The following is a 51,506-nucleotide window of genomic DNA, read 5'->3' on the forward strand; positions in this document are numbered from 1 at the left end:
GTGAGCAGCTCGTACGCTGCTTCCCCCAGAGACTTGCGGGCGATGCCCCGCAGGTTCCGGCGTTCGTTCTTGCGCACGACGGGTGACTTCGTCTCATCGTGCCCGATGAAGAAGCGGCCGACCGGAATCTCCAGCGCGTGCGCCAGCTGGGCGAGGGTGGTGAACGAGGGGTTCGCCAATCCGCGCTCAATCTGGCTTACGATGGCTGGACTGAGTCCGGCATCATCGGCCAACTGGGTCAGCGTGAGGTTCTTGTCCTTCCGCAGCGCGCGGACCTGGTGGCCGACGGTGAGCAGAAGCCCGTTGACGGATGCCGATTCGGCACCGTTAGCGGTTTCAGTCATCCCGAGCTCCTTCGCCGTTGTGGAATTACCTAAATATAATGAAGATTTTCATTTTGTCAAAGGTTTTTCCGGTTTTGGGTAGAAATCGGGCTCGTCCGCGCTGCGCCACGGTCCTTGGCCGCGGCGCGATAGTTTTGCAGGATGACTCATGCACCGGGCGCGACGCCCACCGCGGCATCCGCCGTCGGCGTCGCACGCCGGCCGGTTCACCGGTCGTGGCTGACGGATGCCGCGGTGGGCGTCGTCCTCGCCATCCTGCTCGTTCTGGTGGTGAGCCCGCGGGTCACGGCCCCCCAGGCCGGGGTGCTGCTGTCGTACCTGGCCGTGTGGGCGCCGTTCGCCGTGTTGGTACTGGTGGCCGTGTTCCGGCACGGAACCGGGTCGCTGGTGCGCGACCTCGGGCTGCGATTCCGGCCGATCGACCTGCTCTGGGGGCTGTCGATCGGGATGCTGGCCCGGGTGGTCGCGTGGCTGGTCGAGATCATCGGGTTCGGCCGGATGGGCGGTGGTGCGGTGACATTCGGCGAGACCGTGCTTGACGGCTGCTGGCTGTTCGGCGCGGTGCTGGCCCCCGTGCTGATCGCGCCCTTCGTGGAGGAAGTGTTCTTCCGCGGGTTGGTGCTGCGGGCGGTGGCGGGCAGCGTCGCCGGGTCACGAGCGGTTTCGCTCGGCATCGCGATCGCGGTGAGCGGGCTGGTGTTCGCACTCGTCCACGTGCTCCAGGCCACGACCGTCACCGAAGCCTGGGTGGCCGGCCTGGGGACGCTGGTGTTCGGGCTGGCGGCCGCATCCGTCGCCGCATTCACCGGGCGACTCGGCGGGGCGGTCATCGCGCACATCACCTTCAACGCGCTGGTCGTGCTGCCCGCCCTGTTCTGACGCGGGCGGTCCGGCGGCCTTTCTGAGCAGCATCCGAATCTCGTTGGCGCCGGGACCGACTGCGGCGAGGCGATCGCCGGCTTCTCGATGCGGAAGGCCCCAACAGCGAAGATGAGGCTTCGGGAGATCGTCATTCGATTCGGGCGCTGTCCCTGGGGAAGCCGCGCTTCTCCAAGAGCGCTGGTCAGGAGACGTTGACTGCGGTGTTCGCTCCTCCACAGGTGGCGTGGTTGGGAAGTTCTGCACTGATCAGTGAGGTTCCCTCAAATGAACGTGCGCAGTTGGCTATCGTCAAAGCATGCCTTTATCCCTCGCCGAATCGTTTCGGACGGCCACCGCGGTGGTCGCCGAGACCACGGTCGAGCGAGGCGGTGCGGCCCTCTATGGACAGATGACGGATGACGAGCTGATGGCGTCACAGGCAGAGATCGCCGCCTACCGCAAGCAGGGCGAACGTCACGCCGCGTGGTGGGCCGGCGAAGTCGCGCACCGCTCACGGCGCGAACTCGGCCACAGCGGATTGGCGCAGGCCAACGGCTTCCCAACGCCCGAGGCGATGGTGCAGTCCGAGATCGGTTCCACCCGCACAGATGCGGCCCGCCTCGTGGCGGTCGGTACGATGATGGCCGAAACAGAAGCAGCGGACCGGCTGATGCGCGACGATCCTGGCTCACCGTTCGCAGCGACTCCCTGGCTGTCGCCGGTGGCCAGGGCTGTTTCCCGCGGCGCGCTGGCTGTTGACGCGGCAGAGGCGATTCGAAAAGGGCTCGGCGTCGTCGATGCCGGCGTTCCGGCCGAGAAGCTCCTCGCCGCGGCGGAGTTCATGGTCGGCGAGGCCGCGGGTATGGACGCGGATTCGCTGTACCGACGGGCCCGCCGCCTGCGCGATGAGATGGACCAAGACGGCATCCTCCGGCGGGCAAAGACACAACACGAGAGCCGTACGTTCAAGATCTGGCGTCAGGCCGACGGCATGTACCGAGTGCTCGCGCTGCTAGACCCGGAAGACGGCTTGTTCGTGAAGAACCTTTATGACCAGGCGACCAGCCCGCGCCGCGGCGGACCCCGGTTCATCGACCCGGCGGAACAGGCCCAGGCCGAGGCCCTGGAGAATGATGAACGGTCCACCGCGCAGATCGCCGCAGACGCGCTCCTGGCGCTGCTGCGACTGGGGGCGAACGCCGACCCGGGCGCGATCATGATCGGACGCCGGTCGCCCGCCGTGCGGGTCATGGTCACCGAGGAGACCATGAATGCTCACGGGGGCGTTGGCTACCTGGAGGGGCACCCCGACCCGGTTCCATTCGAAACTGTCGAACGGTACCTCTGCGAGAGCGGCCACGTCGGCGTCAAGTTCGACGACGACGGCCAATGCATCAACGTCGGACGTGAGCAGCGGCGTTTCACCGCCCGGCAGCGGATCGGTCTCACCGTACGTGACGGCGGCTGCCGCTGGCCGGGTTGCGACAAACCCGCCTCGTGGACCGAGGCGCACCACGTCGAGCACTGGAAGCGGGACGACGGCCCCACCGATATCGCCCTGGGAATCCTCTTGTGCCGTTTCCATCATCTCCTGCTGCACAACAACCACTGGGAGATCGTGCCGGCCGATGGTGCGTACTGGCTCATGCCGCCCGCGACCGTGGACCCGGCTCAAACGCTGAGACCCATGCCAAGCAAGAGCCCGATGATGCTCCGCACATTCGGTGACGCCGGCAGCAGACCGGGCGGCGACCCGCCGGGACACATGGAGGGAGGCGTACTAGCAGGGGCGGCAGCAGGGCCGGCAGCAGGGCCAGCCAACTATCAGTCATCTGGATGAGGATGCATCTGGGGAGCAGCAGCGGGCGAACCCGAACGGTATTGGCGGACGACGAAACCCTGACCGATCAGGCGTACACGACGCCGACGGTGATCAGCACCAGCCCGAATGCGACCAGCGCCCAGTTGGTCACCGTGGCAATGTGCCTGAGCAGCCAGGCTCGAAGCCGGTGGGCGGTCGAGCGAGCCGCGTCGCCGCCCCAGGCGACGGCGAGCACCGGGCCCACGATCGTGAGCGACGCCACGCCGGTGAAGAGGGCCACGGCGCCGAACACGCCCCCGACCCCGAAATCGGCCCGGCCGATGATGAGGCCGGCGGCGATCGCGATGATGAGACTCTTGGGGCGGAAGGCCGAATAGGTGAAGCCGATCACGAGCGCCCGAAGCCGGGTGAAGTTGTCGACGATCGCCAGCCACCGCGGCAGGGCGGCGTCCTCGCCGGAACGGTTCGCGCGCCGCCGACGGAGTTCCTTCACCAGCCCGAACACGGCGAGCAGCACACCCAGCCCGACGGCGACCAGGACAATCACCTCACGCGGCACCGCATCTTCCAAGGAGGGCAGCAGGGACGCCAGGTAACTGAGCACGGTCACGGCGAAGGCGACACCGACCACCCAGCCCGCGGCGAAACCCGCGCTGGCCCGCATGCCCTTCGGCGACAGGATCATCAGGAGGATCGCGATGATCGGCACCGGGCTGAGGGCGATGCCCAGCCCGAGGACTGCCACCTCGCCAAGGTCACGGACCATGATTGCTCACTGCAGGGACGAGGTCAGCCGGGCGAGGTTGTCGCGGACCACCTCACGCCGCGGCCGGTTCAGCCACTCCACCAGCTCGAGCCTGTCGCTCTGCGCCCGGTAACCGGCCTGGATCGCGCGGAGTTGCCGCACGAAGTCCCGCCCGTGCACCAGCACCGACACTTCCATGTTCAGGCTGAACGAACGGATGTCCATGTTGCTCGATCCGACGACCGCCACCTCGTCGTCGATGGTGAAGTGCTTGGCGTGTAACACGGTCGGCGCCCGGTAGAGGTAGATGGAGACTCCGGCTCGGAGGAGTGCCTCATAGTACGACCGTTGCGCGTGGTACACCAGAGGCTGGTCGCCGACTGCCGAGACGAACAGCTCCACCTCGACCCCGCGGGACGCGGCGGTGAGGATCGCCAGGAGCGTGGACTCGTCCGGGACGAAGTACGGGCTGGTGATGCTGACCCGGCGTTCGGCGTTGTGGATCAGGAGGGCATAGAGCTTGAGGTTGTTGTCGTTCTCGAAGCTCGGCCCGCTCGGCAGCACCTGGGCATCGAGCAACGCCGGCTCGCGGGCGAGGACCACCGGGGAGGTGTCCAGCGAAACGAGCTCATCGGTCTCGCTGTACCAGTCGGTCACGAACACGGCATTGAGTTCCCGGACCATTGGACCCTCGACCCGGATCATCAGCTCATGCCAGTGCAGGCCGCGGGTGATGTTCGCCCGCTTGAGGTAGCTGGAGTCGATGAGGTTCTGCGATCCGGTGAACCCGACGGCGCCGTCGACCACGACCAGCTTGCGGTGGTTGCGGAGATCCGGTCGCTGCCACTGGCCCCTCAGCGGGCGAAGCGGCAGCATCGCGCGCCAGGTGGCACCCATCGCCTCGAACGCGCGGAGCGTGTCCCGCCGGTGCGGGAACAGGAATCCGGAGACGTGGTCGGAGAGCACCCGCACCGAAACGCCACGTGTGGCAGCCCGGGCCAGGGCGTCGAAGAAGCCCGCGGTGCTCGCGTCGAGCACGAGGATGTAGAACTCGACGTGCACGTACTCCCTGGCCGCGTCGATCGACTCGATCATCGCGTCGAAGGAGCCCTCGTAGTGGTCAAGCAGGGTGATCCGGTTGCCGCCGACCATCGGAAGGGCACTGAGGTTGCGGTTCAACCGCACGGCCGAGTGCAGCCAGCCCGGCCATTCGTCGCCGTGGCTCACCTGGTCGAGCCCGCGGGTGCGGTCGAGGATCAGCGCGTTCACCTCCCGCTGCTTCTGGCGCCGCCGCCGCGGCAGCCGGCCGAACCCCACCAGCAGGAACACGACCGCCCCGATGAAGGGGATGAAAACGATCGTGAGCACCCAGGCGATCGCCTCCGACGGCCGGCGGTTGGCGGAGACCAGCACGGCCGCGGTGAATCCCAGCACCACATGCGCGGCGAGAAGCGCGATCCCGACGATCTCCCCCGTATTCATGAGGTCGCGTTCATGTGCGGGCGTTCATGAGCGGATGCCGGCCCTCAGGCCGCGTTCTGCCGCGGCACAACGACCTTCTTGATGATCAGCAGGATCGAGGCCATCACCGGGCACGCCACCAGCGCTCCGAGCAGGCCCAGCAGGGTGCCGCCGAACATCGCCCCGATCAGCACCAGCGACCCCGGGATGCTGATCGCCTTCCCCACCACGCGGGGAGTGAGCACGTACGCCTCGACCTGCAGGTAGACCAGCATCACGATCAGCACCACCAGGCCGGTGCCCGGTGAGGTGAACAGGGACACCACGGTGACGATGATGGTCATAATGACGCTGCCGACGAGGGGGATCAAGGTGATGGGCAGGGCGAGCGCGGCAAGGATGCCGGCGTAGCGGACCCCCATGATGGTGAGCAGGATGAACGTGAAGGCGGCGTTGATCACCGCGAGGGTGAACATGCCGCTCAGGTATTTGCCGACCGATTCGGCGATCTGCTCGGCGATCTCCATGAAACCCCGGCGCCGGGACGCCGGAACCAGCGAGTACAGGGCATTCTTCATGCCCTCGAGCGAGGCCAGGAAATACAGGGTCAGGGCCACGACGAAGATCGTGCCGAAGGTTCCGTTGAGGATGTTCACTCCCACGCGCAGCGCACCGCCGCTGATCGCGAGCCAGACGGCGGGGTCGGCGGCCGAGGCCTGCAGCGACTGGAGGAACGGGGCGAGGGACCCGCCGAAGGTCGCGTCCAGGTCGAGGAACCACTCCTGGTGCTCGATCTGGCGGAGGCCGCCGGGGAGGGTCTTGACCAGTTCCCCCGCTTGTTCGGTCACGATCGGTGCGATGGCCCAGATCAGCAGGCCGACCACGATGAGGAAGGCGACCATGACGATGAGCACCGCCGCGCCGCGGGGAAGCCGGCCTGACGAGAGCGTGCGTACCAGCGGGTACAGGCCGAGGCTGAGGAACAGCGCGAAGAAGATGAGGGTGAGCGCGTAACTGAGAGAAATCACCGCCGCGCCCAGGAGCAGCGCGAGGAGCACCCCGAGAGTCGCCACGAACCCGAACACGAAGGGCCCGGAACGGAACAGGTGAAAGGGGCTCCTCATCTGGTTGCGTCTCAGGTCACGGGTGTGAAGTCGAGTGCGAGCTCGGCGAGGAGCCGGGCGCCGAAGCCGGTAGCCCCCTTGGACCGCCAGGAATCGTCTGACTCCGCCTGCATGGTGCCGGCGATGTCGAAATGGGCCCACGGCACGTCGTCCACGAAGTCCGCGAGGAACAGCGCCGCGATGGTGGCGCCGGCGTACTTGCCGCCCATGTTCGACATGTCGGCAACGTCGGAGTCCAGTTGCCCGCGGTACCGGCGCTCCAGCGGCAGCTCCCACACCGATTCATCGGTGAGGCGTGACGCCGCCTTGGCCTGCTCGACCAGGGCCGGGTTGTTGCCGATCAGCACGGCGGTGAGGTGGCCCAGGGCGGCCAGTGCCGCGCCGGTGAGGGTGGCGATGTCGACGATGGCGTCGGGGTGCTCTTCGCGGGCCAGTACCAACGCGTCGGACATCACCAGGCGACCCTCGGCATCCGTGTTCTTGACCTCGACCGTGGTGCCGTTGCGGATGGTGAGCACGTCGCCGAGCTTCATCGCGGACCCGGAGGGCATGTTGTCCGTGCACATCAGGAAGGCCGTGACCTCGGTGCTGCAGCCCAGGTCGCCGAGGGTGGTCACGGCGGCGAGCACCGCGGCGGCGCCGGCCATGTCCATCTTCATGGCCAGGTGCATCGGATCGGAGGGCTTCAGCGAAATGCCGCCGGAGTCGTACATGATGCCCTTGCCGACGAACGCGAGGTGGCCGGTGGGGGTGGCCGTGCTGCCGTCGTCGGTCGAGGGGGCGTAGTGCAGCTTGATGATGCGCGGCTCTTCGACGCTGCCGGCGTTGACCCCGAGCAGGCCGCCGCACCCCAGGTCGATGATCTGCTGCTTGTCGAAGACCGTGACGTCGAACCCGTGTTCGGAACCGAGTTGCACAGCGAAGTCGGCGAAGTCCGTCGCGGTGAGGTGGCCCGGCGGGCAGTTGGCCAGGTCGCGGGCGAGATTCGCCGCCCGGGCCACGATCTCGCCCCGGCGCACCCCTTCGGCCACGGCCTCCCGGTCGTTCGGTTCGGCGAGGATGTCGAGGGAGACCAGGGGAATGTTCGTCGAGTTCGGCTTCACCGCCGTGTAGCGGTAGCGCGCGAGCACGGCGCCCTCGGTGATCACCTGCCCCCGCACGCCGGGGTCGAGCGGGAAATGGGTCCCGGTGTTGATGCCCAGCCGCGCGTAGCGCGCCGCGGCGCGGGCGAAGGCGGCTGCGGCGTCGCGCAGGGTCGCCTCATTCTGCTCGTCCGCCGGCCCGGCGCCCACCACGACGACGGCCGGACCGCCGTTGGCCAGCTGCAGGAAGGTCTTGCCGGCTTTCCCGTCGAACCCGGTGAGACGGAGCGCCTCGGTGTCCACCGCGTCGGGCGCGTCGTCGCCGGGGCCCACGAAATAGCCGACCGCGTCGAGGTCGGCGGAGAGCTCGTCGACGGCGAGCACACCCACGGCGTTGGCGGGGAGGCTCGACGGCGCCGGGGTGAAGGTATCCGGGATGAGCTTGTAGGGGCTGGACGGCATGATCGATCCTGTTCTGTCTGGTTCGGTGTGAACCAGACATCGCCTGGTGCCTCAGGAGAGCGGATTTGTTGTGGTCAGGCTACGTCCGGGCCGCGAAGCCAGCGGGCTTCTGGCGCAGTATTGCCGTCGCGGCGGCGTGAGACCACGGTGCTCCGGCATCCGGCGTCAGAATCTCCAGAACACCGGCACCAGGAAGGTTGCCACCACCACGAACAGCGCCGCGAGGGGAAGGCCCAATTTCCAGTAGTCGCCGAACGCGTAGCCGCCCGGGCCCATCACCATCGTGTTGGCGGGGGTCGCGACCGGGGTGAAGAAGGATGCCGCGGCGGTCACCGCCACCGCCATCAGCAGCGGAAGCGGTGAGATCCCGGTCTCCGCCGCGATGGCGATCGCGATCGGGGCGACGATGAGCGCCGTGGCCATGTTGCTGATCAGCTGGCCGAGTAGCAGGGTCACCAGCGAGACACCCGCCACCAGCAGGTATGGTCCTCCACCGCCGACAACATCGACCAGCCCGTGCGCGATGACGTCGGCGGCGCCGCTGGACTGGATGGCGGTGGAGAGTGGAATCATCCCGCCTACCAGGATCAGGGTGGTCCAGGAGATCGACCGGTGCGCGTGGTAGACGGTGACCACCCGCAGGAGCACCATGGCGACAGCGGCCAGGAGGGCGGCGATCGCCGGGGGAACCAGCCCGGTCGCCAGCAGCACCACCATCCCGGCCAGGATCACCAGCGATGTCTTCGCCCGCGGCCCCATCGGAACGGCCTGCCGCCGGATCAGCTGCGGTGCGTCGACCACGGCGATGCCGGGGTCACCCGCGTTCGTCTCCAGCGCCGCCCAGGTTCCGCGCAGCAGCATGACGTCACCGACGGCGAGCGCGGTGCGGCCGCGATCCTCACCGGCGCGCTGGATGGCCACCACGACCAGGTCGCCGCTGTCGGTGACCATGCCCGGAAACACCGTCTCCCCCACCATCGGGGAACGCGGCAGCACGACCACCTCTTTCATGCCGGACTCCCGGTTGATCTGGGCGTTGGCATCGGTCAGTGAATACTGCTCGGCGAGGGTCGCGGCGTGCGCGCTGAGGTCGCGGGGCGCGGACTTCGCCACCCGGCGCGGGAGGAGCCGGGGCCCGAGCAGCACCGTGATCAGGATCGTGCCGGCGACCAGGGGCAGACCCACCAGCCCGAACTCGAAGAACCCGATCGGCCGCTCCCCTGCGTGCACCGCGAGCTCCAGGATCAGCACGTTCACCGGGGTTCCGGTCAGCACCAGCAGCGACCCGGCGTGCGCGCCGAACGCCAGCGGATCAGCATCTGGGACGGGGGTTGCGTCATCCGCACACAGAGCACGACCACCATCGGAAGCAGTGCGGCGACCGCCCCGTTCACGCTGATCAGCGCGGTCAGCACGGCGACCAGCAGCATCACCAGGACGACCATCCGCCGCGGGTTCGGCCCGGCGTGGTCGATCAGCAACTGCCCGGCCCTCGTGGTCACCCCGGTAGCGTCGAGCCCCTCGCTGACCACGAACAGGGCGGCGATGAACACGATCACGGGGTCGCCGAAACCCGCCAGCGACTGTTCCACGGTGAGCACCCCGGTGGCATACAGCGCGACCGCGACTCCGATCGCCACGATGCCCACCGGCAGTTTGTTCCAGACGAACGCGACGACGGCCAGCAGCAGGATCAGGAGCGTGATCGCGATGTCATTCACGGATGCTCGCGCGTCGGTTCGTCACGGGTGTCAGGGGTGGCGTTCAGGTCGCTGACCACCAGATCACCGGGAATGCGTCCCGGCATCTTGCCGGCCGGGATGATGGCCAGCAGTGAGATGGCGGCCAGGGCCAGCAGCGACACGTTGAGCGCGCGGAGCCGCGCGTCTTCGTTGATCCTGATCGCCTCGTCGACCTGGGCCGGGGTCGCGTCCGTCCCGGCCAGGACGTCGTCCAGGTGGTCGTTGGAGACGAAGTTCACGCTGTCGAGGTTGACCTGCGAGGTCAGCTCCTTCGGGATGGCCTCGTTGCCGTCGAGGCTGCTGGTGATGATCGAACCGAGCAGCCCCACGGCGAAGACGCTCGCCACCGCGATGCCGACGCTGCCGGAGAGGTTGTGCACCAGGCCGCGCCAGGCGCCCACGTCACCGGCGAGCGACTTGGGGGCGGCGGTGAGGAGGGTGTTGAACACCAGCGCAACGATGGCGCCTTGGCCGAGGCCCAGTGTGATCAGGCCCACCACCACGAAGAACTGCCCCCATTCGTTCCGGATGGTGAATGCGAGGAGGATGAGGGCCAGGGCGACGACGACGAAACCGATCCGCGCGATCCAGCGGGGCGTCATCCGCTTGTAAAGCACGGCGACCACGGAACTCGCGACGAAGATCGACAGTGTATAGGGGATGATCGAGATCGACGTCTGCAGGCTGGTGCGGCCCTGCACGATCTGGATGTAGAGCGGGATCAGGAAGTTGGCGGCGGTGCCGACGAACAGCATGACCGCCATGCAGGCCGTCACGGCCTTCTCTTCGCCCGACTTCAGCACGTCAAGGTCGAAGATGCGGTATTTTCGCTCGGCCTGGCGCCTGCGGATCCACATGAAGAAGGCCTGGCCGACGATGAGCCCGAGCAGCACCAGGATCGGGGCCGGCGAGATGCCGAGGATGTCGAAGGGGGCGCCCGGCGTCGCCAGGAGCACGCCCCAGCTGTTCAGGCCGCTGAAGCCGAAGCTGAGAAGGATGATGCACACCGCGGCCAGCCCGGCACCTACCCAGTCGATGCGCACATCCGTCTGCGGCGCGATCAGCTTCAGCCGGAAGCTGAGCAGGATGTTCACCAGCGCCAGCACCACAACGAGCGCGAACGAATAGCGCCACCCGATCGTGGAAGCGAACGTGCCGGCGATGAGCAGGGCCAGGACCCCGGCCGCGGGGATCGCCGCCGCGAGGTAGCCGATGGATTTCGCCTGCTGCTCCCCGTGGAAGTTCGCCGCGATGAAGACCGTCAACGCCGGTGCGATCAACGCGATCACGGCTCCCGATGCCGCCTGCGCGATGAACAGCATCGCCGGGCTGACGCTCAGCATGACGGCCGCCATCGCCGCCCCGTGGATGACCAGTGCGATCTGGAACACCCGCCGGGTACCGAATTTGGCGCCGATCTTGGCGCCGAGCAGGATGAACGCCGCCATCGCGAACGTGCCGGCCGTGATTGCGGTACCGACGCTGGTGGCCGGGGTGTCCAGGTCGGTGGTGATCCCGTGCATGGAGACCGTCAGGGCGTTGACCGCGAAGGACACCTGGATCTGGGTGAGCACGACGACGATCAGCGGGAGCCAGGAGGCTTTGGTCTCGCGGCCCGTTTCCGCCGGTGCGGTGAGTGTGGTCATGACGCGCTCCTGTCCCGGTGCAGCAGGTGGACGCAGCCAGATTAAACCGCCACCCGACGCGGTTTTCAGGATTGGCGCGGTACTGCACAGCTACTGGCGCGCGAACGCGAGGATTGCTCTTTTCGCGGTGGGGTTCAATAATCGAGGGAAGACGGCCACGGTGCCACTTGGGCATGCTGCACCCGGTTCGGGCGCCGCACCGCGTGAACCAGTGGCGGCCGGGGAAAGCTATGTGGACACCGTTATCTCCCATCGCGACACGGCACGTGCTCGCGCAACTGGTCGGCGGCGCCGCGGCCGGCACGTTCCCCGACGCGCAGCTGGCATCCTTCGCCCGGGCGATCCGGATTCCAGAGTCCTCCACGTTTCACTTCTCCGTGCAGAGGCGGGAGTTCGGCGAGCTGGGTGTGATGATGACCACGCAGTCCGCCGCCCGGGTGTCCGGCGCCGAACTGGCCCAGACGGAGTCGCTCTGCGTGGGGTACATGCTCAGCAATTCCATGCGCCTAGGACCCCGCGGGGCCGAGGGAACAGCCTTCGGGCCCGGCAGCGCGTTCGCCGTCACCGACTGGAGCGCGTTCGAGGTCAGCAGCGCCGAGCCGACGCGATGCCTCGTGATCCACCTGCCGCGGTCCCGGCTGCATGAGCGCGGCATCCGGGTGGCGCCGCACCGGTACATCATCAGCGGATCGGCGTCGCTTCGGGCGCCGCTGCTGAGCTTCGCACTCGGCACCGTGCACACCGGCTGGACCCCGAGCGCCATCGGCCTGAACGTCGCCGAGCGCACCATCGAAGACCTCATCGTGGGGATGTTCCTGGAGAGCGAGGGGTACGCCATGGACAGCGAGGAACTTCGGGTCGGGCTCCGTGGACGCGCCATCACCGAGATCGACTCTGGGCACCGGGACCCCGACCTCAACCCCACCGGAGTCGCCGCGCGCCTCGGGGTGTCACTTCGCCACCTGCAGCGCGCCTTCGAAGACAGCGGAACCTCGGTGACCACCGAGCTCAGCCGGCGTCGCGCGGCATCCGCTGCCCTGCTGTTGGGGGCCCCGGGGGCGACAGAGCTGACCATCGCCGAGATTGCCAGCTGCGCGGGCTTTCGCTCATCGTTCGAGCTGAGGTCCGCGTTCAAGACGAACTACCGCTCCCTCCCCTCCGACTACCGGGCGCACGCCGAGGGCAACATGAGTTATGCGCCTGAGGCTGTCTAGTTGCGCGACTGTCATGGGCGCGGGCCGTTCCGGCAGGCGAGAGTTAGTCATCGCTGGAGGGAGGCCCGTGGTGAGTCGGGGAATCGGGATCGCGTCAGGTCGGTTCGTGGGCCGGGCACTCGGTGCAGTCGCGTTTCTGGGTGTCGCCGTGGCGTTGTCCGGGTGCTCGAGCAGCGGGCCGCCGCCGGCCCCGGCATCGGCGACCCCGGCATCGGTGGAAGCAGCGCACGAACTTGTGGGGACCTGGACCATCGACAGCCGGTTCGATTCACCCGAGCAGCCGTTCGTGACGTTCCTGGACGATGGAACCTGGAGCGCGTCCGACGGATGCAATCGGGTGAAGGGGCACTGGGAGGTCGCCGAAAGCGGCGTCCTGGTCACCCGCACCGGACCGCAAACCATGATGAACTGCGCCGGAGCGCAGCTGCCACTTGCTGTCTCGTTCGCGCGCATCTTCATCGTGGAAGGGGACTCGCTGACCTTGCACAGCGCCGATCGCTCGACCACCACCGATTTGATCCGCACGAAGAATCCCCGAGTGGGGCCGGGCGCGCTGCCGATCGGGTATTGGGCCGAGAACCGAACGCCCGAGTCGCCGTTCCTCTCCATCAGCACCGACCGGACGTACACCGGCAATGACGGCTGCAACCTGCTGACCGGCACCTGGGACAGCGGTTCGGATCCCGGTTCGGTGGTCCTGCAGCCTGGTGCGACCACGTTGAAGGCGTGCGAGGGGGTCGACACCTGGCTGAACCTCGCGGTGCGGGGAACGGTTGACGGTGACGTGATGAGCATGTTCGGCACGGGTGGGGCCGAACTCGGCCAGCTCTCGGGGTTCTGATTCCGGGGGACTGGGTAGCGCTGCCCCTCATCGGGCCGGCTCACGCTACGGATTCCGCCACGCCACATTCGCTCACGCTGCGGATTTGACCACGCGCGGCGGGCAGGCCATCCGCGCGTGGAAGAATCCTCAGCGCGAACCATCCGGGGCATCCCGCGCTCGACCGGGTCGCCCCTGATACCCGCACCGGACGAAGTGCCGTGAATTATTCAGGAAGATCAGGGGCGCCTCGGCACAGGACGCACCGCTGGTACGGAGTCTCCTGAATAATGCGAGCGCGGCGCCGGCCGGGTGCGACTACGCGTCGCGGAGGTCGCCGGCGGGCGTGACCGCGAGCATCCGGTGCTCCGCGCCCTCGACCACGATGGTGGCCAGGACTGCGCGATCGGCGGGAAGCACGCGGGCGATCAGCCGGCCGGAGACCGCGGAATCCAATTGGTCGGCGACGATGCGGGCGACCGGGTCCATATCGACGGGTGGCTGGTCGCCACTGTCGTCGAGCAGAGTGACGTCGATGCCGCGAATGCGGGCGGCCCGGGCGGCTGACGTCACCGGTTCCAGGAACAGGGCTCGCGCCCGGATGGCGTCGCGGAGGCTCGCCTCCACCAGCAGACAGTCGGCACGCTCCGCCTCACCCAGGTGGTGCGGGCTGGCGAGCCGCTCCAGGGCGGGCCGGGCGAGCGTGTTCAGCCGGGCCAGTTGGGCCTGCCGCTCCTCAATCGCCGCGATCTCCGTGGCCTCTGCCGCTTCGTTCCGGCTCAGCTGGCTGTTCAGGGCCGCGAGCGCGCTCATCGAACCGCGCAGTCCCACCGCGAACAGGGTTCCGGCCAGGAGCGTCCCGGAGTGACGGATGACAAGGTCGACACCGGCTCCCACCGACAGCCCGCTCAGAACCGCCCAGGCGACGGATGCCGCGAACAGCCCGGCGTAGCCGGCCCAGGCCCAGCCGGGCCGTCCCCGGACCGCGAGGATCAGCAGCAGCAGCGTGATGGCGCCCACGTGCCAGTACGCGAACGGCGCCGCGCCCACGGCGGGCACCTGGAGGCACATCAGGACTTCGGCGATGGCCAGCACCGCGAGGATGCCCATGGTGCGATCGCGGGGCAGCGGATAGGTTGCGGCGCGGGTGACCCAGACCGCGGCGGCGATGATGCCGAGGAACGCGCAGAACTCGAGGAGGAACCCGGGCTCCTCGTCGAAGAAGGCGAGTACCGCATGCACGACCACGAACAGGCCAAGGATCATCCGGGCAATGGGCGTCGACAGGCCCAGCATGCCGGTGAGCGGAACCGCGATGGGCGCCGCGGGCCGCGGATCGGCGGGCACGGTGTCGGTCCGCACGGTCTCGGCCCGCACGGAGTCGGCCCGCACAGTGCCGCCCCGCACGGTGCCGGCCCGCACGGTCTCGGCCCACACGGCACCGTTTGCCGCCGAGCCCGCAGAGCCCGCCGAGCCCGCAGAGCCGGCAGAGTCCGCGAAGCCCGCGAAGCCCGCGGAGCCGGCCGAGTCGGGCACGCCGCCGGTCCCGCCACTCCAGGACAGAATCACTTCGGTGCCGGCGCCCGGGTGCGAGACGACGCTCGCCGAGCATCCCGCCAGGCTGTTGACCCGCCCCAGGATGCTGCGGGTGATCCCGAGGCGTTCCGCGCGCACCTCCGCCGGCTCGAAGCCGGCCCCGTCATCGCGGACCTCGATCCGGAGTCCAGTGCCGGTGCACCGGAGAGTGACCGAGCGCGCGACGGCGCGCCCGTCGCGCCCGGCATAGGTGACGGAGTTGCGGAGCGCTTCCCTCACTGCCCCCACCAGCGCCGCAGCAATCTCGGGCGGCACCTCTCCGTCCGCATCGATGCGGGTCTGGAAGTCGGCATCCGGTGCGATGTCGGCAGTCAACTGGCGAAGGCGGCGCTCGAGTTCGGCGCGCATCACCACGCGTCCGGCGGACGGATGCTGCAGCGCGTCGATCTGCGCCAGCGTGCGAGCCGCGTGTTGCGACAGTTCGCGGCTGTCGGCGCGCCCGGTACCGGCCGACAGCAGGGTCGAGATCACGCTGTCATGCACCAACGCGTCGATGAGCAGCCGCTCCTGCTTCCGCGCCACCCGCGCGGCGCTCTCGCTCACGGCCGCGCGGTCCAGGGCAGCGGCGCGGGCGACCTGGCCGGCGCCGCGACGGGCGGCGAGGGCAAGACCGACGAACACGCTCATCAGGAGCAAGGAGTACAGGGCGTCCTCGACGCCGGTGAGCAGCGGGTGGGGCCCTGCGGAGGTTGCGGCACGAACCAGCCCACTCATGGCACAGGCAAGGAGTGTGTACGCCCACGCCGTACGAGGCCTGACCACGATCGCCACGCTGACGGTGGGCAGCCCGGTGAAGGTCACCACCCAGGGGATGTCGGAGCCCGTTGGCAGCGGATGCGAACGCAGCAGTAACCAGCTCACGAGGATGATCACGAAGACGACTCCCTCGGCGAGGGCGATGCGGCGCAGCACCCGCATCGGCGCCCAGCGGGAGAGCAGGCCGAACACCGTCGGCAGGCCGAACGCCAGCAGCCAGATCGTGATCGAGATCCAGAAGGCGTCCTGCGAGGCCTGGGCCCGGAAGGAGTCGAACGAGAGCACGCCGAAGACGACGGCGGAAACGCCGATCGCGCCGGCCACGATGCGAACCAGTCGCTCGGCTCCCGGTTCGACAGCGCCTTCACCGGCCGGGCGGGCGGGCATCGCCGCGCGCGGCCCGGCCGGAGCCGCCCCCGGGTGGTGCGACCCAGCATCCGCGGGAGCCGCCTGCGGCAGAAGTGACACGGCATCCGCTGGATCCGCCTGCGGGTGGTGCGACGCGGCATCCGCAGGCGCGTTCAGCGAGGACTGCGTGCCGCTCATGACTGGCCGGGGATCGGCAGGATGCCGTCCTCCAGGGCGCGCTTGTACAGGTCGATCTTGGTGCTCGCGGGGCGCCCGACGCGCTCGTACTTCGACCGCACACGGCGGATATAGTCGACGACCGTCAATTCGCTCAGGCCGGTTCGCGCCGCGACCAGCGGAGCCTTGGCCCCGGCGGCGTAGAGCGACAGCACCTCGCGCTCACGGGGGCTGAGTCCGGCGTCGGAGAGCTCAGGGTCGCCATCGAGGGCGGCGGCCCACTCGGTGGAGGCGATCGGTTCCCCAGCGGCGGCGCGGGTGATGGCGTCAAGCAGCACGGTGGTCGGTTCCGACTTGCGCACCACGCCGAGCACCCCGCTGCGTGCGGCGGCGCGCATCGACTGGGCATCGTCGCCCCCGGTGAAGGCGAGGACTTCCATCTCCGCCCCACGGAGCCGGTCGACATTGTCGGCGACGGCGGAACCGTCGGAGAGGCGCAGGTCGAGGATGGCCAGGTCGATGCGTTCGTCGGGCGAAAGGGAGTCGAGCAGCTCACCGACGGTGCTGACGGATGCGACCACGTCGACATCGGGGATGGTCGAGAACAGGTCGGCGAAGCCCCTGGCCACGATCTCATGGTCGTCGATCAAGGCGACGCGGTAGTGCACCATGCCCATGTCCTCCACTCGACCGGCCACAGACGCGACCGCCGAAGTGACGGCTTTTTTGCTGGCCTATGGCCAATTCTAGGGCAGGCCGGAGGGGCTCCACCGGCGTGTCGACCCCTACTGGGGTCGACGGTGCTAGGTGCGCCGGCGATTGTTCAGAACGCCGTGGCTCTCTTCGAGGTAGCAGGCGCCGCACAGGGACTCATAGGTGACGGCAACCCCGTCGATGGCCACCTGGTCGCCATCGAAGACGAACGCGCCGTCGATCTTGCGCCCGTTGAACACGGCCTTGCGCCCGCAGCGGCAGATGGTCTTCAGCTCCTCCAGGCTGTGGGCGACCTCGAGGAGGCGGCGGCTCCCCGGGAAGGCGACGGTCTGGAAATCGGTGCGGATGCCGTAGGCCAGCACCGGCACATTCTCGATGATCGCGATCCGCAAGAGGTCGTCGACCTGGGTCTCGGTGAGGAACTGGGCCTCATCCACCAGGAGCGCACTGACATCGAGCCCGGTGCGGGACAGGGTCTGGGAACGGTGCGCCTCGAACTCGGCGTAGGCATCCGTTGTGGGGGCAAGCAGGTAATCGACGGCCCGGGTCACGCCCAGGCGAGACAGGATGCCCATGTCGCCCTTGGTGTCGATGGCGGGCTTGGCCAGGAGCACCCGGTGGCCCCGCTCCTCATAGTTGTATGCGGCTTGCAGCATCGACGTGCTCTTGCCGCTGTTCATTGCCCCGTACCGGAAATAGAGTTTCGCCACCCGGGAAGTTTACCGGCGCGGATGCCGGTGCCTCCCGGATATGCTCCGCTGCGGCTCCCAAAATCCAGTCAACCCCTTGATGGCGGTGGACCGCAGGTCTACCGTGGAAAAACCGCCCCCCTCTCCGGGGTGCAACCGTCGAAAGGTGCACTCATGATCGATTCGGGAATTTTGACCCTGCAAGAGCTGCTCGCGGAAACCGACTACCCGGCAACCCGAGACGACCTGCTCCGCCTGGCTCGATACGAAGGCGCAGAGGGCCAGCTGGTCCTCCTTCTGGAGTCCCTTCCCAACCGCTCGTTCAACGGCACCTGGGATGTGCGCTCGGCGCTGGAGAGTGACCTCGCAACGGCCGTCTGACGCTTCGGGGCAGTCGAGAACGGGTCGGGCAATGAAGCCCGGCCCGTTTTTTGTGCCCTGTTCGAGGATGCTCCGGCGCGGGATTCTCAAGCTTCCCTCAGGCCTTGATCAAGGTTGACTCTGGAACCCGATTCCGGCCCGATCGGGTGGATACGTTCGAATCACACCACCAACCACACCAATCGGGGAAGCTCATGACGAAGTCCACCACCACCACGAAGCGCACCAAGGGTCGCAAGCGCATCGCCATCCTCATCACGTCCGCCGTGCTGGTCGCGGCCGGCAGCGGGGCGGCGTTCGCCTACTGGACCTCGACGGGTAACGGCGCCGGTACCGCCTCCAGCGGAACCAACGTCCCCTTCACCGTCACCACCACCGCTGCAACCGGAACCGCCCTCGCCCCCGGCGGCACCGGCAGCCAGACCGTCGCCTTCACCGTCACCAACCCCGGCACCGGAAACCAGATCCTCAGCAACGTCGCCGCTTCCGTCGCCACCTCCACCAACGGAACGTGGACGATCGCCACCGGAGCCGGCTGTTCGGCCGCCGACTACACCGTGGGAACGCCCACCATCACCTACGGCCAGATCGCCCCGGGCGCCTCGATCAGCGGCACCGTGACCATCAGCATGAAGAACCTCTCCTCCAACCAGGACGCCTGCAAGGGCGCGTCGGTTCCGATCTACCTCGCAGCGAGCTAGTCGCAGCACGCACACCGCACCACCGCAACGCGCCTCGCGCACGAGAACTGAAGGTCGAGATACTGGACATGAACCCAGTCACCACGACACCAGGGTCCCGTCGCGAGGCGCGTTTGTCGCGTCGGCGCCGCAACGGCGCCGGGCGCCGCCTCGCCGTCACGGTAGCGGTCCTGGCCAGCGGCATCCTCGGCGTCGCGGGCGCGATCCCGGCTTCCGCGTACTGGCAGTCGGCCGGCACCGGCGCCGGCACCATCGCGACCGGCACCCTGGCGGCGCCCACGAACGTCACGGTGCCCGCCGCCAGCTCGACCACCGTGACCGTCGGCTGGACGGCATCCGTCGGCTCACCCGCACCCACCGGCTACTTCATCACCCGCACCAGCGGCAGCACCACGGTGGCGGCCTGCGCCACCAGCAAGACCGCGCTCGTCAGCGGCACCTCCTGCACGGATGCGGCGGTACCGGTCGGCACCTACACCTACGCAGTCACGGCCGTGTACCGGTCGTGGACCGCCGCCAGCGCGGCGAGCGGCAACGTGACCGTCGCCACGGCGAGCAAGCTGGTGTTCACCTCAGCCCCCACGACCACCGCGGCCGGGACGGCGCTCTCGGTCGCGGTGGCGGTGCAGTCGTCTACCGGCGTCACGGTTCCGACGGCGGGCGTGCCGGTCACCGTGGCGCTGGGCGCGAACCCGGGCAACGGAACCCTGTCCGGGGTGAAGACGGCGACAACCGACGCCAGCGGCGTGGCCACGTTCACTGGTCTCAGGCTGGACAAGGTCGGCGTGGGGTATACCCTACTTGCCGCCGGCACCGGCCTTGTTGGCGCCACTAGCCCCGCCTTCGCCGTCACGGCCGGCGCGGCAGCCACGATGGCTTTCACGACCTCCGCGGTTTCCGGCAGCGCCTCCGCCACGGCGAGCCTCGGGCCGCTCACCGTGCAGGTGCTGGATGCATTCGGCAATGCGACCGTGGCGCCGGCCGGCGGCATTTCGCTGTCCTTTGCTTCCACGTCGACCGGCGTGGCGGTCTTCTCCCCCACCCCGCAGGGAGCAGCAGCGCCGGTTGGGATCGCCGCAGGGGCGAGCTCGGCAACCTTCTTCTACGGTGACACGAAGGCGGGCCCCGTGCAGATCACCGTCAGCAGTGCCCTGCCGGCGATCTCGCAGGCTGCGACGATCACCGCTGCGGCAGCGAGCAAGCTCTTGATCACGCAGCAGCCCACCACCACTCGCCAGGGCATGGTGATCCGCTCCGTCACGGCGATCATCGTCGACGCCTTCGGCAACCCGACGGCTAGCACCGCCGCGGTGTCGATCGCCATCCTGAACAACCCGTCCCTCCAGGGCCGGGCCACGCTGAGCGGCACAACGACCCGCACCGCCGTGGACGGTCTGGTCAGCTTCGACGATCTCTTCATCGTCGGGAACGGTAATCAGGTCGTTCGCAGTGGCTACACATTGCAGGCCACGAGCCCGGATCTGACTCCGGCAACCAGCGCGGCATTCGAGATCACCGGCTAGCGTTCCCTCTAGAACAGTGTCGGCGCGAGCTCCGGCGGAAGCTCCTCGGCGATCAGGGAACGCGAGGCGTCGGCATCCGCTGTCCCTGAACCGGCCGCGGTGAAACTGGGCCGGCCGCCGGTTCGGGTGAACAGCTGCCGCTCGCCCTCGTCGTTCCGCAAGCGACCCAGGGCGGACGACCGCACGCCGCCGGTCACCGGATCCTCCCGGCCACGCTCGAGGCGGTGGGCGCGGATCAGCGGCTTGATCCGCGCCGCCAGCCACTGCCGGTACTCCTTGGGAGCGTAGGTGCCCTTGGCGTAGAGCTCGAGGTAGCGGGGCATCAGCTCGGGGTGGTCGCGGGCCAGCCACTGCAGGTACCAGTCTTTCACCCCGGGCTTCAGGTGCAGTGCCGTGTACAGAACGGATGACGCGCCCGCAGCTTTCGCCTGCCTGAGGGCTTCGTCGAGGTGGGCCCTGGTATCGGTGAGGAACGGCAGGATCGGCATCATGAACACGGCACAGTCCATTCCGTGCTCACGCACCGCGGTGACGGTGGCCAGGCGCGCCTTGGTCGACGGGGTGCCCGGCTCGACGGCCTGTTGCAGCTCGTCGTCGTAGATGGCGATGGACATCGCGAGGTCCACCGGCACGTGCTCGCTGGCCTCGCGCAGCAGGTCCAGGTCACGGCGGAGCAGAGTGCCCTTGGTGAGGATGCTGAGCGGGGTGCCGTTGTGCGCCAGCGCGGCGATGATGCCGGGCATCAGGCGGTATCGGCCTTCGGCCCGTTGGTACGGGTCGGTGTTGGTGCCGAGGGCGACCGGATGTTGACCCCAGCTCGGCTTGGCCAGTTCCTTCTGCAGGATCTCCGCGACGTTGACCTTGACGATGATCTCGTTGTCGAAGTCCTTGCCGGCGTCGAGGTCGAGGTAGGTGTGGGTGGGGCGGGCAAAGCAGTAGGCGCAGGCATGACTGCAGCCGCGATAGGGGTTGATGGTCCAGCCGAAGGGCATCGCGCTCTGGCCGGGCACCCGGTTGAGAGCGGACTTGGCGAGGATCTCGTGGAACGTGATGCCGGCGAATTCCGGCGTCTGCACGCTGCGCACCAGATTGTTCAGCCTGGCCAGGCCAGGCAGCGTGCCCGCCTGCTCGGTCTGTAGTTCCTGCCCGCTCCACCGCATGCATCAAGTCGAACACACGTTCGAACTATGCGCAAGCCCGCGGCCTCAGACCGACGTGATGCCCGGGTAACCGCGGAAGCGAAGCTCCGCGCGGCGCGGCCACGGCGGCTACGCGGTGAGGCGGAGCGCCTCCGCGGTGGCGGCCAGCGACGCGGCGGCGGCAGCCGGGTCGTCGGAGAGCTTGGTGCCGAGCGACGGGATCATCCGGCGGAGCGTGGGTTCCCACGACGGGTACTCGGCCGGGAAGCAGCGCTTCAGCAGGTCCACCATGATCGGCGCCGCGGTGGACGCCCCCGGGGACGCCCCGAGGAGACCGGCGATCGACCCGTCGGCGGAGGTGATCACCTCGGTGCCGAACTGCAGCACACCGCCCAGCTTCTCGTCCTTCTTCATGACCTGCACCCGCTGGCCGGCCGTGATGAGTTCCCAGTCGTCGAGCTTCGCGGTCGGCACGAACTCCCGCAGCGCCTGGAGCTTCTTGTCGCGGGTGGCCAGCAGCTCCCCCACGAGGTACTTCATCAGGTCGAAGTTCTGCCGGGCGACGGCGAGCATCGGCCCGATGTTGTGCAGCCGGATCGAGAAAGGCAGGTCGAACCAGGTGCTGGTCTTCAGGAACTTCGGGGTGAACCCGGCGTACGGCCCGAACAGGAGCGACGCTTCGCCGTCGACGATACGGGTGTCGAGGTGCGGCACCGACATCGGCGGGGCGCCGACCGACGCCTTCCCGTAGACCTTGGCCTTGTGCTGCGCCACGATCTTCGGGTTCGAGGTCTTCAGGAACTGCCCGCTGATCGGGAACCCGCCGAACCCTTCGATCTCCGGAATGCCGGTGTGCTGCAGCAGCGCGAGGGCGCCGCCGCCCGCGCCGACGAACACGAAACGCGCGTTGACGGTGCTGCGGGTCTGGCCGACCAGGCGCAACAGGTCGATCTTCCACGTGCCATCCGTTTGCTGCTTCACCTTGGTGACCTGGGTGTTCAGGTTCACCCCCACGTCGTGCTTCTTCAGATCGTCGAAGAGGAAGCGGGTGAGGGCACCGAAGTCGACGTCGGTGCCGGACTCGATGCGTGTGGCCGCGATCTTCTGCCGCGGGTTGCGCTTCCGGGTCAGGAGCGGGGTCCACTTGGCGATGGTGGCGGGGTCGTCGCTGTATTCCATGCCCTGGAACAACGGCTGGTCCTTGAGCACCGCGACGCGCTTCTTGAGGTATTCGATGTTCGCCTTGCCGTGCACGAACGTCATGTGGGGGGTGGAGTTGATGAACTTCTGGGGCTCGGGCAGGGCGCCGGTGGTGACCAGGTATGACCACAGCTGGCGGCTGATCTGGAACTGCTCATTGATGGTGACGGCCTTGTCGGCGGTGACGGACCCGTCGGGCGCTTCGGGCATGTAGTTGAGCTCGCAGAGCGCCGCGTGGCCGGTGCCGGCGTTGTTCCACGGGTTCGAACTTTCCTGGGCCAGGTCGCCGAGCCGCTCGTAGACCTGGATGCTCCAGTCGGGCTGCACCCGCTTGATCAGGGTTCCGAGCGTGGCGCTCATGATCCCGCCACCAATGAGTACGACGTCGACGGGGGCCACAGAATTCACGCTTTTCAGTCTATAGGCGCGAACGGAGGGGTCCTGACGGCACGGAACCTAGGCCTTGGCCCGCACGCGTTCGTAGATGGCGATGAAATCATCCACGGGAACGGATGCGACGGTGCGCGCCACGATATCGAGGTCCAGGTCCGCCAGTGACCGGAACCGCAGGCAGCTCTTGCCCATGTTCAGCTTCAGGCCGGCTGCCGCCCACTCCGCGCGGAAGGCGGCATCCGCTTCCGTGTCGCTGTAGAGCGCCATCAGGTAGAGGGAGTGGTAGTTGCGCTGCGCGGCGATGCTCACATACGCGAGCGGCTGCGTGTTGTAGGTGTTCGGGAACGTCTCGAGGGGCACCACCCAGCCGGGCATCCCCCAGCCCATCCCCAGCACGTAGCCCTCCGGCATGGCGTCGCGGACGGCGTCGAAGACCGGGTAGAGCACGGCGCGTTTGTCGGGGGAGAGGTCCGCGATGTAGTTCTCCACCTCCACGGGCACCTGTTGGTTCGTCACGGTTCCAGCGTACCGACCACCACGCAGAGTGACGCGCAACAGTTAGCTGGGATACTGGCACGATGGGTGCACAAGACGGAAGCCGCATCGCGGTCATCATCGAGGACGACGCCGATATCCGCAATCTGCTGGGCGTGGTGCTGACGCAGGCCGGGTTCGAGGTCGTAGCCACCGCGAACGGGGCCGACGGCGTGGACGCTGTCCGGGAGCACGACCCCATCGTGACCACGCTGGATGTGAGCATGCCAGGCATGGACGGCTTCGAGACGGCCAAGCGCATCCGCGCCTTCAGCTCGACCTACATCGTCATGCTCACCGCGCGCGACGAGGAGATCGACACCCTGCAAGGACTCGAGTCCGGTGCCGACGACTACATCACCAAGCCCTTCCGGCCCCGCGAGCTGCGTGCTCGCATCGAAGCGATGCTGCGCCGGCCACGGCATCCAGCGGATGCCCCCGAGACGGCGCCGCCGGCGCCGTCGACCGAAGCCGCGACGGCACCGGTCACGACGGTCGCCCCCTCTCCCCCCGGGCCGACCGAGGGCTGGATTGAGCACAACGGCCTGCGCCTGCAGCCGGAGATGCGCCTGGCGAACCTCCGGGACTCCGCGCTCGACCTCACCCGCACCGAGTTCGACCTGCTCGCGGCCATCCTGGAGTCCACCGGCCGGGTGCGGAGCAAGTCTGACCTCGCGCTCCTGCTGCGGGGCGACGACTACTCGGACACCTACTACGTCGGCGAAGCGGACAAGCGCGCCGTCGAGGTGCACATGAGCAATCTCCGCCGGAAACTCGGCGACAGCACTACGCAGCCGCGCTGGCTGGAGACGGTGCGCGGTGTGGGGTACCGGCTCGCGGCCGAGGACCGCACCTAACCGCCCGGCCCGGTCAGGCGGCGGCCCGGTCAGGCGGCGGCACGCACCTCGGGGAACAGGTCGGCGAGCTCTTCGCAGGTGACCGCTCCCGCGTCGGCCAAGTCGGCGAGCTGCCCCCGGCATCCGTCGAAGTCACCGAACGACAGTGCGCCGTGCAGGCCGGCCGCGACCGCTTCCAGGCGCACGGCGCCGAGCATCACACTGGTGGAGCGGATGCTGAGCAGCACGACGTGCGCTTCGTCGGCGTCCGCCTGGGCGAGCGCCGCCGCCAGCCTCTCCGAGCGGCTCCCCCAGAGGGCGATGAAGTCGCGCGTGAACCGCGCCAGCGCGACGGCGTCGCCCCCGAGCGCGGCCAGCAGCTCACAGAGTGCCGCGCGGTCGACGTGCCCGCGGGCGGTCCATTCCGGCGGAACGCCGGTGGCGGTGCTCGCGGGGGTCATGGCATCCACTCTGGCCGACGAACCGCAAGATCAGCCCCGGATGGGGGGCTGCCGGCCGCAAGATTGGCTCAAGATTCGTCGCGGCTGACGCTCACCTCCGGCCGGGCGACGTGGACGTCGTTGCCGCCGGCGGCCTTGACCGCCTCGACCGAGCGCGCGACCGCGGCAGTGAGCGCCGGAAGGTCATAGCCGTGGCCGGTGGTGTCGGCGACGCCGAAGCTGGCGGTGAGCCTGATCGCCTGCGAGGCGGCGAGCGGCTCGTCGACCAGCCCGGTCTGGATCCGCTCGGCGATCCGCACGGCCTCGGCAGCGGATGGTGCACTGGATCCGGCCGCTGCCCCGACCGGCGCGAGCACCAGGAAGCGGCTCCCTCCCACGTGGCCGATCGTCGCCATCACGGGCGCGGTGCGCCGCAGGGTCTGCGCGAACGACTCGATGGCGCCGTCCCCGGCGGCACGCCCGAATGCGGTGTTCAACTCGGGAAGCCGGTCGATGTCCACCGCAACCAGGGCGAGGTCGCATTCGCCGTACGCGGCCCGCTCCAGGTGATCGCCGGCGACCTGCGCGAAGGCGGCGGCGGACAGCACGCCGGCCGCAGACCTGACGCCGGTGCCGCGGTCGCCCACCGCGGCAGCGTTGTGCTGTTCGGCCCGGAGAACGGACATGGCGCCGGCGACCAGGACAACCAGCACCATGTTCAACACGGCGGTCTGGGCGGTGCCGAAAAACAGGACGAACACCTCACCGGTGGGCCCGTCCAGCAGGAACGCAAGGGCGCGGCCGGCATAATACGCCGCCACGATCGCCTCGATGACGACGATGATCCGGCCGTTGATGTTGCGTGTCAGGCGGCGGCGCATCGCCTCGAAGGAGCCGGCTGCGGCAAAAGCGGCAACCGCCAGGTAGAGCTCGAATGCCCCGGCCCAGCCGCCCGCCCCGGGGCCGCGCACGATGACGGCGACGGCGACGGCGACGCTCGCCGCGCTCACCACCCAGAACAATGGGGCGCGTCCGTTGTAGAGGCGTGATCCCGACCACATCGACCCCAGGGCCAGGGTGAGCGTCGCGTTGGCGACGACGAGCGCGCCCCAGAGGGACGGGCTGAGGCCGTAGACGGCGAAAGCCAGCGTCGACATCATGCCGCCGATGAACGCGAGACTCCACGCCCGGCCGGCCCGGTCGCCGCCGTTGAACGACGTATTGAGCACAAAGGCCGCGCCGCACAGGCTGATGACGAGGCCGCTGACGACGAGCAGGGTGACGGTATCCATGGCTAGCGTGTCTCCTGGCGCGGCGACTCGGTGGGCGGCGCCGCGATCGGCAAGGTTGCGATCGCGGTCGTGCCTGTCCCGAACGTGGACTCCAGTCGGAGGTCACCGCCGTGCTGGCGCATGATGTCCCGGCTGATATTCAGGCCCAGTCCGGTGCCGTGCACGCTGGAACCGCGCACGGAGTCCGCCCGGTAGAAACGGTCGAAGAGGTGGGTCTGTTCATCGGGGGTCATCCCCCGGCCGGTGTCGGTGACACGCAACTCGGCACCGGCATCCGTCGGCTCGAGTGTGACCGTGATGTGCCCGGAGGCGACGTTGTACTTGACGGCATTGGAGAGCACGTTGTCGGCCACCTGCCGCAGCCGGAACGCGTCCGCGTTCACCAGGAGGCGGGGCATCGGTGCCACCTCGAACGTGATGAACCGCTCATCGGCCAGCGGGCGTGCGGATTCGACGGCATCGGCGAGGATCGACGACAGCTCGCACGGCTCGAACGCGAGCAGGAGCGTGTTCTTCGCGTTGCTCGCCGCCGTCAACAGGTCGGCGACCAGGGCGAGCAGACGGTCGGCGTTCTTCGACGTCACCTCGAGCATGTGCCGGGTGCCGGGCTCCAGGCGTTCGTCGTCGAGGGCGAGCTCGAGGTAGCCGAGGATCGACGTGAGCGGGGTGCGCAGTTCGTGGGAGACGGATGCGACCAGGTCGTCGCGCGCCTGGATCGCCTTCAATTCCGCGGTCACGTCGCGCAACACGATCACACCCCCGTCGAAGACTCCGTGCTCGTCGGTCAGGGGGCGGGCGGAGACCAGGAACGCTGAACGGGCGCGCCCCGGGTCGTCAAACCACACGGTCTCGCGGTCCACGGACTCGCCGCGCAGGGCGCGCCGGAACGGCCGGTGGGCCTCATGGATCGGCGTCAGCTTGTCGTCGCCGTAGACGACGTCGGGCACGGCCTGCCCGGGCGGGACCCGGAACCGGTCCAGGACCTCACGTTGCGCCCGGTTGATCAGGTTCGGTTTGCCTGACGCGTCGAAGCCGACCACGCCGAAGTCAACGGCGTTGAAGATCTCGTCGAGGGTCTGCTCCTGGCGGGTCGACCGGCGCAGTGCCGCCTCGAACAGGCCCGCCTGCTGCCGAAGCAGCACCCGCTGGGCGGCGCTCCGCCGGGTGGTGCCGAACGTCGTGGCCGCGACGAACGCGAGCATGATCGGCACCGCGGCCAGGCGCGGGACCTCCTCGGGTGACGGCACCGCCTCGCGGAGTGCAGCGCCGCCCCAGATCAGGGTCGTTGCCAGCAGCACACCGCCGACGGCCCCGACCGAGCCGAAGTGGGTCGCCAGCCAGATCACCGGGAAGACCAGCAACAGCGACGCGCCGAGCGTCGGCTGGGACTGCCGCAGCATGCAGATCGCGACGACGTCGACCAGCGGGAGCACGGCGATCAGGGCCTTGGGCAGGTTCTGCCACGGGAGCGCGGCCGCCAGCCCGGTCATGGCGAGGATCAGGACGACGCCGAGGAAGAAGAGGGAGTCGCCGAGCACCGCCGGCTGCACGGCGGCGATGATCCCCACCAGCACCAGGAGGGAGCCCGCCAGGAGCGATTGGCTGGTGAACACCGAACGGCCCAGCAGCGGAGAGTGACCGACCGGCGCGGCGGCTGACGCGAGGCGCGTCTTGGTCGCAAGTTCGGTCATCCGTCGAGACTAACCGGTTCACGGACGACCCGGTTGCAGGCATCCGCCTCCTGTCCGCGGGAAATCGCGACAGTCGAGTCCGCCTGGTCAGACCGGGGTGGCGGCGCGGATCGCGCGGAGGGTGCCGGTGGGAGTTGTGGCCGTGTCACGGACGGCCGGCAGCACGGCCAGGGCGCCGAACTCCTCGAGCCGGGCGATGGTCCTGGCGAAACTCCGCGGAACCCCGTAGTGGAAGCCCTGGGCGTTCCTAATGCCGATCGCGTGCAGGTGCCGCGCCATCGCGTCGTTCTCCACTCCTTCGACGACCATCGAGTATTCGAGCTTGTCGCCGAAGCCCTGCAGGGCGGTGAGGACCTCGCGCTGCCGGATGTCGCCGAGGTCGTCGACCAGGCTGCGGTCGATCTTGAGGATGTCCATCGGCACGCGCACCAGGGCGTCGACCGAGGAATCACGGGAGCCGTAGTCGTCCAGCGCGATCATCATGCCGATGTCCCGCAGGTGCTCCGCCTGCTCCCGCAGTTCGGTGGAGACCTTGGCGACGGAGCGTTCGTTGAGCTCGAGGCAGAGCGAGATACCGGGGTAACGCTCGGCGAGGTCTTCGAAGAACGATCCGACCCGTCGCGGCAGGATCTGCCCGGCCTCGACGTTGATCGCCATGCAGAAGACCTGGGGTTCGATCAGCCGGAACTCGGCGGCGGCAGCCATCGCCTTCACCGCGACCTGGCGGGTGAGCTTGTCAAGCCGGCCGAGGCCTTTCGCTTTCTCGACGAACGTCGAGGGCGAGATCGGGCCGAGTTCGGCATCCGTATAACGCATGAGGGCTTCGAATGCCCAGATCTGCCCGGTGACGAGGCTGACGATGGGTTGGAAGGCGAGTTCGAGCCGGTCTTCGTCGATCGCGCGGGCCACCACGTCGTTCAACTGCGACGAGCGGTGGCTGGAGATGCTGAGGCTGCTGGCCTTGGCGACCCCGTTGCGGCGGCGGGCCTTCTTGATCTCCAGCATGCTGCGGTCGGCGTCCTGGACCAGCTGGTTGATGTCGGTCTCGCGGTGCGCGGAGTAGGCGAGGCCGACGCTGAGCACCGGGCTGAACGTGGTCGCCCCGACGGTGAGCGGTTCGCCGGAGAACTCCATGATGCGTTCGGCGATCCGCTTCGCCTCCGGGAGGGAGGAGAGGTGGGTGAGGATGATGACGAACTCGTCTCCGCCGACCCGGGCGACCACGTCGTGCGGACGGACCACCTGGCTGAGCCGCCGGCCCAGCTCGCTCAGGATGCCGTCACCGGTCTGGTGTCCGTAGCGGTCGTTGAGCTTCTTGAAGTCGTCGAGGTCGAGGAAGAGCACCGCGAGTGCTTCGGAGTAGTCGCGGTGCTCGTTGATGTTGGTGAGCGCTTCCTGGAAGGCCCCGTAGTTGGGCAGCCCGGTGAGCGGATCGGTGTTCGCGCGCTCGGTGAGTCCGCCGATGTTGCGCCGGGACTTCACCGCGAGGTTTGCGGTGTGGGCCAGTGCGGAGATGGCCTTGCGGTCGTCTGCGTTGAAGCCGAGGTCCATCGGGTCACGGTGCGCGACGATGTAGCGGACCACGTCGTCGCCGAGGACGACTTCCGCGCCGATTTCGCCGCGGCGAGGTGGAGCGGTCTGCACGTCGACGGTCTCGACGCCGATCGCGTCTGCGACCGTTTCGCAGAGAGTGTCGGTGATGTCCCTCGTGGATTCGCAGACCGCCACGGCCTTCGGGGTGGACGCCGTGCCCACCGGGCGCGCGTACTTGGCGAGCTCGCTGAGGGCGCTCGCCCCGTGGATCAAGCCGTTCAGCCGGCCCTGCATCACGGTGTTGCGGATCACCAGCTTGGCGCCGCCGGCCAGGACCGTCAACACCAGCAGCACGATGATCGTATTGAGCGCGTCGTTCCGGCTGTAGACGAACGGCAGGCCGTGGTCACTCCAGAGGGCGGCGAAGAACGAAAGCACCACGCAGGCGGCCGCCACGACAGCGATTCGGAGGGGCCAGAGCGAGCGGAGGGTGACGCGGATGGGCGTGGCCTTGGTGAGGCGGAGGCGCAGCACTTCCAGCGCCAGGACGACGACGATGTAGCCGACGCAGGCGATGGGCCCGGCCACCAGTCCGGGCACGCCGCTGGGGGTTTCGGCGGCGGTGGGAACGGCTGTTGCGGTGAGCAGGCCGCTGGTGCTGGTCAGCGCGTTGAAGATGATGACGGATGCCGCTGCGCCGACGCCCGCTAGACCGCCGCCGTACAGCGCGACACCGGTGCGTTGGGTGCGCACGAGCATGATCAGGAAGACGCCGAGTGCGATGACGCCGACGGCGATCCACTGCGGCACGGCAGGCGACAGCGCGGGCAGCGCGATGACCGGGAGGCTGATGGCGGGAGTGCGCCGGGGCTTTCGCACCAGGGACACGCAGGCGAGCTCGAGGGTGGCCACGCAGAGCACGCCGACCAGGGCAATCGGCCAGCGTACGGCCGGGCCGATGATCAGTTGCGCCAGCGAATTGGCCATCAAGACCACGGCGATAGCCGCGAACACCGCAAAGCCGAAGCGCCTGACGCCCACCCGTCCCGAATTGTCACCCACGGAGGCAAACACTAGTGGAGTGCGGGGTGCGCCGTTGCACCGGCGCGCCCCATCACCCCTGTGTTGGGGCGGCGTGCCGGGTCCGCTGGCGCTGAGGATTTGACCACGCGCGCAGGGCCTGCCATCCGCGCGTGGTCAAATCCTCAGCGCGAACGTGATGGCTAGGCGATCCCTCCGCCATCGACCACCAGCGCCGACCCGGTCACGTAGGAGGAGTCGTCGCTCGCCAGCCACACGACGGCCGCAGCGACCTCGCCCGGCTCCCCCATCCGGCCCAACGGACGGTCGGCGGCCTCGGCGAGGAACGCGTTGGCATCCTGGGACAGCTGGCGGGCCTCGTCGCGGAGCATGCCGGTGTTCACATCGCCCGGGTTGACCGAGTTGACCCGGATGCCCTGGCCGCCGTGGTCGATCGCCAGCGCGCGCGTCATGTTGACGACGGCGCCTTTCGAGGCGCAGTAGGAAATAGCCTGGCCGCCGCCCTTCAGGCCCCAACCGGAACCGGTGTTGACGATCGATCCGCCCCCGTTTGCCGCCATGATGGGGACGACGTGCTTGCACATCAGGAAGATGGACTTGACGTTGACGCTGAAGACCCGGTCCCACTCCTCGGCGGTGGTCTCCACGGCTGTGGTGCGACGGATGATGCCGGCGTTGTTGAAGACGACGTTCACCCCGCCGAATGCGTCCACGGTGGTGGCCAGGATGCGCTGGATGTCGTCCTCGCTGGACACGTCGGCGGCGATGGCGACAGCAGTGCCGCCCGCGGCGGTGATCTCATCGGCGACGGCCTGTGCGGCGTCCGCTCGCAGGTCGACGACGGCGACCCTGGCACCTTCGGCAGCGAAGGCGAGCGCGGTGGCGCGTCCGATGCCGCCGGCCCCGCCGGTGACGATTGCATTCTTGTTCTCTAGACGCATGGCTGCGCTCCTTCGTTTCGTGGTTCTGGCTGAGGTACTGGTTCTGGTTCTGGTGCGCTGACGGGGTAGACGGCGACGGTGTGCACACCGGTGATGACGCGGGTGTACCCGGCCAGACTATGGTCGAGCGCCGGGTCCCCGGTGTCCACGAGCAGCGGCCGCCCGCCGAGGTCGGTGAGCTTCTCCTCCGTCGCCACCACCAGCAACGGATGCGCCCCCAGCGCCCGCAGGACCGCCGCGGATATCTGCTGGTTGCCTCGCCCGAGCAGGAACCCTTGCCCGCCGATCACGGTGATGACCGCGCGGGCGGGGGCGTTCGCGTCCGCCCGCTTCGGGCGCGCGAGTGCGGTCAAATGGCCGCCCGGCGAGGGGTCGAGGCGGCCTTTTGCCCGCACTCGCGGAGAAGTGGAGGCGGCCGGGGAGGCCGGGGCGGAGGAGGCGGCGGGCGCGGCGAGGATGGCGAGCAACTGCTGTTCGGAGGCGTCGGCCAGCACGAGCTCGCCGCCGCGGACCACGTCGACCCCGAGCGGAGTCTTCGGCACCCCGAGCTGCCGGGCGATCTCCATCGTCGTGCCGCCCGGGCCGAGCAGGTAGAAGCTGGTGTAGTCCATCGCCGCGACGGCGCCGGCGGCAGCCGCGCGCACTGCCGCGGCTTCCGTGGCGGGGGTGGCGCTCTTCCGCGACTGCGTCCGGCCGGCGATGAACGGCACATGCACGAGCGCGAACAGGCGCGGATCGACGCGTCCGTGCCGGATCTGCTCCTCGTCCACGTCGAGGACCTCGCGCCGCTCCAGCGGAACCGGCTGGTCCGCGAGCCAGCGCGCGGCCAGCGCGCCGGCCGCGGAGGGGCTCACCGCGAAGCATCCGGAATACATCTTCACGCCCGCCGGCACGCCCAGCATCGGCTGCTCGGCGGTGAGGCCGGCGGCGACGTCCCTGGCCGTGCCGTCGCCGCCGACGAACAGCAACAGTTCGGCGCCCGCTGCCATGATCGCGGCCGCGGCGGCGGTGGTATCGGCAGCGGTTGACGGGGTCGGCGCCGCGTAGACGACGCGGGCAGTGAGCCCGGCCGCACCGACGGCATCCGCGCCCATCGCTCCGGACGCGGTGATCACGCTCGTGCCCGGGTGGGACGCGGCGAGCGTGGCCAGGGCGCGGATGCCGCGTTCACCGGAGTGCAGGGCGGAGCCGCGCTCGAAGGCGGTTGCCTGCACACCGGCGCCGTCGCTCCCCTTCAGACCGGCCGGCCCGCCCACCCCGGCGACGGGGTTGACGAGCAGGCCGATGCTGCGGGGCATCCGTGGGTTCATCGGCAGCCCGGCGCGGCCGGCCGTGCCGCGCCCCGCCGTGCCGCGCCCCGCTCGTGAGGGGTCACATATCGACCTTCCGCCCGCCGGGGAAGGTCGATTCGTGACCCCTCAGAACGGCGTTGAGCCATTGTCTCGCCCACAGTGGCTAGCTGAAGTACTTGCGCTGGTAGGCGCGCCAAGTGATGGCCCAGCGCTCCGGGTCGTCCAGGTCGTCGTGGTGCGTGTGGTGCACCGTCTGGTTGTGCGGCGCACTGCGCACCACCTCCGGGGTCTCCCGCGCCTCGCGGGCGACCTCCGCGAGCACGGCCGCGTACTCGTCGAGCTCGGCCATCGAGTACGACTCTGTGGGCTCGAGCGTGAACGGCTGCGGCACGATGTACGGGTGGTGGCTGGTCCAGTAGTGCATCCCGAAGTCGGAGGCACGGATGCCGATCTCCTCGGAGCTGATGCCGGTCTCCTCGTACAGTTCCTGCCAGGAGTAGCGCACCTGCTCGATGCGGCGGCGCCCGGTGGCGTACGGCGCGGAGGCCCCTGGGATCTCGAGGATCTTCTTCATCAGGTAGTTGTTGTTCAGCACCGCGGTCTCGGCGACAGCCTTGATGCCCTCGGCCCCCAGCGCCATCACCCACGCGTAGGCGCGCACCAGGTTGGGGGCGACCCCGTAGAACGGCGCGACCTTGCCGATCGACTGCGGTCGGTCGGAGTCGAGGGCGAACCGGTCGCCGTTCCGAACGATGACGGGGCCGGGCAGGAACGGGGCGAGCGCCTCGGACACCGCGTTGGCGCCCGCACCGGGCCCGCCGGAGCCGTGCGGCGTGCCGAACGTCTTGTGCAGGTTGAAATGGCACACATCGAAGCCGGCGTCGCGGGCGCGGGTGATGCCGAGGATGCCGTTGGCGTTGGCCTGGTCGTAGGAGGCGAGCGCGCCCACCGAGTGCGCCAGGTCGACCCACTCCTTGACCCGTGGGTTGAAGATGCCGGTGTCTTCGGGGTTGGTGATCATGATCGCGGCGGTGCGCGGGCCGATCACGGCCCTCAGCGCCTCCGCGTCGGGGTAGCCGTCGGCGTCGGGGTAGAGGGTGATCACCCGGTAGCCGGCGGCCTTGGCGGTCGCCGCGTTCGACGGGTGGCTGAAGATCGTCGTGATCACCTCGTCGCGCTGATCCCCGTCGCCGTTCGCCTCGTGGTAGGCGCGAATCATGGCGATGTTGGTCCAGATCGCGGTCGATCCGCCGCCGGTGGCCAGCGACACCCCGTGCATGCCGGAGATCTCGGCGACGGCGCGCTCCAGGTTCCAGATGATCTCCAGGATCCCCTGCACGTCGTCCTGGTCCTGCAGCGGGTGCAGGTCGGTGAGTTTTGGGGTGCCGATGAGCGCCTCGTTGACCTTGGGCGCGTACTTCATCGTGCAGGTGCCCTGTCCCACGTCGATGTTGAAGTCAGCGCCGAGGTTCTCCTGGCTGAGACGCAGGTAGTGGCGGAGTACCCGCATCTGGCCCATCTCGGGGAGGGCCGCCTTCTTCTCCCGGCGCATCCCGGCGGGCAGCGCCGCGACGACGTCGCCGACGGCCTCCCGCACGCCGGGTTCCGAGCGGGAGACGAGCACGCCCCGTTCGCCGGGGGTGGTCAGCTCGAAGATCACGGGCTCGTCCCACCGGGCCTGGTGGAAGCGGCGGATGGCGGGCTTGGGGGCGATGGGGAGGCTCACGCGCTCTTCTCCTCTGTCTTGCGGGTGGCGGTCGTGCTGGTGCGGGCAGCGGATGCGACGGCTTCGACGAGTCGGTCGATGTCAGCCTGCGTGGTCATCTCGGTCACGCAGACAAGCAACTCGTATTCACCGACGACGACGCCCGGCTCGATACCCTGCGCCCGGAGCGTGTCGACGATGGCGTGGGCAGTGACGGATGCCCCGCTGAAGTCCACCACGAACTCGCGCAGGTGCAGCGCGTCGTCGGTGAGTGCGACTCCCGGCAGGGCGGACAGCTTCTGCTGCGCGTACCGGGTGCGGGCCAGGAGCGTCTCGCCGAGGTCGGCCATACCCTGCGGGCCCATGAGCGCGAGGTAGACCCCCGCGGCGATACCCCAGAGCGCCGCGGCGGTGCCGACCCACTCCTTCCCCTCTTCACGCTGGGCGAAGGAGGTGCGGTCGTAGGCGACGTCGCCGAAGCCGACCTCACCCGGGACATCCGTTGTGGCCAGGCCGAACAGGCGCGAGGGCATCTCCATCACGAATCTCGGGTCGTCGGGGACGGCGATGAAGCCGGCGTGCGCGCCGCCGAACCACTGGTGCAGGCCGAGGGACTGGATGTCGCCGCAGACGATGTCCGCGCCCTGGTCCGCCGGGGGCGTCAGCACGCCGTAGCCGACCGGGTCGGTGCCGACGACGAGTATGGCACCGGCCGCGTGGGCGGCGTCGGCCAGCTGGCGGATGCCGGTTTCGACGGCGCCGGAGTAGCCGGGGGTCTCGATCCAGACCGCTGCCGTCTCCTCGGTGATGAGCGCCGTGACGGCGGCAATGTCGGCGGTGCCGTTTACCGTGGGCACGAAGATGAGGTCGAGGTTCGGGCGCACGAAGTCCTGCACCCGGGAGAGCTTGTCGGGCAGGACATCGCTGGCGACGATCATGCCGCGGCGGCCCGACATGCGGCCGGCCATGGAGAGGGAGGTGGCGGTGGCCTGGAAACCGTCGTACGTGGGAACGTTCACGACGTCCATGTTCAGCAGCTCGGCCATGAGCGACTGGTATTGGAACAACGCCTGGAAACGGCCGTGGTCTTCGTAGGGTTCGCCGGCATACGCCGTCAAGAACTCACTGCGGCTGATGACCTCATCGACGACCGCGGGCACGTAGTGGTTGTAGGTTCCGGCGCCAAGGAAGCTCAGGCGTTGCTTCGTCGACACGTTGCGGTCGAGGAGCCCCTCGACGTGGCGCACGAGATCCTGTTCCGCGACGAACGGCGCGGGAAGGTCGAGCGGGCGGTCGAGCCGAAGGTCGGCGGGAACGTCCGCGTAGAACTCCTCGACCGATTCGGCGCCGACGGCGGCGAGCATCGCGGCCTTGACGTCGGGTGCCGAATTCGGCAGGTATGGGTGGACGAACGGTTCTGTCATGGTGCTATACCCCGGGGTTCTCTGATGCGGTGGATACGGACAAAGGTTCAGTGGTCGAGCCTGTTTCAGTGCCGGAGGTCGGTGACGGATGCGCGAGCACCGCCACCCCGAAGCCCTGCACGGTGAGGTTGCCGGAGACGTCGTCGCCGGTGAGCAGGTCGTGCGCACCCTCCGGGACGGCGACGGACACCGCGCCCGTGCCGTGGTTGAGCACGAAGGTGAAGTCGGTGTCTTCGTTGCTGCGGGTGACGATCTCGATGTCGCGGCCGGGTGTGGAACGGACAGGCAGCCCGGCGGCGTCCAGGACGCCGCCGAGGACCTCCTGCAGGCCGGCGTCGGCGAGCGTTGCGCTGAGGTACCAGGCGGCGCCAGCGCCGGCGGTGCGGCGGACGATGGCGGCGCGTCCGGCCAGGGCGCCATCGCTGTACCGGGCGACGACGTCGGCGTCGGCCGCCGCGTCGATCCATTCGCTCCAGATCAGGGTGGACAACTCTGATGCTGTGCCGGCCGCGTCCGACCAACTGAGCGTGCCGGTCTGCCCGTCGGGCAGCGGCCACCATTCGTCGACCTCGACGCCGAGCAGTTCCCGGAGCGGACCCGGCGCACCACCGTCGTGCACTTTCTCGGTCGGGTCGACCACACCGCTGAACGGGCCGACCACCAGCTGGCCGCCACGCTCGACGAAGGCCGTCAGCGCGCCAGCCTGCGCTTCGGTGGCGATATAGAGGTTGGGCACCACCACGACGTCGTAGCCGTGGAACGGGCCGGTTGCCCGCACGACGTCGACGGTCTGGCCCAGGGCGAACAGGGCGCTGTGCCAGGCGCGGGCTTGTTCCAGCCAGTTGAGGCGCTGCGAGGGAAGCGAGTCCGGCGCGGTGCTGCCCCACCAGGAGTCCCAGTCGACGACCAGGGCGACGGATGCCTTCACCCGGCTGCCGCGCACCGCCTCGATCTTCTTCAGCTCTGCGCCGAGGGCCGCGGTCTCCTGGAAACTGCGGCTCTGCTCGCCACGGTGGCCGAGCATCGCCGAGTGGTACTTCTCCGGCCCGAACTTCGCCTGCCGCCACTGGAAGAACATGGCGCCGTCCGAACCGTGGGCGATCGCCTGGAAGCTGTCGATGCGCATCCGCCCGGGCGCCTTGGGCACGTTGACGTCACGCCAGCTGACCGCGCTCGGCGCCTGCTCGAGCAGCAGCCAGGGCTGCCCGCCCTTGAGCGAACGCATCAGGCCGTAATTGAGGGCGGCGGGAACGTGGGCATGCGGGTCTGCGGGGTCGGGATACGCGTCATCGGTCACCACGTCTTCGGCGGCGGCGAAGTCCCAGTAGTCCAACTCCTTGAAGAGGCTCATGAAGTTCGTGGTGACCGCGATGTCGGGGGTGACCCGGCGCAGCACGTCGATCTCGGCCTGGAACAGCTCAAGCAGCGCGTCGGAGGAGAACCGCTCGAAGTCGAGCTGCTGCGTGGGGTTGATCGGTCCCATCGACGTGCGCGGCGGCTCGATGTGCTCGAAGGTGAGGTAATTCTGGCCCCAGCAGCTCGTGCCCCATGCTTCGTTGAGCCCGTCGATGCTGCCGTACCGGTTCTGCAGCCAGGTTCGGAAATGAGCAGCGGATGCCGGGCACCAGCACCGCGGGACGTGGTCGCCGTATTCGTTTGAGATGTGCCACATGGCCAGGGCCGGGTGGCTGCCATACCGGGTGGCCATGGCCTCGGTGAGCCGCAGCGCGTGTTCGCGGAAGATCGGCGAACTGGGGCAGTAGGCCTGCCGGGAGCCGAATTCGAGGCGTTGCCCGTCGACGTTGTGCGGCAGTACCTCCGGGTGCAGACGGATCAGCCAGGCCGGTGGGGTGGCAGTGCCGGTGGCGAGGTCGACCTTGATCCCCGAGTCCCACAACAGGTCGATCACACGGTCGAGCCAGCCGAAGTCGTACACGCCGGGCGTCTTCTCGATCAACGGCCAGGAGAAGACGGGGAGCGAGACGAGGTTCACGCCCGCCTGCCGCATGAGCCGCGCGTCCTCGGCCCAGGTCTCCTCCGGCCACTGGTCGGGGTTGTAGTCGCCGCCGTAGGCGAGGGCGTCCAGCCGGATCGGGCGGTGCGGGGTCGGCGTCATCCGGACTCCCCTTTCAGTGCGGTCCTTGTGCGGTGCGGTTTGAACATTGTATTCTGTATACAGACACCGTATGACGAATGCGCCCCGTGGTCAACCCATAAACTGAGGCGCACGAGGCAGCCTGGGAGGGCGCATGGCAATCGAACGCAAGACACTTCGCTCGCAGGTGCGAGAAGAATTGCTCGCCCGCATGCGCTCGGGCGAAGCGCAACCGGGCCAGAGCATCAACGAGGTGCAGCTGGCCGCCGAACTCGGCGTGAGCCGCACACCGTTGCGCGAAGCGCTGATCGGCCTCGAGAGCGAGGGCCAGATCACCAGCGAGAACGGCAAGGGTTTCCGTTTCGTCAAGCTGTCGGCCGACGAGTTCGAAGAGCTCGGGCCGGTCATCGCCACCCTCGAGGGCCTCGCCATCGAGCTCACGCCGCGTGACACGATGCGGGAACTGGGTGGGCGCCTGACCGTGCTCGCCGAACAGTTCAACCAGAACATCGCCGAGCACGCGCTCATCTCGCAGCGGGATGACGAATGGCACGAGCTCATGCTGAGCGCCTGCCCGAACTCGCGCCTGATCGACCTGATCCGGAGCGTGCGTGAGCTGTTCCACCGGTATGAATCGCTGCTGGTCCCCGACGAGGTCATGGTCGAGCGAGTGGCCGCCGAACACGGCGACATCGCGCGCGCCCTCGCCGTCGGCGACATCCCGGCCGCCAAGCAGGCACTGATGGCGAACTGGATCAACGGCGTGAAGCGCATTCGTGCCAACGCCAGCCTGTCGTACCTGTCGTCCTGACCGACCCGGTCGAATCGTCGACAGACGACGACCACCGGCGCCCTCCGGCGTCCGGGCGCCCGAAATCCCGCCGGGCACCCGAAATTCCGCGCGCCCAACGCTTTCGCGCGCGCCCAGCGCGTTTGCGCGCGCCCAGCGCGTTCCCGCGCGCCCAACGCGTTCCGCGCGCCCAACGCATTTCCGCGCGCCCCGCGCATTCCCGCGCGCCCCGCGCGTTCCCGCGCGCCCAGCGCTTTTCCGCGCCCCGCGCGTTCCCGCGCGCCCCGCGCGTTCCCGCGCGCCCCGCGCGTTCCCGCGCGCCCAGCTCCCGCGCGCCGGCGCCCACATCGCGGCCTCGAGCTGCCACCGGATGGCTCAGCCCTTCACCGCGCCGCCGAGCAGCCCGGCGATGAACTGCTTCTGGAAGATCAGGAACAGGACCAGGAGCGGCAGGGTGGCGATCAACGAGCCGAGCATCAGGCCGGAATAGTCCACCCGGGACAGCCCGATCATCGTGTTCAAAGCCACCGGGACGGTGTAGTTGTCCTCGGTGTTGAGCATGAGCAGCGGCCAGATGAACGCGTTCCACTGCGTCATGAAGGTGTAGATGATCAGGGCGGCGATCTGCGGCCTCGCCACCGGCAGCACGATCCGGTAGAACGTGCGGAGCTCGCTGGCGCCGTCGATGCGCGCCGATTCGATCAGGGCGTCCGGGAAGTCCAGGAACGATTGCCGCATCAGGAAGATGCCGAAGGCGTTCGCCAGGAACGGGATGATCACGGCCTGGTAGGTGTCGATCCAGCCGAGTCCGGCCATCATCTGGAACAGCGGGACCAGCAGCACCTGCATCGGGATCATCATGGTGACCAGGATCAGGGCGAGGATCACCCCACGTCCGCGGAAGCGGAATTTGGCCAGCCCATAGCCCGCCATGACGCTGATGATGGAGCTGAACGCGGTGTAGACGATCGCCAGGCCCAGGCTGTTGGCCATCACCCGGGAGAAGTTCGTCTCCTCCTGCAGCCGCGCGAGGTTGGTGAGCAGTTCCCCGCCGGGTAGCACCGGCAGGGGCGTGCCGAACAATTCGGACGTCTGGTGCGTTGATGCGATGACCATCCAGAGGAACGGAATGAGGCTGACGACGCCGCCCACGATGAGTACCAGATACACCGGTGCGTGACGGATGCCGGCGGCCAGGCGGGCCCCGCGGCGAACGCGAGGCGCGTCATCCGTCAGCAGCTCGAGCCGGGAGCGCCGCTCGGGGCGACGCGCGCGCGGCGGCTCGGGCATCCGCTGGGTCGGCCGCTCGTTGGCCAGAGTGACGGCGTTCAGGTTTTCACCGGTCATGATTTCTCCCTGGTGAGCCTGAACTGGACGATCGAGATGATGGCCGTGAGCACGACGAGGAGCCAGGCGATGGCCGACGCGTAGCCGAAGTCGAACTGGCGGAAGCCGACCTTGTACAGGTAGAGCACCGGGGTGAGGGTGGCGTCGCTCGGGCCGCCGCCGGTGAGGATGAAGTTCTCGTCGAACAGTTGCAGCGCCCCGATGGTGGAGGTGATCCCGGTGAACAGCAGCACCGGTCGCAGCTGCGGGATGACGATCTTGGTGAAGATCGCCCAGCGGCCGGCTCCGTCGATGCGGGCGGCCTCGTAGAGTTCGGCGGGGATGGCCTGGAGGCCGGCGAGGATGATCACCATGTTGTAGCCGGTCCACCGCCAGGTGATCGAGGCGATCAGGGCGACCCTGGCCCAGGTCTCGTTGTTCAGCCAGTCGATCGGCGCGATGCCGACCAGGCCGATGACCTGGTTCACGGCGCCGCCGTCGGTGGCGAGCAGCACCCGGAAGACCACGGAGTAGGCGACGAGGGTGGTGACGGCCGGGAGGAAGTGGATGACCCGGAATCCGCTGGTGAACCTCAGCCAGTTCTGGTTCAGCAGGTAGGCCAGGCCCACGGCGAGGCACATCATCAGCGGCACCTGCACGACCAGCAGGATGCCCGCCGTGGTGAGGCTCTTTCCGATCAGCGGGTCGGAGAACAGCCGGGCGTACTGGTCGAGCCCCACGAACGTGGAGACTCCCCCGCGAGTCGTGAAGAAGCTTTGCCACAGGGAGGCGAGGAGCGGGTAGGTGAAGAACAGCCCGAACAGGATGACGGCGGGGAGAACGAAGAACATCCCCGGACGCTGGAGCTTCCGCCCCAGCGTCCGGGTTCGCTGCCCGGGTCCGACGCGCCGCGCAGGCGCGAGGGGGGCCGAAACGGTCATCTCAGCCGGCGATCGTGCGGCCGGTGGCAGTGGCGATCTGCTTGGCCGCGTCGCCCAAGACCTTCTTCGGGTCCGCGCCGTTGATGACGGATGCGACGACCGCGTTGGCGACGATGTCCAGCGCCTTCGCGTTGTCGCTGGTGTAGCTCACCGACGGGATCTCGGCGGTCTGCTGCGCGAACAGCTCGTACACCTTCTGCCCGGAGAAGTACGGGTCGGCCTGCTGGAAGTAGCTGTCCTGCAACGCCGGCAGGTATGACGGGAAGAGACCCTCGTGCTCCATCAGCGAGACCTGGCTCTTCGCATCCGCTAACGCATACGAGAGGAACGACGCCGCGAGATTGGGGTTCTTCGCCTGGGCCGGGATGGCCAGGTTGGAGCCGCCGTTGTTCGAGGTGCGGGCGCCGTCGGCGCTGAAGCCGGGGAGTTCGGTGATGCCGAACTTGCCGGCGAGTTCCGGCATCTCACCGGTCAGGGTGCCGATCCACCAGACCGCTTCCGGGTGCACCGCCGAGTCGCCGTCCTTGGTGGCGGTGACCCGGCCGTCCCAGCCCTTGACGTTCTTGATCAAGCCCTTGTCATTCATCTGCTTGAGCAGGGTGAGCGCCTCGACGGCCTCCGGGGAGGTGATGGCGATCTTGCCGTCGGCGTCGAACAGGCCCTGGCCGGCCTGCTGGAGCAGCATCGAGAAGGTGGCGCCGCTGGAGACGTCGATCGACATCAGGGTGTGGCCGGTGGCCGCCTTGATCTTCACGCCGGCGTCGACGAGGTCGTTCCAGGTCGTGAGCGATGCGGGGTCGACGCCGGATTCGGCGAGGTAGTCCGAGCGGTAGAACAGGCCGACGGTGCCGGAGTCCCACGGCGCAACGCGCAGTGTGCCATCGGCGTCGGAACCCGCGGACCACTTCGACGGGTCGAAGTCGGCCTTCTTGTCGCCGAGGACCGGGGTGAGGTCGGCCAGGCCATTCGGGAATTCGGCGATGTAGCCCGGCGCGCGATCCGTCTCGATCGTGACGAGGTCGGGCAGCCCGCTGCCGGCCTGCAGACCCACGGAGAGCTTGTCGTACGCGTTGTCGTACCCGACGTCGACGACCTTGACGGTCGTGCCGGGGTGGCTCTTCTCGTATTCGGCGCCGAGCCGTTTGAGTCCGGCGGCCGCGGTGTCCCACGACCACACGGTGATGGAGCCTTCGACCTTCGCGGTGGGATCGAGCTGGGCGGCGGGTTTGCCCGCTGCGCCGCCTGTGGCGCAGCCGGCGAGCAGGGTGACGGCGGCCAGGGCGGCGGCCGGAAGGAGGAACCGGGGGACCTTCATGTGTAACCTCTTCATCGAAGTGTGCGGAATATTGTATACAGTACACGGCGGCGCTCGACGCGTCAACGCGCTCACCCGCCCCGCGAAACCGCACTTGTTGGGTCTAAGAGGCCCGGATAACCCCAACGAGTGCACTCTCGCGTCACCGGGCTCGGGGACGCGCGCCCGTCACGTTTCGCGGGCCCGCACGCGTCACGTTTCGCGAGAACGCACTTGTTGGGTCTAAGAGGCCCTGATAACCCCAACGAGTGCAGGTTCGCGGGGGCGGGTGGGCCGGGTGAGCGGGGGGTCAGGCGGAGAGCTGGGCGGCTAGGTCGATGAAGAGGGCCGCCGACCAGCCGAAGGAGGTCGTGGCCGTCTGCGCCTTCTGCCCGGTCTGCGGGTTGAAGTACTCGTGTGGGCCGCCGCCGTGGATGACCAGCAGGGCGGTTCGTTCGGCGAGTTCCACGGCTTCACCCGGGTAGCCGGAGCGCCGGAGCCCGTCGACCAGCAGCGCGTTGATGTTCACCCAGACCGGGCCACGCCACATCCGCTCCGCCGAGAAATCGGGATCGCTGGTCGCCACGGTGGGCACGGTCCAGGTGGTGCCGAACTGTTGCGGGTCGCCCAGCGCGGCGACCAGTGTCGACGCGATCCCGGCGGGAAGATCACCGGTGAGCAGCGGCAGCAGGCTCACCGCCGCGTACGAGCGGATGCGCTCAGCTCCGGCGTGCGCGACGAAGTGCCCGGCGGTGGCGTCCCACATCTCCAGCAGCCCGGCCAGCGTCGCGGCGGCGCGGTCAGCATGACGCTTCGCCTCGGTCGCATCCCCGCGCTCCGCGAAATGCCGCTCCAGCTCGCGGTCCTGCAGCACCAGGTAGGCGCCGAGGTCCGGCGAGGCCAGGGGCAGCGGCCCGTCGAAGATCGGGCTGTCGTCCAGCCCGGACGAGTACGGATGCCCGTATTCCGGCATCCCGTCGCCGTCGGCATCGGAGTGGGCGAACCACCAGTCCTGAGATCGGGCGATCGTCGTCCAGGCCCGGTCGACCCACTCCGGATCGACGCGATCGCCTGAGCCGGCGCGGTCAACCGGGTCGCCTGGGTGCGCGGTGCGGCACGGGCCCGACGATTCCAACACCCGGCGAAGCGCCCACGCTGCCAGCGGCGGCTTGGTCAGCGGCACCGGAACGTTCGGGTCGGCGACGCTCGACCCGTGTCGCCGCAGCGTCTCGCGATCGTGCGGCGGCAGGTCCTCACTCGAGGCGAGCACGCCCTCGTCATGCACCACGTCGGGAAGCTGGCCATCCGCTGTCGGATACCGCAGTGCGAGGTCGAGTTGCTCGCGCGCCAGTTCGGGGTCGCCGTGGCGGAGGCCGACGGCGATGAAGTAGGCGTCCCACTGCCAGAGCCCGACGTACCCGATCTTGGACGGGACGACCGCGCGGGCACTCCCCTGTCCGGGCAGTTCGACGATGTTCGCGCCCAGCACCCACCAGCAGAAGGCGGTCATCGCCTGCAGGTCGTCGCGCACCCGCGGGCAGCGGTCGAACCACTGGGTCCAGACGATAGCGGTGTCGTATTCGTGGTCGGAGTGGGCGCCGGAGCGGGCGACGCCGACCACTCGGGCCGCATCGATCCTGAGTTGAACGGATGCCGCGTGGCCGGGGCCGAGCCCGATGGTCTGCTGGCCGCCGTCCGCCGCCGTCAGGCGGAGCTCCGCGGTGACATCGCCGTGAGCTCCGACACTGAGCGCGTGCGGACCGGCGAACGTCAGGGTGACCAGCCCGCCGGTGCCCGTCGCGCCGAATTCGATCCGGTGCGGCAGCACCCGGGTGACGGGCAGCGGGGCGCCGTCCGTGCCGACCACGGCCAGCCGCTCGAAGACCACGCACTCATCGAGGGGGCGTTCGTATTCGGCCAGGGCCACCCTGACCGCGGTGACCGGCTCGGCCACGCCCGGACCGCCTTCTCGGTGCGCGAGCACGAGGATTCGTGAGCGCGGGAGGGTGAACGGGGCGGCCACCAGATCGAGGAAGGGCGTGACCAGGCCGATGAGGGCATCCGTCGGGTGCGCCATCATCGACCGCCCAGCCCCGAGGCGGCCATGCTGCTGATGATCTTGCGCTGGCCGATCACGAATGCGACCAGCATCGGGATTGTGGCGACAGCGGATGCGGCCATCACCAGCCCGTAGTTCACCGAGCCGAACTGGCCGCGGAACGACGAGAGCAGCAGCGGGACGGTGAACAGGTCGGGGCTGTTCAGCAGGACCAGGGGGAACAGGAAGGAGTTCCACACGTCGAGCGCGACGATGATGCTGAGCGCGCCGAGTCCGGGCCGGAGGTTGGGCAGGATGACGCTCCAGAAGATCCGCCACCGGCCGGCGCCATCGACGAGCGCGGCCTCCTCGAGCTCCTTCGGGAGAGAGAGGACGAATTGTCGCATCAGGAACACCGCAAACGGATTGACCATCATCGCTGGAACAATCAGCGACAGGTGCGAATCCACCCAGCCGAGGTTGCTCATCAGCAGGTAGAACGGGATCAGGGTGACCTGCTTGGGGATCATCTGTGTCGCGAGGAACACGATGAAAAGCAGCCTGCTGCCACGGAATTTGATCCGGGCGAACGCGTAACCGGCCATCGAGGCGGTCAGCAGGGTGCCCACAACGGCCAGCACGGTGATGTAGATGCTGTTCAGGTAGGCCTGCGCGAACGGCGCAGCATCCCAGGCGTTGGAATAGTTGTCGAAGGTCCACGGCGCGGGCCAGAAGCTCAGCGGATCCTGCAGCAGTTGCGGCAGCGTCTTGAAGGAGGTGATCAGCATCCACAGGAACGGGAACACCATCGCGATGCCGACGACGGCGAGAACCACATGCAGGAGGCTCTTCCGGGTAAGCGTCGCCGCCGACGAGGTGGGGGGCTTTCCCGTCACCGAACCGGCAGCGGATGCGTCGGTCATGACTGCAACCGGGTCAATCTCCGTGTCTATGCGGGTCACTCGGCACCATCCTCGTAGTGGACGAACTTCTTCTGCACGCCGAACTGGACCGCCGTGATCACGAGCGTCAGCAGGAGCAGGATGACCGCCGCCGCACTCGATGGACCGAATTCGAAGCGCCCGAAGCCAAGGTCGTAGATGTGATAAACGATCGTGCGGGTGGCGTTGTCCGGACCGGCGTTGGCCGTGAGCACGAAGACCACATCGAAGGTCTGCAGCGAGCTGATGAACGCGATGACCGAGGAGAAGAAGATGATCGGCGACAGCAACGGCATCCGGATGCGCCAGAACAGCGTGAAAGCGCCGGCGCCGTCGAGCTTGGCGGCCTCGATGACCGACGGTGAGATGTTCTGCAACCCGGCCAGGAAGATGATCACATTGAGCCCCATCGACGCCCAGATCGACACGATGCAGACGGACACGAGGGCAAGCCTCGGATCGCCGAGCCAGTCGGTAGGGGAGATGCCGAACGCCTTCCACACGACGCTGCTGAGCACGCCGTCCGCGCGGAGCATCTGCTGCCAGATCATCGCGACCGCGACGGTGCTGGTGACCACCGGGGCGAAGAACAAGACCAGGTAGAGCGTGCGGGTCTTCAGCTTCTCCAGCGCCACGGCGATCACGACCGAGAAGCCGAGGCCGATCGGCACCGTGATGAGTGCGATCAGCAGGGTGTTCAGGATGCTGCGGATCAGCAGCGGATCCTGCGCCTGGGAGATGAAGTTGTCGAATCCGACCCAGGTGAGTTCGGTGAGGCCGTCCCAGGAGGCGAAGGCAAGGACCAGGCTTCCCACGAACGGGACGAGAACGAAGATCGCCATTCCGATGACCTGCGGGCCGATGAAGATGTAGCCCCATCGGCGGTCCCGGCGCCGCCAGGCGGCCTCCTTCCGGAGACCGCCTGGCGCTGGTGCGAGACGTGGTTGCCCGGCTGTCGAGCTACGCACGATGGTCATGACTCGGCCTTACTTGCTGCTCTTGGCGGCGATCAGATCGGCGACGGCGTCAAGTGTCGACTGGGCGTCTCCCTTGCCCTGGTAGAGCTTCATCATCAGGTCGCTGATGTCGGTGGACAGGCCAGGGACCGCCGCGATGGTGGGGTGGTCCTCGAAGCCGATGTCGCGCATGTCGAGGAACGTCTGGGCGTGCGCCGGGTAGTTGTCCTCGAGCACGACGTCGTCGGCACCCTTGATCGACGGCACGGCGTTTCCACCGCCCTGGAGCCGGAAAGTCTGGCCTTCGGCACTGAGGAATTCGGTCCAGAACGTGAACGCGGCATCCGTTTTCTTGGTCTTCGCATTGATGGCGAGGTACGAAGTCGCGACTCCGGTCGGGGCTGCGGCGCCGTCGGGGGTAGGCCAGCGCACGATGTCGTAGCTCGCTTCCTCGCCGGCGGACTTCACGGTGCCGATGGTGTAGCGGCCCTGGGAGAAGAAGCCGGCCTTGTGCGAGACGAAGAGGCTGTCGGCGCCAGCGCCCTCCGGGAGGGTGTCTGCGACGACGAAGGTGCCGTCCTGGAACTTCTTGCCGAGTGTCTCGGTGGCATCGACAGTGGCGGTGTCGGTGTTGCCGATGAACGCGCCCGAGTCGTCGAACACCGTGCCGCCCTGCGCGGAGATCCAGCTGTAGTGGGTGGCCCAGTAGTTCCAGAACATCGACCCGGTCAGGCCGGCGGCCTTGAGCTTCGCGTTCATGTCGAGGTACTTCCCGGTGGTCCACTCGCCGGCCTCGGCGAGCGCGGCGGGGTCGTCGGTGATGCCGGCAGCGGCCAGCGCCGTCTTGTCGTACCAGAGCACGTCGGGGTTGGAGTCGTTCGGCGCGGCGTAGATCTCGTCACCGGTCTTGGCCGCGCCGAAGAGGCCGGGGAAGAAGTCGTCGGGCTTGGTCTGGCTCGCGTCGGAGTCCATCAGTTTGGTCAGCGGCATCAGGACCTTGGCGTCGACGAACTGGCCGATCTTGTCGTCACCGATGTAGAAGACATCGGGCGCCGTATTGGAGGTGAGCTGGGCGAGGAGCTTCGAGTGGTAGTCGCCGTAGGAGGCCACCGGCTGGAGCTTCACCTTGATGTCGGGGTGGCGCTTCATGAAGTCCTTGTTGAAGTCCTCGTAGCGCGTCAGTTCTTCGGGGGTGCCCCAGGTGGACCACACGACGGTGTTGGGGTCAGAGTTGCCGCCGGAACCACTGCAGGCGGCCATGGTGAGGGCGAGCGCGGTGGCGGCGCCGATGGCGAGGAGCTTTCTCGTCTTTGAGACCAAGCTGGTCATGGGGTGTCTACCTCTCCTGAGGGTCGGAATGCGATTACTGTATTCTGTATACAACATACCGTCTTGTCAAGAGGGCGGCGAGCGCCGGCTGCGGCATCTGCTCGCGCGGAGGTTTTGGCCACGCGCGCCGATTCTGGCCACGCGACATCCGCTCGCGCTGAGGTTTTGGCCACGCGCGCCGATTCTGGCCACGCGACATCCGCTCGCGCTGAGGTTTTGACCACGCGCTGAGGGCCTGCCATCCGCGCGTGGCCGAATCCTCAGCGCGAATGGTCAGGGGCGATCCATTTTGGCGCCTCGGTGTCTTGGGCGTCGCAGGGTTGCGGGCGCTACGCATCCGCCCAGGCTGCGAGCGTCCACCTAGGCGGCGAGCGTCCGCTCAGGCTGCGGCGCGCGCCGGTCCCAGCGGTGCGGCATTCGCCCGCGCCGCGGATTCCTGCACGCGAGCGCGGTTCAGCGCAAACGGGATCCGCTCGCGCGTGCCGGTTCCGCGCAAACGGCATCCGCTCGCGCGTGCCGGTTCCGCGCAAACGGCATCCGCTCGCCGCCCCGTTCAGCGCAAACGCCATCCGCTCGCGCTGCGGGTTCCTGCACGCGCGGAGGGCGTGCCATCCGCGCGTGGCCGAATCCTCAGCGCGAACGGAGGGCGTGGGGCGTGGGGCGCGCGGGAAGACTAGACGGCGGGCACGGCGGCGAGGAGATCCGCCGCGATCAGTTCAGCTATCTGCACAGCGTTGAGGGCCGCGCCCTTCCGCAGGTTGTCGTTGCTGATGAACAGCGCTATGCCGCGGCCGTTAGGAACGCCCGGGTCCTGGCGGATGCGGCCGACGAAGCTGGGGTCCCGGCCGGCGGCCTGAAGCGGAGTGGGGACATCCGTCAGCACCACACCGGGCGCGCCGCCGAGAAGCTCCTCGGCGCGAGCGACCGACAGCGGACGGGCGAACTCGACGTTCACGGACAGCGAGTGACCGGTGAACACCGGCACCCGCACGCAGGTGCCGCTGACCAGGAGCTCCGGCAGGCCGAGGATCTTGCGTGACTCATTCCGCAGCTTCTGCTCTTCGTCGGTCTCGAACGAGCCGTCGTCGACGACCGAACCGGCCATCGGGATGACGTCGAACGCGATCGGGCGCACGTACTTGACCGGCTCGGGCATGGTGACGGCGGCGCCGTCGTGCACGAGCTGGAGCAGGTTGTCACTGGCCGCGGCAACGCGCACCTGGGTGGCGAGCTCCTCGGCGCCGGCGAGGCCGCTGCCGGAGACCGCCTGGTAGGTGCTGACGATCAGGCGTTCGAGTCCGGCCTCGTCATGCAGCACCTTGAGTACCGGCATCGCGGCCATGGTGGTGCAGTTCGGGTTGGCGATGATGCCCTTGCCCGCCTGCTTGATGGCTTCGGGGTTGACCTCGCTGACCACGAGGGGCACCTCGGGGTCCATCCGCCAGCCGGAGGAGTTGTCGACCACGAGCACGCCGGCGGCGGCAAAGCGGGGAGCCTGCGCCTTCGAAAGCGTGGCACCGGCGGAGAAGATGGCGACATCAAGGCCGGTCGGGTCGGCGGTGCTGGCGTCCTCGATGACGATGTCCTGGCCCTTCCAGGGCAGCGTGGTGCCGGCCGAACGGGCCGAAGCGAAGAAGCGGATGCCGGCGACCGGGAAATCGCGCTCCTCCAGCAGGCGACGCACCACGGCGCCGACCTGGCCGGTGGCGCCGACGACGCCGATGTTGATTCCTGTGCTGCTGGTCGCTGTGCTGGTCACTGGGTTCCTTACGTGTCGCTGCATCCGTGTGGCTAACTCGGGAGATTGTCGCAAACCAGCCCGTGTTCATGCTGAATCGGGCCGATCCGGTCGCGTGCTCCTGAGTGAACCCCGGCGCGGGCGGTGAGTCGGGGGGCTGGTGGGAGGGTGGGACGGAGAGGGCGGGGCGGGAGCTGCCGGAGCGGGCGTCGCTCAGCGGCCGGTGCCGCCGTGCACTTGGGCGACCTCGTCGGCATCGAGACCGAAGGCGGTGTGCACGACACGCAGCGCCTCGGTGATACTGTCTGCGCGGGTGACGACCGAGATCCGGATCTCACTGGTGGAGATCATCTCGATGTTGATGCCCGCGTCGGAGAGCGACTCGAACAATTTGGCCGAGACGCCCGAGTTGGTGCGCATGCCCGCGCCGACCAGCGCGAGCTTGCCGATCTGGTCGTCGTACTGCAGCGACTGGAAGCCGGTGTCCTCCTTCTCGGACTCCAGGGCCTGCAGAACACGGTGACCGTCTGCCATGGGGACGGTGAACGAGATGTCGGTCAGCCCGGTTGCCGCGGACGACACGTTCTGCACGATCATGTCGACGTTGGAGCCCGTCTTCGCCACGATCTTGAAGATGTGCGCCGCCTTGCCGGGAACGTCCGGCACGCCGACGACGGTGATTTTCGCTTCGCTGAGGTCGGCTGCGACCCCCGCGATCATCGGGTCTTCCATGGGCTTCTCTTTCCTCAGAGCGGCGCCCCGCAGGGGCACGCCGGGGTTGTAGACGATGGTTCCCTCGTTGTTGTTGAACGAGGAACGCACATGCAGGGTCACGTTGTGCCTGCGGGCATATTCCACAGCGCGAATATAGAGCACCTTGGCGCCGTTCGCGGCCAGCTCGAGCATTTCCTCGCTCGTGATCCGGTCAATTTTGCGGGCCAGCGGCACCACGCGCGGGTCGGATGTGAACACCCCGTCTACGTCGGTGTAGATCTCGCAGACGTCGGCGTCGAGGGCGGCGGCGAGGGCAACGGCCGTCGTGTCCGAACCGCCCCGGCCGAGCGTGGTGATGTCCTTGGTGTCGCGGTTGAAGCCCTGAAAGCCGGCGACGATGACGATCGCCCCCTCGTCGAGCGCTTCGCGAAGCCGCACCGGGGTGACGTCGACGATGCGGGCGGACCCGTGGTGGGCATCCGTGATCATCCCGGCCTGGCTGCCGGTGAATGAGCGGGCGTCGTGACCCATACTCTTGATCGCCATCGCGAGCAACGCCATCGAGATGCGCTCCCCCGCCGTCAGCAGCATGTCCAGCTCGCGCGGCGCGGGGATCGGCGTGACCTCGTGGGCCAGGTCGAGAAGCTCGTCGGTGGTGTCGCCCATCGCGCTGACCGCGACCACCACGTCGTTGCCGGCCTTCCGCGTCTCGACGATGCGCTTGGCCACCCGCCGGATGCCTTCGGCGTCCGAAACGGATGATCCGCCGAACTTCTGCACGATCAAGCTCACGTGGCTCTCCTGGGGGTTGGGTACGCGGGCATGGCCCGGGTCAAGTCTAAATGCTCAGATATTCCGCAGCGGCTATGTGACGCGGTGTACGCATCCGCTCGCGAGACGGCTAACCGGTGACGACGCGTCGGCCTTCGAAGGCGCGGCCGAGAGTGACTTCGTCGGCGTATTCAAGGTCGCCGCCGACCGGCAGGCCGGAGGCGAGGCGGGTCACGCGGATTTCGAGGGTGGTCAGCAGCCGCGACAGGTAGGTGGCGGTGGCTTCACCTTCGAGGTTCGGGTCGGTGGCGATGATGACCTCCTGCACGGTGCCGTCGGCGAGGCGGGTCATCAACTGGCGGATGCTGAGGTCGTCGGGGCCGACCCCGTCGATCGGGCTGATCGCCCCCCCGAGGACGTGGTACAGGCCACGGAACTCGCGGGTGCGCTCGATGGCGACGACGTCCTTGGCCTCCTCGACCACGCAGATCGAGGCGGGGTTGCGTCGCGGGTCGCGGCAGATGCCGCAGGTGTCCTGCTCGGAGACGTTGCCGCAGATGGAGCAGAAGCGCACCTTCTCGCGCACCTCGAGCAGCACGTTGGCGAGCTTGGTCACGTCGAACGTCTGGGTCTGCAGGATGTGGAATGCGATCCGCTGCGCCGACTTCGGGCCGATGCCGGGCAGGCGGCCGAGTTCGTCGATGAGTTCCTGGACAATTCCTTCGTACATGGGTTACTCGCCTCTCGAGCGGGGTGCCGAGATGTGCGGCTGTTCTTCCAGGAAGGTGGCGCCGAGGATTTCGCGCACCACCGATTCACCGTAGCGCTGCTTCTCTTCGAAGGCCGGCGGCCGGGCGGCGGCCGGGCGGGCCGGCGGCCGGGTGGCGGCCGGGCGGGCCGGCGT

Annotated in this window: 40 protein-coding genes and 1 pseudogene (1 of these 41 only partly in view); 9 read left to right on the forward strand and 32 right to left on the reverse strand. The window is 68.4% G+C overall.

Translation table 11 applies throughout. The features are described 5' to 3' along the window. On the reverse strand, positions 1–344 hold the 5' portion of the coding sequence (locus AB4Y94_RS15105) for a helix-turn-helix domain-containing protein (protein ID WP_441728757.1). Its footprint begins 262 nt before the window's first position; only the first 344 of its 606 coding nucleotides appear in the window; the start codon lies at positions 342–344; its stop codon lies off the left edge, out of view. A 141-nt stretch (positions 345–485) separates the two neighbouring features. Here AB4Y94_RS15105 and AB4Y94_RS15110 point away from each other — a divergent pair, with 141 nt between their 5' ends. Next, the gene (locus tag AB4Y94_RS15110) at positions 486–1,223 is read left to right on the forward strand and encodes a CPBP family intramembrane glutamic endopeptidase (protein WP_441728758.1); all 738 of its coding nucleotides are present in this window, start codon (positions 486–488) and stop codon (positions 1,221–1,223) included. Positions 1,224–1,521: 298 nt separating this feature from the next. Next, complete coding sequence (locus AB4Y94_RS15115) at positions 1,522–3,045, forward strand: DUF222 domain-containing protein (protein ID WP_441728759.1); 1,524 nt, start codon at positions 1,522–1,524, stop codon at positions 3,043–3,045. A 67-nt stretch (positions 3,046–3,112) separates the two neighbouring features. On the opposite strand, the gene AB4Y94_RS15120 is transcribed toward AB4Y94_RS15115, so the two are convergent. The 6 genes and pseudogenes from AB4Y94_RS15120 to AB4Y94_RS15145 all read right to left on the reverse strand — a co-directional run bounded on the left by AB4Y94_RS15120 (position 3,113) and on the right by AB4Y94_RS15145 (position 11,289). Then, positions 3,113–3,793, reverse strand: coding sequence for a GAP family protein (locus AB4Y94_RS15120; protein WP_441728760.1), 681 nt, complete (start codon positions 3,791–3,793; stop codon positions 3,113–3,115). 6 nt (positions 3,794–3,799) lie between these two features. Then, complete coding sequence (gene cls / locus AB4Y94_RS15125) at positions 3,800–5,254, reverse strand: cardiolipin synthase (RefSeq protein WP_441728761.1); 1,455 nt, start codon at positions 5,252–5,254, stop codon at positions 3,800–3,802. 44 nt (positions 5,255–5,298) lie between these two features. After that, complete coding sequence (locus AB4Y94_RS15130; RefSeq protein ID WP_441728763.1) at positions 5,299–6,357, reverse strand: AI-2E family transporter; 1,059 nt, start codon at positions 6,355–6,357, stop codon at positions 5,299–5,301. Positions 6,358–6,368: 11 nt separating this feature from the next. Further along, positions 6,369–7,901 (reverse strand): leucyl aminopeptidase, encoded by a 1,533-nt coding sequence (locus tag AB4Y94_RS15135; RefSeq protein WP_441728765.1) that lies wholly within the window; start codon positions 7,899–7,901, stop codon positions 6,369–6,371. 165 nt (positions 7,902–8,066) lie between these two features. After that, a pseudogene (locus AB4Y94_RS15140) lies at positions 8,067–9,622 on the reverse strand (SLC13 family permease). Further along, positions 9,619–11,289: an MFS transporter gene (locus AB4Y94_RS15145; RefSeq protein ID WP_441728766.1), complete on the reverse strand. Its 1,671-nt coding sequence runs from the start codon at positions 11,287–11,289 to the stop codon at positions 9,619–9,621. Before AB4Y94_RS15145 ends, AB4Y94_RS15140 begins: the two are co-directional and overlap by 4 nt. Positions 11,290–11,555: 266 nt before the next feature. On the opposite strand from AB4Y94_RS15145, the gene AB4Y94_RS15150 reads away from it, so the two are divergent. Together AB4Y94_RS15150 and AB4Y94_RS15155 are read left to right on the forward strand one after the other, a co-directional pair. Further along, complete coding sequence (locus tag AB4Y94_RS15150; RefSeq protein ID WP_441728767.1) at positions 11,556–12,503, forward strand: helix-turn-helix domain-containing protein; 948 nt, start codon at positions 11,556–11,558, stop codon at positions 12,501–12,503. A gap of 70 nt (positions 12,504–12,573) precedes the next feature. Beyond that, positions 12,574–13,344: an META domain-containing protein gene (locus AB4Y94_RS15155; protein ID WP_441728768.1), complete on the forward strand. Its 771-nt coding sequence runs from the start codon at positions 12,574–12,576 to the stop codon at positions 13,342–13,344. Positions 13,345–13,641: 297 nt separating this feature from the next. Here AB4Y94_RS15155 and AB4Y94_RS15160 read toward each other — a convergent pair whose 3' ends face one another. The 3 genes from AB4Y94_RS15160 to AB4Y94_RS15170 form a co-directional block, all read right to left on the reverse strand. Continuing rightward, positions 13,642–16,221, reverse strand: a complete 2,580-nt coding sequence (locus AB4Y94_RS15160) for a sensor histidine kinase (RefSeq protein WP_441728770.1) — start codon at positions 16,219–16,221, stop codon at positions 13,642–13,644. Further along, on the reverse strand, positions 16,218–16,871 hold the full coding sequence (locus AB4Y94_RS15165; protein ID WP_441728772.1) for a response regulator: 654 nt from the start codon (positions 16,869–16,871) through the stop codon (positions 16,218–16,220). The genes AB4Y94_RS15160 and AB4Y94_RS15165 overlap by 4 nt, the downstream gene beginning before the upstream one ends. A 132-nt stretch (positions 16,872–17,003) precedes the next feature. Then, positions 17,004–17,624: a thymidine kinase gene (locus AB4Y94_RS15170; protein ID WP_441728773.1), complete on the reverse strand. Its 621-nt coding sequence runs from the start codon at positions 17,622–17,624 to the stop codon at positions 17,004–17,006. A gap of 153 nt (positions 17,625–17,777) precedes the next feature. Between AB4Y94_RS15170 and AB4Y94_RS15175 the strand changes: the two genes are divergently transcribed. From AB4Y94_RS15175 to AB4Y94_RS15185, 3 genes are all read left to right on the forward strand, one after another. Continuing rightward, positions 17,778–17,984 carry a DUF2795 domain-containing protein gene (locus AB4Y94_RS15175; protein ID WP_441728775.1) on the forward strand — a complete coding sequence of 69 codons (207 nt, stop codon included), beginning with the start codon at positions 17,778–17,780 and terminating at the stop codon, positions 17,982–17,984. Between the two features lie 194 nt (positions 17,985–18,178). Next, the gene (locus tag AB4Y94_RS15180) at positions 18,179–18,685 is read left to right on the forward strand and encodes a hypothetical protein (protein ID WP_441728776.1); all 507 of its coding nucleotides are present in this window, start codon (positions 18,179–18,181) and stop codon (positions 18,683–18,685) included. 68 nt (positions 18,686–18,753) lie between these two features. Next, complete coding sequence (locus AB4Y94_RS15185; RefSeq protein ID WP_441728778.1) at positions 18,754–20,208, forward strand: hypothetical protein; 1,455 nt, start codon at positions 18,754–18,756, stop codon at positions 20,206–20,208. Between the two features lie 8 nt (positions 20,209–20,216). Here AB4Y94_RS15185 and AB4Y94_RS15190 read toward each other — a convergent pair whose 3' ends face one another. The 3 genes from AB4Y94_RS15190 to AB4Y94_RS15200 all read right to left on the reverse strand — a co-directional run bounded on the left by AB4Y94_RS15190 (position 20,217) and on the right by AB4Y94_RS15200 (position 23,456). Continuing rightward, on the reverse strand, positions 20,217–21,368 hold the full coding sequence (locus AB4Y94_RS15190) for an Rv2578c family radical SAM protein (RefSeq protein ID WP_441728779.1): 1,152 nt from the start codon (positions 21,366–21,368) through the stop codon (positions 20,217–20,219). Between the two features lie 108 nt (positions 21,369–21,476). Then, complete coding sequence (locus AB4Y94_RS15195; protein ID WP_441728810.1) at positions 21,477–22,907, reverse strand: malate:quinone oxidoreductase; 1,431 nt, start codon at positions 22,905–22,907, stop codon at positions 21,477–21,479. Between the two features lie 96 nt (positions 22,908–23,003). Further along, the gene (locus tag AB4Y94_RS15200) at positions 23,004–23,456 is read right to left on the reverse strand and encodes a DUF1801 domain-containing protein (RefSeq protein WP_441728780.1); all 453 of its coding nucleotides are present in this window, start codon (positions 23,454–23,456) and stop codon (positions 23,004–23,006) included. A gap of 62 nt (positions 23,457–23,518) precedes the next feature. On the opposite strand from AB4Y94_RS15200, the gene AB4Y94_RS15205 reads away from it, so the two are divergent. Beyond that, positions 23,519–24,331: a response regulator transcription factor gene (locus tag AB4Y94_RS15205; RefSeq protein ID WP_441728782.1), complete on the forward strand. Its 813-nt coding sequence runs from the start codon at positions 23,519–23,521 to the stop codon at positions 24,329–24,331. 29 nt (positions 24,332–24,360) lie between these two features. On the opposite strand, the gene AB4Y94_RS15210 is transcribed toward AB4Y94_RS15205, so the two are convergent. From AB4Y94_RS15210 to AB4Y94_RS15250, 9 genes are all read right to left on the reverse strand, one after another. Continuing rightward, on the reverse strand, positions 24,361–24,771 hold the full coding sequence (locus AB4Y94_RS15210) for a hypothetical protein (protein WP_441728784.1): 411 nt from the start codon (positions 24,769–24,771) through the stop codon (positions 24,361–24,363). 68 nt (positions 24,772–24,839) lie between these two features. Then, positions 24,840–26,042, reverse strand: a complete 1,203-nt coding sequence (locus AB4Y94_RS15215; RefSeq protein WP_441728785.1) for a GGDEF domain-containing protein — start codon at positions 26,040–26,042, stop codon at positions 24,840–24,842. 2 nt (positions 26,043–26,044) lie between these two features. Beyond that, on the reverse strand, positions 26,045–27,733 hold the full coding sequence (locus AB4Y94_RS15220) for a sensor histidine kinase (RefSeq protein ID WP_441728786.1): 1,689 nt from the start codon (positions 27,731–27,733) through the stop codon (positions 26,045–26,047). Between the two features lie 87 nt (positions 27,734–27,820). Next, positions 27,821–30,328, reverse strand: coding sequence for an EAL domain-containing protein (locus AB4Y94_RS15225; protein WP_441728787.1), 2,508 nt, complete (start codon positions 30,326–30,328; stop codon positions 27,821–27,823). Positions 30,329–30,489: 161 nt separating this feature from the next. After that, positions 30,490–31,248: an SDR family NAD(P)-dependent oxidoreductase gene (locus AB4Y94_RS15230; protein WP_441728788.1), complete on the reverse strand. Its 759-nt coding sequence runs from the start codon at positions 31,246–31,248 to the stop codon at positions 30,490–30,492. Then, positions 31,239–32,546 carry an ATP-NAD kinase family protein gene (locus AB4Y94_RS15235; RefSeq protein WP_441728789.1) on the reverse strand — a complete coding sequence of 436 codons (1,308 nt, stop codon included), beginning with the start codon at positions 32,544–32,546 and terminating at the stop codon, positions 31,239–31,241. The genes AB4Y94_RS15230 and AB4Y94_RS15235 overlap by 10 nt, the downstream gene beginning before the upstream one ends. A 157-nt stretch (positions 32,547–32,703) precedes the next feature. Beyond that, a complete protein-coding gene (gene gcvPB, locus AB4Y94_RS15240) occupies positions 32,704–34,266 on the reverse strand; it encodes an aminomethyl-transferring glycine dehydrogenase subunit GcvPB (RefSeq protein ID WP_441728790.1) in 1,563 nt (520 codons plus the stop codon). Beyond that, positions 34,263–35,669 (reverse strand): aminomethyl-transferring glycine dehydrogenase subunit GcvPA, encoded by a 1,407-nt coding sequence (gene gcvPA / locus AB4Y94_RS15245; protein ID WP_441728791.1) that lies wholly within the window; start codon positions 35,667–35,669, stop codon positions 34,263–34,265. Before gcvPA ends, gcvPB begins: the two co-directional genes overlap by 4 nt. 4 nt (positions 35,670–35,673) lie before the next feature. After that, positions 35,674–37,785, reverse strand: coding sequence for a beta-galactosidase (locus AB4Y94_RS15250; RefSeq protein WP_441728792.1), 2,112 nt, complete (start codon positions 37,783–37,785; stop codon positions 35,674–35,676). Positions 37,786–37,918: 133 nt separating this feature from the next. Between AB4Y94_RS15250 and AB4Y94_RS15255 the strand changes: the two genes are divergently transcribed. Further along, a complete protein-coding gene (locus tag AB4Y94_RS15255; protein ID WP_441728793.1) occupies positions 37,919–38,575 on the forward strand; it encodes a GntR family transcriptional regulator in 657 nt (218 codons plus the stop codon). Positions 38,576–38,929: 354 nt separating this feature from the next. On the opposite strand, the gene AB4Y94_RS15260 is transcribed toward AB4Y94_RS15255, so the two are convergent. From AB4Y94_RS15260 to recR, 10 genes are all read right to left on the reverse strand, one after another. Continuing rightward, positions 38,930–39,901 carry a carbohydrate ABC transporter permease gene (locus tag AB4Y94_RS15260; RefSeq protein ID WP_441728794.1) on the reverse strand — a complete coding sequence of 324 codons (972 nt, stop codon included), beginning with the start codon at positions 39,899–39,901 and terminating at the stop codon, positions 38,930–38,932. Beyond that, on the reverse strand, positions 39,898–40,731 hold the full coding sequence (locus tag AB4Y94_RS15265) for a carbohydrate ABC transporter permease (protein WP_441728796.1): 834 nt from the start codon (positions 40,729–40,731) through the stop codon (positions 39,898–39,900). Before AB4Y94_RS15265 ends, AB4Y94_RS15260 begins: the two co-directional genes overlap by 4 nt. Before the next feature lie 91 nt (positions 40,732–40,822). Further along, on the reverse strand, positions 40,823–42,136 hold the full coding sequence (locus AB4Y94_RS15270) for an ABC transporter substrate-binding protein (RefSeq protein ID WP_441728797.1): 1,314 nt from the start codon (positions 42,134–42,136) through the stop codon (positions 40,823–40,825). 289 nt (positions 42,137–42,425) lie between these two features. Further along, positions 42,426–44,195 (reverse strand): amylo-alpha-1,6-glucosidase, encoded by a 1,770-nt coding sequence (locus AB4Y94_RS15275; protein ID WP_441728798.1) that lies wholly within the window; start codon positions 44,193–44,195, stop codon positions 42,426–42,428. After that, on the reverse strand, positions 44,192–45,115 hold the full coding sequence (locus tag AB4Y94_RS15280; RefSeq protein ID WP_441728800.1) for a carbohydrate ABC transporter permease: 924 nt from the start codon (positions 45,113–45,115) through the stop codon (positions 44,192–44,194). The genes AB4Y94_RS15275 and AB4Y94_RS15280 overlap by 4 nt, the downstream gene beginning before the upstream one ends. Beyond that, on the reverse strand, positions 45,112–46,071 hold the full coding sequence (locus AB4Y94_RS15285; protein WP_441728801.1) for a carbohydrate ABC transporter permease: 960 nt from the start codon (positions 46,069–46,071) through the stop codon (positions 45,112–45,114). The genes AB4Y94_RS15280 and AB4Y94_RS15285 overlap by 4 nt, the downstream gene beginning before the upstream one ends. Before the next feature lie 9 nt (positions 46,072–46,080). Continuing rightward, positions 46,081–47,379: an ABC transporter substrate-binding protein gene (locus AB4Y94_RS15290; RefSeq protein WP_441728803.1), complete on the reverse strand. Its 1,299-nt coding sequence runs from the start codon at positions 47,377–47,379 to the stop codon at positions 46,081–46,083. A gap of 673 nt (positions 47,380–48,052) precedes the next feature. After that, on the reverse strand, positions 48,053–49,162 hold the full coding sequence (locus AB4Y94_RS15295) for an aspartate-semialdehyde dehydrogenase (protein ID WP_441728805.1): 1,110 nt from the start codon (positions 49,160–49,162) through the stop codon (positions 48,053–48,055). Between the two features lie 168 nt (positions 49,163–49,330). Continuing rightward, the gene (locus AB4Y94_RS15300) at positions 49,331–50,623 is read right to left on the reverse strand and encodes an aspartate kinase (RefSeq protein ID WP_441728806.1); all 1,293 of its coding nucleotides are present in this window, start codon (positions 50,621–50,623) and stop codon (positions 49,331–49,333) included. A 109-nt stretch (positions 50,624–50,732) separates the two neighbouring features. Beyond that, a complete protein-coding gene (gene recR / locus AB4Y94_RS15305; RefSeq protein WP_441728808.1) occupies positions 50,733–51,332 on the reverse strand; it encodes a recombination mediator RecR in 600 nt (199 codons plus the stop codon). Positions 51,333–51,506 lie beyond the last annotated feature (174 nt).

Origin of the sequence: Glaciibacter sp. 2TAF33 (assembly GCF_052114945.1) — a bacterium.
Classification (GTDB): Bacteria; Actinomycetota; Actinomycetes; order Actinomycetales; family Microbacteriaceae; genus Cryobacterium.

What these genes read in the sequence shown, in the direction of transcription:
- AB4Y94_RS15110 (WP_441728758.1), top strand. Translation starts at nt 486, where the DNA reads ATGACTCATGCACCGGGCGCGACGCCCACCGCGGCATCCGCCGTCGGC.
- AB4Y94_RS15115 (WP_441728759.1), top strand. Translation starts at nt 1,522, where the DNA reads ATGCCTTTATCCCTCGCCGAATCGTTTCGGACGGCCACCGCGGTGGTC.
- AB4Y94_RS15120 (WP_441728760.1), bottom strand. Translation starts at nt 3,793, where the DNA reads ATGGTCCGTGACCTTGGCGAGGTGGCAGTCCTCGGGCTGGGCATCGCC.
- cls (WP_441728761.1), bottom strand. Translation starts at nt 5,254, where the DNA reads ATGAATACGGGGGAGATCGTCGGGATCGCGCTTCTCGCCGCGCATGTG.
- AB4Y94_RS15130 (WP_441728763.1), bottom strand. Translation starts at nt 6,357, where the DNA reads ATGAGGAGCCCCTTTCACCTGTTCCGTTCCGGGCCCTTCGTGTTCGGG.
- AB4Y94_RS15135 (WP_441728765.1), bottom strand. Translation starts at nt 7,901, where the DNA reads ATGCCGTCCAGCCCCTACAAGCTCATCCCGGATACCTTCACCCCGGCG.
- AB4Y94_RS15145 (WP_441728766.1), bottom strand. Translation starts at nt 11,289, where the DNA reads ATGACCACACTCACCGCACCGGCGGAAACGGGCCGCGAGACCAAAGCC.
- AB4Y94_RS15160 (WP_441728770.1), bottom strand. Translation starts at nt 16,221, where the DNA reads ATGAGCGGCACGCAGTCCTCGCTGAACGCGCCTGCGGATGCCGCGTCG.
- AB4Y94_RS15165 (WP_441728772.1), bottom strand. Translation starts at nt 16,871, where the DNA reads ATGGTGCACTACCGCGTCGCCTTGATCGACGACCATGAGATCGTGGCC.
- AB4Y94_RS15175 (WP_441728775.1), top strand. Translation starts at nt 17,778, where the DNA reads ATGATCGATTCGGGAATTTTGACCCTGCAAGAGCTGCTCGCGGAAACC.
- AB4Y94_RS15180 (WP_441728776.1), top strand. Translation starts at nt 18,179, where the DNA reads ATGACGAAGTCCACCACCACCACGAAGCGCACCAAGGGTCGCAAGCGC.
- AB4Y94_RS15185 (WP_441728778.1), top strand. Translation starts at nt 18,754, where the DNA reads ATGAACCCAGTCACCACGACACCAGGGTCCCGTCGCGAGGCGCGTTTG.
- AB4Y94_RS15190 (WP_441728779.1), bottom strand. Translation starts at nt 21,368, where the DNA reads ATGCGGTGGAGCGGGCAGGAACTACAGACCGAGCAGGCGGGCACGCTG.
- AB4Y94_RS15195 (WP_441728810.1), bottom strand. Translation starts at nt 22,907, where the DNA reads ATGAGCGCCACGCTCGGAACCCTGATCAAGCGGGTGCAGCCCGACTGG.
- AB4Y94_RS15205 (WP_441728782.1), top strand. Translation starts at nt 23,519, where the DNA reads ATGGGTGCACAAGACGGAAGCCGCATCGCGGTCATCATCGAGGACGAC.
- AB4Y94_RS15210 (WP_441728784.1), bottom strand. Translation starts at nt 24,771, where the DNA reads ATGACCCCCGCGAGCACCGCCACCGGCGTTCCGCCGGAATGGACCGCC.
- AB4Y94_RS15215 (WP_441728785.1), bottom strand. Translation starts at nt 26,042, where the DNA reads ATGGATACCGTCACCCTGCTCGTCGTCAGCGGCCTCGTCATCAGCCTG.
- AB4Y94_RS15220 (WP_441728786.1), bottom strand. Translation starts at nt 27,733, where the DNA reads ATGACCGAACTTGCGACCAAGACGCGCCTCGCGTCAGCCGCCGCGCCG.
- AB4Y94_RS15230 (WP_441728788.1), bottom strand. Translation starts at nt 31,248, where the DNA reads ATGCGTCTAGAGAACAAGAATGCAATCGTCACCGGCGGGGCCGGCGGC.
- AB4Y94_RS15235 (WP_441728789.1), bottom strand. Translation starts at nt 32,546, where the DNA reads ATGCCCCGCAGCATCGGCCTGCTCGTCAACCCCGTCGCCGGGGTGGGC.
- gcvPA (WP_441728791.1), bottom strand. Translation starts at nt 35,669, where the DNA reads ATGACAGAACCGTTCGTCCACCCATACCTGCCGAATTCGGCACCCGAC.
- AB4Y94_RS15250 (WP_441728792.1), bottom strand. Translation starts at nt 37,785, where the DNA reads ATGACGCCGACCCCGCACCGCCCGATCCGGCTGGACGCCCTCGCCTAC.
- AB4Y94_RS15255 (WP_441728793.1), top strand. Translation starts at nt 37,919, where the DNA reads ATGGCAATCGAACGCAAGACACTTCGCTCGCAGGTGCGAGAAGAATTG.
- AB4Y94_RS15260 (WP_441728794.1), bottom strand. Translation starts at nt 39,901, where the DNA reads ATGACCGGTGAAAACCTGAACGCCGTCACTCTGGCCAACGAGCGGCCG.
- AB4Y94_RS15265 (WP_441728796.1), bottom strand. Translation starts at nt 40,731, where the DNA reads ATGTTCTTCGTTCTCCCCGCCGTCATCCTGTTCGGGCTGTTCTTCACC.
- AB4Y94_RS15270 (WP_441728797.1), bottom strand. Translation starts at nt 42,136, where the DNA reads ATGAAGGTCCCCCGGTTCCTCCTTCCGGCCGCCGCCCTGGCCGCCGTC.
- AB4Y94_RS15275 (WP_441728798.1), bottom strand. Translation starts at nt 44,195, where the DNA reads ATGATGGCGCACCCGACGGATGCCCTCATCGGCCTGGTCACGCCCTTC.
- AB4Y94_RS15285 (WP_441728801.1), bottom strand. Translation starts at nt 46,071, where the DNA reads ATGACCATCGTGCGTAGCTCGACAGCCGGGCAACCACGTCTCGCACCA.
- AB4Y94_RS15290 (WP_441728803.1), bottom strand. Translation starts at nt 47,379, where the DNA reads ATGACCAGCTTGGTCTCAAAGACGAGAAAGCTCCTCGCCATCGGCGCC.
- AB4Y94_RS15295 (WP_441728805.1), bottom strand. Translation starts at nt 49,162, where the DNA reads ATGCAGCGACACGTAAGGAACCCAGTGACCAGCACAGCGACCAGCAGC.
- recR (WP_441728808.1), bottom strand. Translation starts at nt 51,332, where the DNA reads ATGTACGAAGGAATTGTCCAGGAACTCATCGACGAACTCGGCCGCCTG.